Genomic DNA, 45,539 nt, shown 5'->3' with positions numbered 1-45,539 from the left:
TTTCCGATTGTAAGTTCGGCTAAAATTTTCAGTTTAAATGGTTCTGAATACCGTCTGATTACTTTGTCATTTTTGTACATAATGTTTAAAATTATGTAGCCTTTATTCAGGACGGGTCAAGCTTGCGCACAACGTGTTTGTATATGGTTTGTTGCGTGGTTTAAGCAACTAATTTAGTAAATAATTACGGACAAAGAAAGTCCGTGAGGACTTTCGTAAGTAAGCGAGAAGCCAGCAATAAATTATATACGGTGTTGTGCCTAGTTTTTATTTTTTGTATAATCATCAAATATTTGTTCTAATTCCTCCCTTGGGTGAAAACCTGTTTCTACTCTTGAATGTATAAATAAATTATCAAAATATTTTACTTCATTAAGAGAATGAGGTAAATCATTAATTATTATTTCTTCTTGAAGTTTAGAAATGGGAACTGGATTATGTTCACCTTCTTTATTCTCTCTGTATACATAATCAGCTCTTGTCAAAACGAAAATAGATTGTCTATCTGTAGAAAAATCACTTTTAACTACTATATATTCTCCATTATGGTTTCTAAAATAAGGTTTTCCCTCTTTTAGATTCTCATAATATGTTAACAAAGGATTTGCTTCAATAATTTTTGGTGTGCTTGGAAATTCGTTTGGTTTATCATTTTGGAAAATAATTTGTTGTGCTGCATTTGGGGTTTTAGATATTATATAATTCGGTTGAGAAATAGATTCGGTTTGATTTATTTCTTTATTAAATATCCATTCGCCTAATTGTCCTCCAGTTGGAATCTTACCTTCTCTAGCCCAATTCATTAAATTTTTTCTTGTATTATCGGATTCCTCTTTTGTAACAGTTCGCATCCAATCAAAATTTTGTTCAAGTTCGCCTTCAATAGGATTAGATGGGTTTTTAAGGAAATTATCTATACTTTTATACTTAAATAATATTCTTGAAAGAGTTATTGGATTTAGTAAGATATTTTCTAATCTAGTTATCCATCTTAAGTTTTCAGGTCTATTATTTTTTTTGTTAGTATCTATATGGTCGACAATATGTTTTTCAGAAGGTTGTTTACCATGAAAAGCTGTTGCTACAATTCTATGAACTGTTTCTGATGAAAAGTTCATATAACCTTTCTGTTTACATGGGGTTCCAAAAGTCCATTTTTCATCTAAAGGTCTTTTTCTTTTTTCAGGTTTTCTGCACCTATAAATAGAGCCATTATCCTTTACATGATATGTTTCCCCACGATATTCGCAAGTTATTTTTTCTTCATCAAATATGTCTAAAGTATAGTTCAAATCTTTCTAGATTGTTCGCATTCCGAAATTAGGCACAACGGTCTCGGCTATGAGTAGTTGCGTGGTTTAGCACTTAACTTTGCAAGTACACACCAAGCTGAAAATCCGCGAGGATTTTCAGAAGTAGGCGAGAACAAGCAATTACTTATAGCCATTGTTGCCATTAGTACTTTTTGTTAACTGTTAGTTTTAATTTTTCATACATAGCATTCAATAAAGCCATAGCGTTATGATTTGCTACTAATTTCTTTTTACCAAAACCAAAAATTACTCTGTCATCTTTTTCCGAAATAGGCTTAACATCGTAGTTCGGTTCACCACCAATTGTTGCTCTATTTCTAACTGTTCCATATGGAAGTCCAGAATAACAAATTTTTGCTAATTCTCCATTTTGAAAAGCTTTTTCTGATTTTTCCATATTTAAAATTTCAGATGCTTGTTTGGTTTCCATTTCTGTAATATCTACTCCATTAGATTCCAAATATGATTTTAGTGAATTATGTTTTAATAATTCAGGCACTGCTTTTTCAAGGGAACCAGAGATTGTTTCTGATATGTCTCTTAAATAATCATTTTCCTCGTTAAGCATAAATCTAAAAGCTACAGAAAATTGTTCAGCAATTTCTTGTTCGTTTTTCAATAGCATATGTCTTAACGTTGTGATTTCGGAAAGAATATCTTTTATTTCATTTTGGACAGGGTCAAATTTTTTCTTTAATAAATCTCCAACGATATGTGCTAATTGTTTTTTTAAATTGCTTTTAGCTGATTGTACGTTCGTGTAAGAGATTAATCCATTATTGTACTTCGACTCCGAAAATTCTCTTATCAATTCAAAAAGTTGACTTGGATTTTCCATACCTGGAAAATTCATCTCTTTTACTTTATTGTTTGCTTCAAACACTCTTTTAAAAGACATAACTTCTTCATTAACCAAAAAAATCACAGGTATTTTTCGTTCTCTTGCTGTCCTAAATTCATTATGAGTTACACTTAATCCATTTTCAGAAATAGAACCATATCTTTTGCCTATAATCATTATTGACATTTGGCATTCCTTCATTGCTATGTAGCAAGAATCTTCTGCTGATTCAGATGGTAAATATCCAATATCACCATATTCGCTCATTATTGGGTTATATCCTAATTCAGCTATTAAGTCTCTAATCGAATCTCTTAAGTGAGATAAATCATTAATAGTGGAACTTATAAATATGTTTGGTTTCATTCTTTCGTATTAATGGCAACTTGTTATATCAACTCAATCATGTGCTATATCCTTTTTGTTTTTTCCGGATAAGATATGTTTTAACACGTGACTGTGAGGTTCTAAAGTTATAACATATTTTAGATATTTCTATACGTGACTTTACGTAGTGTTATGAATATTATTTTTAATGCCCTAATTTATAAAAGAGAGCTAAATTGAGCATCTATAAGGATTTTGCTAAGGCTAGTTTGCTGCGTTTGTGTTGTAAGTAGGCTAGACTGACCATAAATTATATATGGCGTTAGCAGTAGTTTGTTTTTATTCAATTTATTTTTTTTCTTTTCCCTTTTTCATATCTATATTTAGAGTCTCTTCCATATCCAATGTCATCGATTACTTCAAACCTAAAATTTTCCAAATCTTTAGTCTTTATGATCTTAATTCCAAAAGATTCGTTTACAAAGTAGGCTTGTTTGTTATCCTTAGCATAAAAATGAATATCACATTCTAAATAATACGGGGCATCTTCTCCTATACATTCTTCTAAAAACTGAAAAGTTGCAGGATTTGCTCCTTCTACTATTTCACTTTTAAAATAGAGATGGTCTTTATCTTTAAAAAGTGTATCCACTTTTGGGTGAACTTGTTCAAAAGTATTCACGTCACAAGTCATTTTTACGGTATGAGCATAATATATGGCATTTTCTACTCTTTGGTAACATTGATTAACTGGTGTCATTTTAGAAAGGGAATAGGGTAGTTTAGAGTCATACCAATAACTCAACTCCCCCGAAGTTGAGTAGCCGTTATCCATATCTATAATGCGAAAGTTGTTTGGACTTGCTTCTGGTAAGATTGTAAAACCACACATATAACTTTGTAGATATACCGCATTTTTATCTTTAAAATAAATGGTGTTTTCGGCTTCATTTGCTTCAATTACACTAAAACTAGCAATATCAATTTTTTTCAAGTGTTGCTCAAAACAGGTGTTGTTATAAAAATAAATCCAATCTTTATTTTTTGAATATCCATGGCCTAAATGTACCCAGTCGTGATCGTAATCTTTCCCTCTAAAAATTTCAAACGCTTTGCCTGATTTATCTTTTACCAGTTGTCGGTCCCAAAATATATCTAAGATGATTAAATCGTTCATTTTAAATGTTTATTAATGTGGTTTTAAAGCTTAGTTGTTTAAATGCTATTCTGAAATTACAGGAAGTAATAACGGGTGTTTTTAGTTTTTAGTAAAATAAATAATCTGGAATATATAATGAGCCAATGGCTAAAAAAGTAGAAATTAAAAGTAATATTATAATGATTTTGGCTTCTCTAACGTCTACTTTCTTCTTAATTTTTATCCCTTGTTTTATTAAAGTGTAAATAAACACTATGATACCACTAACCAAAAAGATGGTATACTTTACAAAGTCATTAAATCCTCTAAATCCGGTACTTAATTCCGATTTTAGAATCAAAACAAGTAAAATCCCGATTGGAATATAAGCTAGAAATATTGTTTTATAGTTTGTTTTTTTCAAATTATAGCTAGCGGTTTTGTGTATGATTTGCTTTGCCTGTTCGCTGCGTTTGGGTGTGGTGTGGTTTAGCGTTTAATATAGCAAGTGTACACCAAGGTAGGCGAGAACAAGCCTTTACTTATAACTATTGTTGTATTAGTTTATTTGTTGATTATATCGTTGTATCTTTTTTTAAATTTAGCGACTTTTTCATAGTTGATATTTCCATCAGTCTCAATTACTCCTTCTAAAACTAACTTCTTAATTACGGGTTTCGTATTCGTTCCATAGAATAGAGATTTTGTTTCAATGAGGATGTCTTTTTCTGAAAAGTATATTTTGATATAATCGTCACCATCATAATTATTTGTTCCATTCCTTTCAAGTGAGATATAAATCAATTCTTCGCTAGTGTCTAGTTTATAAAAATAGCGTTGGCTGTAGAACGGTATTTGTTTGTAACTTAATATTTCTTTGTCATCAAGTATGACTTTTTTCTTCTTAAACTTTACCTTTTGTGCTGAACAAATGGACATGGAAAAAATAATTAAAATTGTAGTTAAAATGGTTTTCATTCTTTTGTTTTAAATTAATACTAATGGTTTTGTGTATGGTTTACTGTGTTTGTTCGTTGCACTTGGGCGTGGTGTGTTTAAGCACCTAATTTAGTAAATAAAAACCGAATAGATACGAGCGTAGCGAATTGGCGTTCGCAATTTTAATGAGTAGGCTAGAACTAGCAATTACGTATAGCCATTGTTGTGTATTGTTATTTTTTATCCCAATTTTGTTCAAAATGGTCTATGTATTGTAAGTATCTTTTGTCTCCTGTAGAATACTTTCTTGTCATATTAGCCCATTCATCAAACATTTCTTTGTTTTTTAATTTAAAATAAGCTTGAGCCATATTTACTGACATTTCACTTTTTTCAAAATCATTATCTGACATTTTAATTCCTTTGCGATATGTTATCTCTGCTTCGTCAATTTTATTTGAACCTAAATACGCATATCCCAGTTCTTTGTAGAAATAAAAATTCTTTGGATTATTTTGAATTGCTTTTTCTAATATGGGAATTGCATTTTCAAACTTTCCTAAATGATTATACGCATAGGCCAATTCAAATTCAAGGCCATCAAAATGAGGGTCAATTTCGTAAGCTTTTAACAACGGTTTTAGAGCTAATTCACAAGCGCCAACGTGGTTATAGTGGTAGCCTTTTTGTTTTAAATAATCTACTTGGTCGGAACGTTTTTTATAACTAGATAACCATTCAGGTTCTTTAGGTAAATTCAGAGCAGAAATTTGATTTTCGGTTAAAACAGAAACCAAATTTGTATTTGGTTCAAGTCTATATTTCATAAACCCTATTGTTGAATCTCGTTTGAAGTTGATTAATTCTTGCTCTTTTATTTGAAATTTAGTTTCGTAATTGAAGGTAAAACCTGCTTGGTTGTCCAAATAAATATATCCGTAAGCATAAGTAGAATCAGTATCTTTTTTTGGAAAAGCGACCCATTTATCAACTGCATTAAAATATTTTGTATCAAATTTTAATTCGGTTAGGTTATTTTGTGAAAATCCAATATTTGAAATCAATATCAGAGCTAAAATTGTTATTCTCATAGTTTGTTTCATAATTATACACCACAGTTTTATATATGATTTGCTTTGCCTGTTCCTTGTGCTTGGGTGTAACGTAGATAAGCATCTAATTTAGTAAATAAAAACCGAATAGACACGAGCGAAGCGAACTGGCGTTAGCAATTTTTGTAAGTAGGCTAGAAGCTGGCAATACAACACACATTGTTTTGCTTTCGTTTAAGGTTATTTTTTTTCTTCTTCAAGCAATCCTATAACTTCTGTCATTCCATTGCTTATTCTATTCATATAATTAATCCTTACAACTTTCATTTGTAAAGAATTATTTAACGTGGCAAACGTAGAAGGACGTGCAAGGATTTCCAAAAATTCTTTTTCAGTTAATCTAAATCTTTCAGGTAGCATTTTATTAGGCGTAGATAAAATTTCGCTTAATCCTATTTCTTTTCTTAGTTCCCAGTCAGAACCATTATAATACATATCATTACTAATTTTACGGTGAATGGATCCACCAATGTCGGCAGACATTATCTCAGCGTAAAGTATGAGTACTTTCTTATTATTAATCATACTAAGCCTACCTGACGATTTTGAATCTTCATAAATTGGTAAATTGAGGTCATAAGGAATACCATATGTTATAAAATTTCCAAGTGTTTTAAGTGAATCTATTTGAATTGTCAATTCTTTAGATCCAATATGTTTTAAATACAATTGACCGTCTGCAATTAGAGAATCACCAAGGGCAATAGCATCATTTAGTATAACCTTTGATGATTGTAATTCTACAATTAAGTCTTCAATTAACTGCTGTTTAATGATCTTATTTTTCCTTGATTCATTCCAATTATTTAAACTCAGCGCAATTAAAATTCCTATAACGACCAAAACAATTTCTCCAATAGCATACTTTAAATACTTTCCAGTTTTATTTTTTTCTATAAGGTTGTATCTAATCTTTCTAAAAAACTTTATCATGAATTGATGTTTTTTTTTGTATTAAGTCCGCAAGCGCCTATCTCAACCAAATGTCCACAAGACATTCGATTTTGTTTCACAAAATTATGTTTAGATAATCTAAAGAATTTGATCATTTTTTAGTGGTTTCTGGCAATGAAGTACAATAGTTTTGTATATGGTTTGCTTCACTTGTTCGCTGCGCTTGAGTGTCTAATTTAGTGAATATAAGTCGAATAGAGTGCATTGTGATGGTTTTTTAGGGCCAGTTCGCTACGTTTGTATTGTTAGTAGGCGAGAATCAAGTCATAAATAATATGTGGTGATGGACATTGTTTTTTAACATCCGTTATTGGAAATTATTTTGATGTCAGTTTTTGATTTTTTGATACTTTCAAATTTCCATAATTTTCCTCTCCAAAAAAGTTGTTTTATTCCTATGCTTTTTTCTATTATTAGACTGTCTGAGGATATTTGGTTTAAGTCAAGTTCTTTTTGATTTTGTGTAGCTTTTACATTTATGTCTTTTCCATTTCTACTTATAAATCTTGTACTTCCCATACAACTATTAGGATTTATAAAATTATTGAAATCAATTTTAATTGTGTCTCTTTTTTGGGTAAGGTAAATCACAATTCCATCTTCACAACATCCACATTTCATATTTCGGTTGTAGCTTTTAGTATTGCGAACATTATATGTGCTCACGATATATTCTTGAATAGAATCAGAATGTTTAAAAGTTAAAATATCTCCTTCATTATAGGGAAACCATTCAGAATAAGATTTGTTAAACTCAGGACATTTAACGCTATCTTTAGTTGTATATAACTTTAGACAATAAAGCAGAATAAAAAGACCAATAAAAATTCCAATTAGCCAATATCTTTTTTTCATTAATTATTGAGTTTGAGTTCCACGGTTTTGGGTATTTGGTTGTGTGGTTTTGCAACTAAGTTAAGCAAATAAAAACCGAAAGGACACGAGCGTAGCGAATTGGCGTTAGCAATGTCGTGAGTAGTCTATAACCAGCCATTAATTTTATACGTTGTTGGTATTAGTTTTTTATTGTTTTCGGTAAAATATTTTTCCATTCGTTAATATTGAATTTCTCAAGAATTCTATTGTCTTTTCCAATAACATAGCAAAGTCTAGAACAATATTCTTTTCTGTAATTATTGTAAAAGTCTTTATTGAACTCTTCTTGAGATTCTATATGTATTCCAATATCCAAAATTTTTATATCTGAATCAACGTGAAGAATATTTATTTGATTTCCAAATGTTCTTTCCATTTCATAAAATGCTTCAGTTGATTCTTTGTCGCCTCCGCAACCGCAAGAATTAGCAATGACTGTGAGTTTATTTTGTAAGTATGAATTCGTTAAAGTATCTCCAGACATAGTAATAACCTTAAAGCTAGGGGCAATCATACCTTTTTGAGTTCCTATTTTGGATTCAAAGCTTTTATCCTTAACTAATGTTATTATATCTCCATTGTTGGAAATTTTTTCAAAACGATAATATTTACCATTTAAATTTAAAGCTTCTCCGAATGCTATTAAATCACTTTCAGATATTGAATCTTTTTTTATTCCTGAATCTGATAGTATCGAAATTTGGGATCTAAAACCATAGGTGAAACTCAATGGATTCCGAGGTTCAATAATTCCAATTTCATATTTCTTGTTGTCAATTTCAAATTTGCTTATTAAATATTCCCTTTTTCCAAGTGAGAAATTACCGTTCGAGTCTCCGATGTTCAACCAAGAAGAATCTAATACTACTTCTGTGTCATTGGAAATTAAATATTTGCATCTAATTAAGTTTGCAGATTTACTCCAATTTATTGGTTTGTATTCTCTAATAGAGTCGTCGGTAAAATCTTTGTTATTATTTTCATCGACAATAAAAATTTGTTTACCATTTTTAATACCTTTCAGTATTTCCACATTATAATTTTTTGTTTCACCGAAATCTGTTTTCAGTTGAAAGCGTTTTAAGTCATTAATGTTTTTTGGATATTTGACTGAGTTTGTAAATCTTTTCGAAGTGTCTTGAAACTCTATGCTACTAACTCCGAATTGAAATAAACCATTTCCTTTTACTTTCTTTGTTTTTAGAATTATCGTATCATTTAATGAGGAAAATCTATTTTCAATACTCTTATGATTTTGACACCCAATTATCATATAGATTAGTGCGAAAAATATTGAAATTTTAAATATATATTTCATCTACTTTTGAGTTTCGTAAAAATTAATACCAACGGTCTCAGCTATGATATGAGTAGTTAGGTGTTTTAAGCACCTAATTTAGCAAATAAAAACCAGAATAGACACGAGCAAAGCGAACTGGCGTTAGCAATGTCGTAAGTATGCTATAACCAGCAATTAATTTTATACGGTGTTACCACACGTATTTTAATTCCAGTTAAATTCCTTTTTTATTTTCTTGTAAAAATCCAAATCAACAATTGGCACTTCTATGAAATTTTCTTTTTTATAGATTTCAGGAATTTTGTCAATTTCCAAAAGTCCAAAATGTTGATTACCAAAATGCACAAAACTCATTTGGTCATAAGTTTTAAAAATCGAATAAGTGATTTCATTATTTAAATATGCTTTTTTGAAATAAGGATAAAATAATGTCCAAAATCTTTCAATATTTGATTTTGCTTGTAAATTATGAATTTCTGCTACATAAAAATTGTTTTGAATTATGGCAAAACTTTTAGCGCTAGGATATTTATTGTTACTATTAGCTATTTCATATAATTCTGAAATATTTGTATAATAGAAATCGGAAATTAATTTATTTTGTATTGATTTTTGTGTTGAATCAAGTTCTAATTCGTTCCAAATTTGACTTGTATATTGATTAATAAGCTGGTCTTTTGTTTTTATTTCATTCAGTTTTTTTAGAGGAATTTGCTTATCAAAATTGTTTTTCATCCAAACAAAATGGCTTGTTAAGTACATGTCCATAAACCATTCAGCCAATTCCCCTTTTGTTATTGCATCGTAATAAAACTCTTTGCCATTCAAATAGATTAGTTGCAATCCATATTTTTCTACTAAAATCTTTACTTCTTTTTTAAAGAATTGTATGTCATTATTTCGGAAGCTGTAATTAATCAAGGAATATTTTAACTCTGGTTCATAGCCATAAGATTTTTCTAAATTCAAAATTCTATTTTTCACTTCATGATAATTTTCAGAATTGTGAATAATTGGATAAATCGAATCATTAATTATATGGTCTCTTTCTGTTTGTCCATATGTTATGAAAACGAGCAAGAATAATAAAATAAGACTAATTGTGGTTTTTATTTTCATTTTTTATTGATTCGTTTAGACTTATGGTTTACAAATTTATATTTAATCTGTTAGAGTTAATTCCATTGCCAATAATCCATATTTGTCTTTATAACTTTCAGGACTTCTACTTTTCCAAATTTTTTGCCATTTTCCAGAGATGTAAATCATACTATTTTCTCCTGTTTCATCTGGTAAAACTCCATAAGCAGGTTCATAGGAAATTTTCTTTTCCTTTTTTTTTGTATCAACCCACTTTGCTTTAAATTCATATTTGTTTTCTTCAATGATTAACCACTCTATCGCGATAAAAAGTCCGTCTTTAGGGAAGTAAATATCATATTCAGATAGGTCAATTTCCGTAAGTTTTTTTCCTTTTTTTGCAATTCCAATGATATTTTTGTCATATAGAAAAGCTCCAGGTTCTCCATCTTCATTTTTTTGATATAATCTAATATTGAACTTGGCATTTTTAATATCACTCGTAGTTCTAATTTTTATTGATTTTATAAAACGAGTTTCATCATATTCTTTTTCGTAAGGAAAAAACCTAGCAAGTATCCAAGGCTTTGACCAGCAAGCCATATTTAAATTAATGTCATCTTCCTCAAACTCTCCAACTTTTAGCTCCTTGCTTTTTGAATTATTTGAAATTAAAACCTCTTCCAATTCCGTAATTTCAGGACTTAATTGAATTTTCATTCCAATCGTTTTGGAATTGATTTTTTTTGTTTTAAAACCTATGGCAGAAAAAATCAGTATTTTGTCTTTCAAAGATTCGTTAATCTCGAATTGACCAATTTCGTTTGAAGTTGTTCCAATGTTTTCGTTTTCAAACCAAATATTCACGTATGGAATTGGTTCTTGCGATATACTGTCAAGTACAGTCCCTTTTGTTTGGCTATAAATTAGATTTGTAAACAGAATTAATGTAATAAACAGGATTTTTCTCATATGTGTGGTATCGGTCTCGTATAAGATTAGTTGCGTGGTTTAGCACGTAATTTAGCAAATAAAAACCAGAATAGACACGAGTAAAGCGAACTGGCGTTAGCAATGTCGTGAGTAGGCTATAACCAGCAATTAATTTTATACGTTGTTGTGCCTAGTTATTTTAATCTATAGATTGTTTTATTTTTTTCTCCTATTTTTTCAAATAAACCTAGTTCAGTTCCTTTTTTTAAATCTCTACTTGCTGTCGCAGAAGAAATATCTTTAAAAATATCCATATAATCTTTTCTTGTAAATTCAGTTTTATTTAAGGAAACATAATATTCTAATCTGTCTTTTTCATTTAGCGTTCGATTATTAAAATCTAATAATTCACTTATTGAAATGTCAATTACGTTTAGCATATATTCAATAAATTTAGTTGAATTTCCAGATTTATCACTCTCAGCCAAGGCTTTATAATATTTTTTTTGGTCGTTGCTAATTAAAGTTTCAAAGGGCAAAAACTCAAAGATTGGATGTTTTTCCATTAAAATTAAAGTTTGCCATAATCGTCCCATTCTGCCATTGCCATCCAAAAATGGATGTATGAATTCCATTTCGTAATGAAAAACACAACTTTTAATTAACTCAATTTCATCAGACTTTTTCAAATATTCAAAGAGGTCTTTCATTAAGTATGGCACATTTTCAAAAGGTGGTGCTAAATGCTCAACTTTAGAACCTTTTACAATTCCGACACTTTGATTTCTATATTTTCCAGAATTTTCAATTAGACCTTCCATTAAGTTTTGATGTGCTTTTAAAAAGGATTTTTCATTAGAAGGCTTGTAATCTTCTAAATTTTCATAGATTTTAATAGCATTTAAAACTTCAAGAACATCTTTTTTAGGACCAATAACTCTTTTGTTTTCAAGAAGTGCTGTTATTTGTTCTTCTGTAAGTGTATTTCCTTCTATTTTTAAAGAAGAATGAATAGTTTTGATTCTATTCTGTTTTCTCAATTTCGGTGAAGGTCTGTTTAATAAATTAGCATTTACTTCTCCTATTTTCTCAGAAATAGAAGTTATTAATTTTAAAATAGAAGATGTTATTTCGTAAGGTGGTTTCATTTACGATACTATCATTTGATACTATCAAAGATACAATCATTTAGCCTTATTTATGTAATGATACGGAATTTTTAATTGGGCACAACGATTTTGTATATGATGCGTTGCGTGGTTTAGGCACTGAATTTAGCAAATAAAAACCGAATAGACACGAGCAAAGCGAACTGGCGTTAGCAATTTCGTAAGTAGGCGAGAACTAGCAATAAATTATATACGGAGTTGGCATTTCGTTGTTTTTTTTATATCAAATTATTCACCCTTATTTTCAGACTGTTTCCTAACATTATAACCTGTTAAAAGACTCATAACACCTCCAAAAAAGAAGAAATTCCATAAAAATCTCCAAATTTTAAATTCATTTCCGTCGTAATAATCAAAACCAGCCATAAGTCCAGCGTAAACAATTCCGCTAACTAATCCGCCTATTATTATTGATTTCGTTTTTTTATTCATAATGTAATTAAATTCTGTTAGCGATTTATTCTTCAAACTTACTAAAATTCCGATTTAATTTATTTGTTTGTTCAGGTTTTCAGTTTCCTTTACTCTTTTTATATATCCAGATTTTTTTCCAATGAAGAAACCTAAAAGAAAAATTCCAACAGGAACTATTAAAACTAAAATTATTTGGAAAGGTCCAATCATTAATGATGTCATATTTTGTCTGTTTAAATTACTCTTTTTTATATTTCTTATGTTCTATTTTCTTTTGCTCTAAAATCGCATAAAATTTTCGCGGCGAGATTTTCAAGTCTTTTGTTATTTCGCTCACTTTTTTCTTTCCTTTTTTATAGAGCTTTAAATTCTCGTTTACTTTTTTGTCAAAGTAGTGTTTTTTTAGTTTATCAATTATTTGCAATTCAGTCAAATTTGAGTCATTCGCATATTTTTCAATTTCGGATTTAATGTTTTTTAAATTACTCATAATTGTGATTTTTAACGGTTCTGCTCAATGAATGCCAACGGTTTTGTGTATGATTTCGTTGCGTATTTAAGCACTAAAGTTAGCAAATAAATCACAGATAGAATATGCTGTTGAAAATTAAAGTATTAGCCTTTAATTTCACATGATGTCGCTCATTATACTTTAGTCGTTAGGATGTCCTTAAAAATATTTTTTCCGAAAATCTAAGGGGGTCATACCTGTTTTAGATTTAAAAAACTTTGAGAAATAAGCATAGTCAGAAAATTGGAGGGTATAGGCTATATTGGCCAAATTGTCTTTAGAATGTACAATCAATCGTTTTGCTTCTAGAATAATTCTTTCAGAAATTAATTGGCTTGTGGTTTTATGGATAGTTTTATTTACGACTCTATTAAGGTGTTTAGTGGTAATGTTTAGTTTGTCTGCATAAAACTTAGGTAGTTTTTCATTGTAAAAATGGGTGTTAATTAGGGTTTCTAGCTTTTCGAGAATGTTGGTATAGTGTGGTGAATTGAGTTTTTCTAAATTGGTGTTACCTGTATATGCTCTTGTTAATTCGATATAAATATGACTTATTAAATTTACAATTTTCAATTCTCTTAATAGGTTGGTTTGTTGATATTCGGTATAAGCTTCTTGAAAATTAAGCTGTAATTGTTCCCGTTTTTTAGGTGTTAATTCTAGTACAGGTGGATTTTGATACGAATAAAAAAAAGGAAATGTATGAAGCTTGTGTTCTAAAAACTTTAGTTCGTAAAATTCTTGGGAATGAAAAAAAATGATCCCTTCTGGAGGGGTTTCAAATTTCCAGAAATGTGTTTGTCCAGGTTTTAAAAAGAACACTTTTCCAGGTGTTATACGATAAGAATTAAAATCAATTTCGTGGGTTCCTGTACCTTCAGTAAAGAGCACACATAGGTAAAAATTATGACTGTGTGGTTTGTTTATTAAATGCTTATTGAGCTGTATATGATTTGAAAACGAATTGATGTACACGTCATTGAGTGCTGCCGATTCTTTAAACTGACTTATATTGAGGACTGGTATTTTCATGATAAATGTCCTAAAAGTACAAAAAATGGTGTATATACTATATGTGTAAAAACGATTAATGATTTTAATTTTGCTGATGAATAAACACGATGTGATGAGTAAAGTTATAGATGCTTTGAATTGTAAATGTCCGAATTGTAAAGACGGCAAGATTTTTAAAGACAGTGGAAATATCTTCTTATTGAAAATTCCTAAAATGAACGATAGATGCCTTGTTTGTGATTATAAATTTGAACGAGAAACGGGTTTTTTCTTTGGGGCTATGTTTGTGAGTTATGCGCTTGCTGTAGCAGAAATGATTACTTGTCTTGTGGTGTTTTGGAGTCTTATTGATTTTTCGCCTTTACGCGTTTTCTTCATTATAGTGGCAATGGCATTTTTGTTGAGTACTCTAAATTTTAAATTGTCAAGGTCTATTTGGATCTATTTGTTTTATAAAGCGAAGGCTTGATGTCTGTTTTTAGCGTATATTTTGCTCTAGGATATAGCTACAATTAAAGGTTGAGTTTTTACTGTTCTATTGTGCAAACTAATCTCCAAGAAAAAGGACTTTATCATTTGTCTTTATTAAGCCAAATTGAAAAATAGTCTTTAATGCGTGTATACTACCATGTATATCGCCAATTGCGTAAATTGACATAATTACTTTTGTTTTATACCGTGTACTCCAACACTTATATGACGTTTGTTTGCTTGTTGTTAAGCATGAAAATGTTAGTAATTTACTTTTGATTTATTTTTTAGCTTATGTTCTATGATAGGATATAGATTGTAAGTTGGATAAATTTCTGTTGTAAAAGCCTTCCATGCCGTTTTTTCAATGGCTAAATTTACAGCAGGTAATTTTGAAGCAGGGAGTTCAAGCACAACCATTTGACCAAGGCCCATAACCACAAACCAGTTAACGACAGAAACCTCTTCAGGCGGTAAATTTTCATAAAAGCCTTGATTGGTTCTTATTGTTTCAATCTCATTTAAGGTCATAGTTTGATTGTGTTTAAGAAAGACTGTTACTAAGAGCTTATCATTTGCTTTTTTAGTACTGAGTTTTTCATTAAGCTCTACTTTTGACTTGTTTTTTAGCTTATGTTCTATGATAGGATACAGGTTGTAGGTTGGAAAAATTTCTGTTGTAAAAGCCTTCCATGCGGTTCTCTCAATAGCCAAATTTACAGCAGATAATTTTGAAGCAGGAAGTTCCAAAATAACTACTTGACCAAGTCCCATAACTACAAACCAGTTAACTACAGCAACACCTTCTGGCGGAAGATTTTCGTAAAAGCCTTGTTGGGTTCTTATCTCTTCAATCTCATTTAAGTTCATAGTTTGATCGTGCTTAAGAAAGATTGTTAATAACAACTTATCATTAGCTTTTTCAGAACTCGAATTTTCATCAAGCGATTGTGAGTAACCCGTAAATTGTAATAAGAATAATACGAGTAATACAGTGTATTTCATATGTTGCAATTTTTATATTTTATGATCAGATTTTAGATTTTATTCTACTCAAAGTTTCTTGTGATATATTAATATAAGACGCTACTATTTTGTTGGGGAGGCGTCTCACAATATTGGGATTTATTTTGAATAATTGTTTGTAGCGTTCTGATGCATCTAGCGTAGTAAATGATAGTAATCTTTTAGAATTATTTACATAGGCTTTTTCTAAATAGATGCTGTAAAAATCTTTCCATATAGGGACGATTTTCATAAGATGTCTAAAGTCATCGTGCGTGATGTATAAGAGCTCACTGTTTTCAATGACTTGAATTGTTTCTTGTGCAGGTTCATTAGTAATAAAACTAACCAGTTCTGTCGCAAATTGATTTTCAAAGGCAATATAACGTGTAACGTCTTTTCCTTCTTCATCTATATAAAACAGTCTTAGACACCCTTTTTTTACAAAATAACTAACCTGACTATTTTTTCCATTTGAAAGTAAAATGTCGTTTTTACTTTTTTTTATTGTTTTAAAATAAGATAATACAATTTTTAAATCTTCATCTTCAATAGTAATATTCTTTTTTATGAAGTTAGTGAGTTCAATATAGTCTGTCATTTAGTTAAAATCTCTAACAAATTTACGATAATGAATAATATCTTGTATTGATAGGACCATTAAATTATGTGTCTCTGCAAATTCTATAATTGTATCTTTTTTTGCCATGGTGCCATCGTCATTCATTAATTCGCAAAGTACAGCTTCGGGTTTTAAGCCGGCCAATTTCATTAGATCTACGCTTCCTTCTGTATGCCCTTTTCTTTCAAGTACACCATTATTTTTGGCTCTTAGCGGAAAGATATGACCTGGTTTTGCTAAATCGCTGCTTTTGGCATTTTTACGGCAAGCCACTTGAATTGTTTTTAATCTGTCTTTAGCCGAAACTCCTGTCGTTACACCTTCTTTTGCTTCTATAGAAATTGTAAAAGGGGTTTGAAAACTACTGGTGTTTTCTTTCACCATATAGGGTAAGTGTAATGCGTCTGCTTTTTCATTTGTTAAACAAAGACAAACAATACCACTGCATTTTCTAATCATCAATGCCATGTGGTTATTTGTCATGTTATGCGCAGAGAAAATTAAATCTCCTTCATTTTCCCTGTCTTCATCATCCATTAATATTATTCCATTTCCATTTTGAAGATGTTTTAAAGCTTTTTCGATTCGTTCTTTACTGTCGTGACCAAATATTTGTAATGTCTCTAATTCTGTAAGTACCATTATTAATTTTTATTATTTCAAAGGCAAAACTAATGTGGTCTCAAATCAAATTATTTGATGTAAGTCAATAAATTTATTTAAAAAACAATAACAGGTTTTTGAGTTCTTGTTGTGAATTGAGAATTTAAAGAACACTAGCAATTTGTTATAGGTGTTATTTTTCGGTTAAGCACTGCCTTTAGTTATTTCGAGTAGATTTGGATGTAGCCAAATCTGCCGTAATTACGGTTATACATTGTTGACTGTAGTGTTTTTTTAATCCCATATGTTTGGTCTATCAATATTCATTGCTCTTAAATACGACAGGAATTGTCCTGCGTGAACAGCTTCGTGATATCCAATTCGTAATAAATATTTTACAAGGATTTTCTTGTCTCCATTTCCAGGGTGAACGATTTCTGTTTCGTTTAATTCCTTATCCGAAAATTGTTGAATGCTTTCTAAAAATGTTTTTCTAAAAGGCTTAGCAAATTCAAGTTCATCTTTTAGGTTTATGAATGGTCGGTTGTTCCAGGGTGTTTTATAATTTGTTATATCGTCTTGATTAATAATAATATTCCAACCATAATCAGCCTCCAAAACGTGTCTTATCATTTCTGATGCACTCATTGCTTTTGCGTCAGGTTTCCAATTATAATATTTCTCAGGTAGGCCATTCCAAAGTTTTATACTTCTTCTCCTTATTTCTTTTAAATTTAAAATTATGAGTTCAGATTGGTTCATTTTCTTTTTTTCGAGAATGTAGTTTTACATCACAGCCTATAGACATTGTTGTGCTTTGACTTCGTCGAATCTTCGATTTCGTTATTTTTTTTCTTTCAGTTCAGATTCAACCAAATTTAATATCTCATTTGAGTAATCTAACATTTTAACATACAAGTTTAATCTATTAGTTTCAACACCTGTTTTCATAGCGAGTGGGTGTAAAATATTTGGATTTTGATATAAATTTGAAATTATTTTATTCTGCAACTCACCATCTTCTTTAGCCTTGCTTAAGCCAATAAATTGTCGAGTTCTATGATCTAAAAATAATGTTCCAATGGATTTAAATTCATTATGTAATGTATTTAGTAAATTCATTGATAATGTTTCATCTTCAAATCCTTGATTTATTTCAGATGAAAATAACGCTAATTTTGATTTAAGAGTTTCGCTTTTCAATACATTTAAATTTCCACTTCCAATCATAGCTTCATAAGTACCTAAGATAGGTTCGGCTCTATAATAATTAAAAGCTCCATAGTAGATAAATTTACCAATAGAATCTCTCTTGTATTGTAAATCTTTTCTTTCAAAACATTCAATAAGTGATTTACAATTATCAATAACAAAGGTCTGTTTATCGACGATGTCTGAATATATTTTTTTGTTCTCTGTAAAGTCTTTTTGTAGCGTTTTAAGTATTAATATTTCACTCTTTTCTTCTTTTTGTTTTTCATTCCAATTATTAATATTTAACGCAATTAAAATTCCAATGACGACAAGTACAATTTCTCCAATGGCATATTTAAAATACTTTCCGGTTTTTCCTTCTGAAAGTAAATTTTGTCTAATTTTTCTGAAGAATTTTATCATTGGTTATTGGTTTCTAGTAATGAAGCGCAATGGTTTTGTATATGGTTTGTTGCGTGCTTCAAGCTCCTAATTTAGCAAATGTTATTGGTTTTTTTTAAACTGTTTAAGATATTCCCAATGTTCTGGATTAACAGTTTTCCAATATTTTTCATAAAAATCTCTTTTCTTTGAATTATTTGATTTAATCATTTTTGAAAAATACGCTATAAGTTTTTGCTTATATCCAGAATGTTCAGTTAGGAGGTCATTATTTTTTTTGTCAAAAACTAAAATAGAAGCATAAGTAGTTTTGGTACTTTCAAGTCCATTAGCAGCTACAATAAATTCAGTTGTGTCATTTGGAAAAAGTTTTACGTTATTCCACACTAATATAGGATGATGACTGCCTTTAGGATAAATTAACTTATTCCATTTTCCGAATTTGTCATACATTCCTTTTTGAGTATAAAATGAGGAATACACACATTTATATTTTATCTCATTCAATAATATTTTGTTATCATTAACAATTGATTCGAATTTATCTTCTAGGATATATTCATAATCATTTTTTGATGTTGATTTGCATCGCTTTTCGGATATTTTTTGTGTAGATGAGCAAGAAGTCAAAATGAAAGTAATGATTAAAGTAAATGTGAGATTTTTCATAATATTTGCTAACGTTTATGTATATGAGCAGTGGCGTGTTTAAGCACTAAATTTAGCAAATAAATCACAGATAGAAAGTCTGCGAGGACTTTCTAAAGTAGGCTAGAAGCAAGCAATTAATTTTATACGTTGTTATGCTTTGTTTTTATTCTTCCGTAATCAATTGGTTCAGATTATTACTATGGTTGTTCGCAACATAGTCATTCAAATATTCTGATAAACTGTCTATGTCGTTGTATAAACTCAATTTATTTATTCCATAAAAATCAAGTGACATAATAATATTTTCCTTTGCTTCTTTTGAAATAATGATTTTTTTTAATTCTCCTTTTAATTGTTTCTCTAATCCAACAGTAGGTTTGTCAGTAATTGTAAATAGACCTCGTTGATTTATTATTCTTGAAACTAAACCACTAGGAAAAAAAATATTAAAACCTTTAAAATCAAAAGGACTTGTAGTTCGCTCGTCAAACTCTAGAACGTCAGTTAGCTTATAATAATATATTACACCATCACTGTCGTTATTCTCAATACAGGCAAAAAAAGCGGCTACTAAAGGGTTTTTACTCCAATCTAAAAGTCTTGTTGCTAAACCGTGATGTTGAGCAATAGCCAACCAGTCCCATTCTGTTTCTGGATGTTTTGAAAGATGAGATTTAGCATATCTTTTCCAAGAATTAAAAATCTGTCTTTCAGGTAATGTTTTAGTATATTTTTCTGAAAAACCGTTTCTACCTGATTTTGGTATTATTTCCCAATCGACATTCGATTGACCTCTGAAAATTAAATCATTATTCTTTTTTAAAGGCTCAAGTTCCTTAATCAAATCGGTAAAGTTCTTAATTTTCATAGTCTTTCTCTAATAAAGCATAACGTGTTTGTATATGGTTTGTTGCGTGGTTTAGTAACTAATTTAGCAAATATAAACCGAATAGAAAATCTGCAAGGATTTTCGTAAGTAGGCTAGAATTAGCAATAAATTATATACGGTGTTGTGGTTAGTTTTTTATTTTCAAATCACTTAGTTAATCTTTTATAAATTTATATGTATAAGTTTCGTTTTCGTGATACAACTTTATCAGATAAATTCCTGTTGGCAAATTATTAACATTAATTTTATTTTCGTATTTGTCAGATTTAAATACCAAACTTCCAAGTGTGTTGAAAATTTTAACTTCATCAACTCTTATATTATTGTTATTCTGAATGTTTAAAATTTCATTAGTAGGGTTAGGATATATTTTAAATAGATTATTTAAATCAAAAAGTTGGGTTGAGAGTGTTGATGAGTCAACTGTCGCTATTTTTCCTCCTGTTACAAAAGATGTGTCTAATTCACTACTCGAAACAATGATTTCATAATCAGATATATTGATAATGCTACCAGAATTAACTGGTATGTCGACACTAATTGTTGATGTTGGATTAATAGATTGAAAATTATAATTGTTTTGACTAAAAACTATTGAACCATTAGTAATAATTTGAATGTCAACATTTGTTGCTGGTAAAGAACCGACATTTGTAATATCTAACGATAAAGTGCTATTTGAGTCTGTTCCAATTCGGCGAGGAACATCTTTTTTCGTAACAATTAAGTCGACAGGTGTACAGTATGTACTTAACGAATTATATAAATTTAACCAATTGTTATAGCCATTTGTATTGGAATTTAATACTTGAGTTGAATTATTGAGTATCTCATTTTTAAAAACATCATCAGATGTTTCTAAAAGTTTTGCAAGCATCAATGTCATTGCAAACCTATTCATTGGAACTTCATAACTAGAATTATAATATAAGTTACTATATGTGTCTGAATCTAAACTTGAGTTTATTTGTATTTTCATATACATTGCTCTTAAAATTTCTTCAATGAAATTTAATTCGTTGTGTATAGTGAGAATATCTGTTGCATATTGCGAATTATAATTATCGATACTATTAACAATTAAAGTAAGTTTAGAATTATATTCATTAATTTTATTGTTGTATTGTTCATTTAAATCAGTAATGTAGTCTTGGGTACAATTATTATTAAATGTTGTATTTCTCTGAAACGTTACATTAGATAAATTGATATTAACATTGTTGTATAATTCTTGTCTACCATAATTTAAGTGAAAAAGCGAGTTAGATATACTTGCTAATTCCACTAAATTACTACCGATATTCCAAGTCGCAGACAGAGGGTCACAACCACCAAAAGTATCATTAAGTAAATTTGTAAAATCTACCCAAGCAGGTGAGTTTCTATATGCTGATGCTGTAGCAATAGTTACATCTACAGTTCCAGTTTCAATTAAAAATAGAGCATTTTTTGTGTCATTACTTAAAGTTGAAATATTTGAATTTAGATTATTATTAAATATTCTATTAATAGAAGTGTTAAACTGTAAAGCAGTTTTATTAATATATCCATTTACCAAAAATTTATTAACAAGTGTTTCATCCAATCCATTTACACTTATAATTTGAGCATAAGTTGAAATGCTTGGATAAGAACCTAACAAATAAAGCTCAATGGTATCAAAAAGTCCATTTAATGCTGAAGTAATATTTAACTGATTTGCATCAGCAAAATTTTCAATTACATAGATTGTAGAGTTTTTAATTGCATTAAAAGCATATTGACCAATAGTGGTAGTTAAACCATCTGGTGTACAAAAAATACCCTCTAGTAAATCAAAACTAGCTGATGTACCATCTTTAAAAGATTCTAATAAATTACTTGTTAATTCACATCCTAAATTATAATACTCTAATGTGGCTTTAGAAAGAATGGCAAACCTTGAGAGTTTATCTAAAACTTCATTATCATTATCAGTTATGAAAGCGTTATTAATTATATAGCTGGCCGAAACATTTACATCATAAGAATTGTTAGTATTACCAGTGTTTACAAAATAATTTTCATCTGTAAAACTCCAATAACAAGATAGGTTACTTAATTGGTCATTAAAATCGCTAATCTGACTTATTAATCCTTTGCTAGATTTTAATGATATATTAATATTGTTTGAATTGGTTATAGTAACACTTTTTTGAGTTTCATATATTACATTTCCGTTTGAAATGTTTTGAGCTACGATGTGATAAAACCCATCTTCTAAATCATTGAAAGTAAATGTATTGTTAGCATTTGTTTGTTGAATTGGGGTACTATTTCCATTTTCAAATAATTTTATTATAAATCCATTTAATGAACCATTTACTATTTGAAAATTATCATTAATTTCAGGATTTATCAGTGTTCCTGTTATAGTTCCAGTATTATTATTAACCTCATTATATGTGAAACTATTCGAATAATTTGGTGAAGAATCTGAAATTGTAATTGTTTGGTTTGATGGTTCAATCCATCCACTTATTTCTTTAAATTCTAAAGAATATGTACCAAAGGGCAGAGTCAATGTTTCTCCACTATTTAACCATTCTGTGGTAGATGTGGTTTTCCATTGCGCACCATTGGCAACTGCGTTTGAGGGCAATAAATTAGAAGTAATAGTTCCATCTGTATTTTGGTTTGAACCATTCACATTGATAGTAACAGTAGAGTATTCTCCCTCTGTAGATTCATTGTGTTCGTCATTATAATCTGGAATAAAATAAATGTATATCGTTTGCCCTTCTAAACTATTTGGTACAGTCCAATCTACATCTTCTGGGTCGCCAGAATCTGTACTGCCAATTGTTGAATTTTGTGTATCAATTAAATTAAAATTGCTAGGATTATAAGTAGAACTTGTAGACCAACCAAAGGCAACGTCGGGTCTAGGGTCAAGATTTCCCGAACATCCGCAATCTCCTTCAATAACTTGGTCGCAAGAAAGATTAATTGTTTGTCCAATATCAGGATTTGTATCAGACACTTCAACATTTTCTACTGCAATGTTAAAGTCATTTCCAGAATTACCTGTTGTTACTAATAAACTTACATCATCTACTCTAAATCTTGTTGGTTTAAGTCCATCATTATCAACAATAAAAGCTAAAGTAACAGTCTCATTATTAAATAAGTCAGTTGGTATGTTATATGTTTTTTCTATATAGCTTGTAGAATTATCCATATTTGATAATTCGTCGACTTCGTAAGTTTCAGAGTCGGAAACTAAAACAATAGTAAGTTTGTCAAAAGCAGTAGAATTGTCGATTTCCTCTGTCGTAATTTTATGATAAAATTTTAATTCGGCGGAATCAACATTTGAAGGATATTGAAAACTTTGGCCCAAAGTTCCAGATGCATCATCTATTTGTAGATTGTATCCGTAACCATAAGAAAAATTATAATGTATGTAAAAATCATCTCCACAGGCATAAGTGAAATCTCCAGTTATTGCCCAACTTTCGTTACAAGTATGAAAATTCCCATTAGATATTAGGTCAGTTTGAGAGAACCCAAATAAAGAAGTAAATAAAGCTAAAAGAAAAATAGTAATTTTTTTCATAATTCAAGTTTAATATGTTTCTCGTTAATTTTATGTTTGTCGGTTGCGAAATTAACCACAACGTGTTATATAAACGTAATCATACCGTTTATCCCTTTTGATATTCCGGATAAGATGCGTTTTAACATGGTATTATAAGTTTATAAAATTAGGGAATAGTTTAGATATTTATATACGTGACTTTACGAATTTTTATAAAAATGAGGTGTTTAAGTGTTTTTAAGTAGCAATTTACGTTACTGTCTTAAGCTTTGTTTGTGTGGAGCTTACTTTTTGTAATTCATGTGCTTGTTAAGATGCTGTATAAATCTCGTTAGCTTTTCTGTATTCTGAAGGACGTTTACCCATAACCTTGCTAAAGGTATTACTAAATGTAGGCATGCTATTATAGCCAACCATATTTGCTATTTGAGATATGCTATAATCTGAATTCATTAAATATTCTAAAGATTTAAATATTCTTAATTGTGTATAGTATTTTATAAAAGACATGTTTAAGTCTTTTTTAAAAAGACGGTATAACGATTTGTCTGTCATACTAAAACTTGAAGCCAATTTGGGCAATAGGTGTTCCTGGTCTATTTTATCAGACATATATTTGGTAATGCTTATTAATCGGCTATCTGTAGGATGTGGAAGTTCTAAATGTAGTGCTTGTGAGACACTCTGTTCTAAAAGTGTTTTAAAAGCATATACAATTGGGTATTTGTTTGTTTGAGTTTTGATGATGTCCCCATTCCAATTTTTAGTAAATAATAACAATTCCATGAGCAGGTTGTTAATATGATAAATACCTTCTTTTTTGTAAAAGTCTGATGTCTGCGATGGCATTGGGAAATACAAGTTTCTCATAATTACTTTGGGAGAACTAGGGTAGATGGCGTGTTTTGTACCGGCCGGAATCCACATATAATGCCTTGCTGGTAAATAATACATTCTGGTATTGGTCTTAACATGGACTACGCCACCTTCGGTATATAAAAACTGTCCTTTATCATGACTGTGATGTTCAATAAATAAATCATTCATGGTTGTATGGTAACAAAATATGCTTTTAGGGTTTTTGTCGACCTCTGTTAAATAATATTTATTGTTCATTATATAGGTAGCATTTGTGATGAATGCACTAAATTAATAATACAATGTCTTTTTTTAATAAAAAGACACTAAAAATCTTATATAAATTGCCAAAGTATTTTATTGAAAGCCCAATTGGTGGTTCAATTTTAATCAAATACGAGATTTTTTTATCCCACAATTTATAAAAGACTCACATTATGCAAAGAATACATTACACCCCTTATTTAGATAAAATACAGACAACGGAACAAGCTGCTTTATTAATTAATAATAACGATGTTTTAGGTGTTAGTGGTTTTACAAAAGCAGGCGATAGCAAGGCTGTTTTGCCTATGGTTGCAGAAAGGGCGCTTTATGAGGGATTAAAAGTAACGGTGTTAAGTGGTGCATCTTTAGGCTATGATACAGATGCCAATTTAGCAAGAAATGGTGCCTTAGTTAAACGAATGCCATTTCAAGCAGATCCTACTTTAAGAACAGCTATTAATAAGCATGAGGTTCTGTACGTAGATCAGCACTTGGGACAAACTGCAGATATGCTGCAAAAAATAGATACATTTAAAATTGATGTCGCTATTGTTGAAGCCGTTTCCGTTACGGCAGAAGGTTTTATTGTACCAACAACATCTGTAGGTAATTCTCCTATATTTTTAGAAAAAGCAGATAAGATTATTATTGAAATTAACACCAGTTTTCCTGAGAGCTTTTTAGGGCTGCACGATATAAAAGTATTAAAAAAACAACCTCATAGAGGTATTATTCCTATTCTAAAATCGGATACTAGAATTGGTGACCCATTTATTAGAATAGATCCTAGCAAAGTGGTTGCTATTGTATATACCGAAAAGCCAGATTCGCCTGCTGTGATTTCAGATCCGGATGAAAAAACGAAAGCCATATCCAATCATATTCTTGATTTTTTAGGTAAAGAAGTTGATGAAGGCCGATTAACAGAGTCGCTTTTACCATTACAAGCAGGTATTGGAAAAACGGCAAATGCTATTTTATCGGGTTTTACTAAAAGCCGATTTAAAAATTTGACCATGTATTCTGAAGTGCTTCAAGATAGTACTTTTGATCTTTTTGATGCTGGGAAATTAGAATTTGCGTCGGCCTCATCTATAACGGTCACAAAAAAATGCGCGGATAACATATTTAAAGATTTTGAAAAATATAAAAGCAAATTAGTCTTACGGCCACAGAATATTAGTAATGCTGCTGAAGTTATTAGTCGTTTGGGGATTATTGGAATTAATACAGCTATAGAGTTTGATATCTACGGCAATGTAAATTCTACGCATATTACAGGAACAAAAATGATGAATGGTATTGGTGGCTCTGGTGATTTTGCTAGAAATGGCTACCTGAGTATTTTTGCTTGTCCTTCTACGTCTAAAGGTGGCTCTATTTCGCATATTGTCCCAATGGTGTCTCATACCGATCATACGGAGCATGATGTAGATGTTTTGGTCACAGAACAAGGTTTGGCAGATGTAAGAGGTTTAGCTCCAGTAGAACGAGCGCGACTCATTATTAATAATTGTGTACATCCAGATTATAGAGCACAATTGTTGGCTTATTTTGATAAAGCTTATAGTTTGGGCGGACAAACACCGCACATTCTTAAAGAAGCTTTTAGTTGGCATACCCAGCTTAAGACACAAGGTACAATGCACATGAATGACTATTCTAGTTGTGATGTTTAATTAGGGAGAGAAATAGGGTAGAGGCAGGTTCTTTACCCTTTTTTTTATTCTAAATTAGAAGTGTTTAGTAACCTGTTGTGCGGTTATAAAGTGGTGTCGTCATTGATTTCAATCCAATAGCCATTGGGATCTTGAAAGTAAACCTGTTTAATTCCGTCTTTTCGTATATAATCTTTGTTTGGTGTATTTAGCCAATCAGAGTATTCGATTTTTAAATCTTCTAGATGCTTAATAAATGCATCTATATTAGATGTTGCTAAAGCAAAGTGCACAGCTTTATTAATTTTTATTTCAGAATTTGGACGAGGAATTAGATGAAGTTGTTTTCCATCACTAAGAGATAGCCATCTTGTTTTAGAGTTTGAAGCTGTATTCTCAATTTCTTTAAGTTGAAGTACCTTTTGATAAAATTCAATAGACGTGTTGACGTCCTTTACAGCAAGTGCTATATGATTAAAGGAAAAAGTATGCATTTGTTTAGAGCTTAAGATAATTTAAAGAAATAGTTAAGGGTGGTGTATGTACAACGTTTGTATTAGATTATTAAAATCTATACCCAATTCTTAAATGTAAGTTAACAGCAACATCGCTTTCATTTACTAAAATGACATGATCTTCTTTAAAGTAATGAATATAACCTATTCCAATTCCTGTTTCATAGGTGAAATGACTTCCAAGATTTCTTCTTAGTCCCCAAGTTGGGATTATAGAAATATCACTTATAAAATTAATATTGCCTTCGTTAGAGATTATAAACCAATCAGGATGATATGTCGTTTTTATGGAAATGAAATTACCGCTATTTCCATCTATTCGTCTCGATTTTTCTTCTCTTTTGTTTAAATTGTAATACCAACGCGGTTCTAATGTTATTGTAGGTGTGAGTAAAAATCCATCAATATCATTAGCATCACTTCCATATATTCCTGTGTCAAGTCCAAGTTCACTTCTTAAAACGAATTGATTTGATAGTTTTGATTCATTATGCACCCAAATTCCTAAAATTCCCGTTTGGATTCCGTAAGTCGATTGTTCTACACTTGCATTTTGTGATTTTGCTATTAAAGTCAGTCCGCAGAAAGTTAAGGTCATTAAAAATCTTTTCATTTTGTGTAGGATTAGTGGCGTGTTTAGGTAACTAATTTAGCAAATAAAATGCAGAAAGAAAGCCTGAGGGAATTTTTATAGTTAAATGTAATTGCTTTTAAATGCTATTGTAAGCATATTATTTATTAAAAACATATTTTATTCCTGTGGCATAAGAAATAGGATACGTGTTTTCATAATCGCTTTCTGTATATTCAATGGATTCAAATTCTAACCAATTATAATTAGCTTCTTCAATTAGATTAATTAGTTTAGAGCATTGCTCTCGGTCATTAGTTGTTGAAAACGAAAAGTGAAGTTTTTTATTTAATGCCTTTTTAGGGATATCATTTTTTTTAATTAAGCTTATAATAGCAGCTGTATATTTTGGTGATGGATCTGTAACAATAAAATGATTAAATCCAGTACTGTTTTGGTTTTTGGCAAAAAGAGCCATAAGGACTATGCCAGACTCACTACCTCTTCCTATTAATGTTTTAGAAGTGTTTTTAGTGAATTTATTTTCAACATAAGCTGCCATATTTTCAAAAATTTCATAATGCTCTTGAAATGTTTCTGGTTCTGCATTAAAATCAGGAATGTTTTCTAAACTAACAACCAATGCGTCAAATCCCTGAATTTTATTTACACCATTAATTACCATTTCAAATTCGTCTGTGGCAAGTTTAAAATGCTGCTCTGCAAAATCTATTAAATAGATAACGGGTAGATTTTTGTTGGTTTTATAAGCGTCTGGTAAAAATATTTTTCCTTTTGTTTGTCTTCCATTTGATGGAAAGGTAAAAGTTTTAATCTTTGAGAATGTTTCAGTATGATGAGTTTTGGTAATAACTCTTTCGGAATTTAAAGCCATAACAACTCCAAATGTTATGGCTAAGGATAGTATTCCAAACTTTATTTCTGTAGTCATAATTCTTTATATTGTTGGTTAGTAGTTAGTTGCAAGTTACGGATTTTGTTGTGAAGAGTTGTTTTTATATGTGATATAACCGTTTTATATATAGAGAGTTACGTGATATAGAGAGTTATGTGGGTAAGTAACTAAATGGCACTAAAAGCGGTTTACTTTGAGTAAACTATATTTTTATATATGTATTTTCTAATTAAACACTTAACTTGTAAGAGGTTTAATTTACTAGCGCATGAACATCTATATTGCCATTATATTACAATTTTCACTAATAGCTTCTAGCATCCTTATTTTATTTAAATTTAGGAAGACATTAGGCTTAGCACCTCTTTATCTTTTCTTGGGAGCTATTCAATATTTACAATCTCTTTCTGGTACAAGAATAAGTTTAACCGTTTTTGATGATTTAACGGTTTACCCTGGATCTGTAATTATTTTTAGTTCAATTCTGTTCGCTGTCTTGTTGATTTATATAAAAGAAGGCACTACGAGTGCAAGAGTGCTTATATTAGGAATGATTATTTCAAACTTTCTGCTATTAGTTCTATACAGTGTTACTTATGACCCCAAACTTACTTCACAAGCTGTAAATGATGTAGAATCACCGTCGTTTTTCTTGTTAAATTATAAGTACTTTGCTATTGGGAAAATTTTATTGCTCCTAGATTTTATTTGGATGGTTGTGATTTATCAATTTTTAATTTCAAAAATTAAAAAGTTACCCTTCTTTCTCGTGCTTTTTACATCCTTAGTAATAGTCTTATTTTTTGACGCTATTTTATTCAATTTAATATTTAATTATGGTGAAGACGATTTTAATCAATTATTATTAGGTCAAATTTTAGGAAAGTCTATTGCGGCTTTAATTTTATCCGTTATTCTTTATGCTTATTTAAAATTTATAGATGCTGATGGTTATAAGGCAACTTTTATTGCCAGTCAAGATCGCGATGTGTTTTCTATATTACAATACAAAAAAAAGTATTTAGATTTAAAGGTTGAAAAACATGAATCTGAAGAAAAATTAACCACTCAATTAGAAAATTCTTTAAACAATATCTCAGATGGTTTTATAGCACTAGATACCAATTGGTGTTACACGTATGTCAATAAAAAAGCCGCAGGTCTTTTAGGTAAATCTATAGAAGACTTAATAGGTAAACATATTTGGACAGAATTTCCAGAAGGTGAAGGGTTGTCTTTTTATAAGGCTTACCATGAGGCTGTTGAAACTCAAAAAACCATATATTTTGAAGATTATTACGAACCATTAGACAAATGGTTTGAAAATAGAATATACCCTTCGTCAGATGGTCTTACAATATATTTTACAGACATTTCAGAAATAAAGAAAGCAGACGCAAATAACTTAATGCTGCGTTCTTTAATAGAAACTAGTGACGAATTTATTGGGTTAGCTACTTTAGATGGTAAACCTATTTACCTAAATACTAATGGTCGAAAATTAGTAGGCTTAAATACCAATTTAGAAAACATAGATTCAATTACAGATTTTTTTCCTCAAGCTTATAAAGACGTTATCATAAATGAGCACTTACCTTATATTAATAAGAATAACAAATGGAATGGAGAAACACATTTAAAGAATTTTAAAACAGGAGATTTAATCCCTATTGAAAAGTCCGGGTTTTTAATAAAAGATCCAGGCACAAATAACCCCATAGCATTGGGTATTGTGGCAAAAGATATTACACAACGTAAAGAAGCAGAGGAACAACTAAAAAATAGTGAGCAATTATTTAGGCGTTTATCTGCCAATGCACCAACTGCAATTTATCAGGCAAATAAAGATGGTACATGTAGTTATGTTAATGAAGAATGGTTAAAGTATTCTGGTCAAACTTATGAAGAAGCCTTAGGTGTTGGTTGGACAAACGCTATTCACCCAGAGGATAAAGATCATGTTATAGAATCGTGGCAAGAATCTATAACAACAGGTAAAAAGTTTCTTATAGATTTTAGATTACTTAACAAAAAAGGAGAAGTGCTTTGGATTTCGGCTAAAACCGTTGGCTTGTACGATACTAAAAAAGAACTGTATGGTTACATAGGTATTCTTATAGATATTACAGAACGAAAAATAGCCGAAGAAGAACTGATAAAGAGTCAAAAGTATTTAGAAAATATTTTAAATAATATTGGTGATCCTGTATTTGTTAAAGATGAGTATAGCCATATACTGTTGGCGAATGATGCTTTTTGTAAGCTAGTAGATCTTCCTAAAGAGGATGTTATAGGTAAAACTCTCGCTGAAAATGTGTTGCCTTCAGAACGCGATGAAGCCTTTAAGATTGATAAGCAAGTTATTGATTCTGGTATAGATAATATTAATGAGGAGACAATGACTCTTAGTAACAAAGAAACTCGTATTATATCCACGAAAAAGACACGATTTGTAGATAGTAGTGGTACTAAGTTTTTAATTGGAGTGATTCGAGATATTACGGAACGCAAGAAAGCTGAAATAGAATTAGAAAACTATAAGAATAATCTCGAAAAGTTAGTAGAAATAAGAACGTCTGAATTGGAAAAAGAAAAAGTAAAAGCACAATCCGCAGATTTAATGAAATCAGCTTTTTTGGCTACCATGTCGCATGAATTAAGAACACCAATGAATTCAATAATAGGTTTTACAGGTATTTTATTAAAAGAATTAGCAGGACCATTGAATGACGAGCAAAAAAAGCAGCTCTCTATGGTGAAGAATAGTGGTGAGCATTTGTTAGGGTTAATTAATGATGTGCTAGATATTTCTAAAATTGAAGCTGGGAAGTTAAAAGTATTCTATTATGCTTTTGATTATTTGGCATCTTTAGAAAGAACGATTGAGTTTTTATTACCACAAGCCTTGGCCAAAGGGCTTAAAATGCGTACTGAAATTACCGAAATGGATATTACAATTATGAGCGACGAACGACGGATTGAACAGGTGTTGTTGAATTTGCTTTCTAATGCTATAAAATTTTCTAAAAAGGGAACTATCCTTGTTAAAGTAAACGTAAAAGATGATTTTGTAATTACCCAAGTGATAGATCAAGGTATTGGAATACAAAAGGAGGATCTTGTAAAATTATTTATGCCTTTTATTCAGCTCGAAGTTGGCTTAAGTCGAAACCATGAAGGAACAGGCCTTGGCTTAGCTATTTGTAAAAACCTAATTGAAAAATTAGGAGGTACTATTACTGTAACTAGCGAATTTGGGAAAGGAAGTAATTTTACATTTAAATTACCATTAGAAAATTCTGACACAAAATAAATTGATAATAAATTAAATGAAACAGTTAAATGTAATATATTTCAGTCCTTTAAGCTATTAACTGCAATATTTATTTACACAAAAGCATGAGTCTATCTATTTTAATAATTGAAGATAACCAACAAAACATGTACATGTTATCTTATTTACTTGAAAATAAAAAATATACTGTTTTAAAGGCGTATAATGGAGTTGATGGTTTAAAACTAGCAGATGAAAACCATCCGGAAATTATTTTGTTAGATATTCAATTACCAGATATGGATGGTTATGAAATATGTGCTAAACTTAGGCATAACGGTTTGCCTAAAAATACAACTATAATCGCTGTGACATCTTACGCTATGGGTGGAGATAGAGAAAAGGCAATTGAGGCTGGTGCAGATGGCTATATAGAAAAACCAATTAATCCAGACACTTTTGTAAGTCAAATGGAAAGTATTCATAATACCAAATAGTGGATATGAAAAAAATACTTATAGTTGATGATACATTTGAAAATCTTTATTTCCTTAAGGTAATACTAGAAGAGGAGGGGTACCAGGTTATTGAGGCAAAAGATGGAAAAGAAGGCTTAGAAAAATTAGAGTACAATTATAAGAATGGTAATAAAATTGACCTTATAATTTCTGATATTTTAATGCCAGTCATGGATGGTTATATGTTTTGTCAAGAGTGCAAAAAAAATAAAAACTTTTATAGTATCCCTTTTGTTTTTTATACCTCTACTTACACAGAAAAACCAGATGAAGATTTTGCTTTAAAACTGGGAGCTGTTCACTTTTTAAGAAAGCCTTCAGATCAAGATAAAATATTAAAAGTAGTAAAGGGTGTTTTAAATGAGGCTGCACCAAAATTACAGCCTTTAAAAAGAAAGAAATATTCAGAACAAGAGGTTTTAGAACTTTATAGTAAACGACTTATAAGTAAGTTAGAACAAAAAAAGGACGATCTCGAAAAAGAAGTATTAGAACGTAAAAAAGCAGAGCAATTATTAATTCATAAGAATGAAATCTTAGATTTAATAGCTGTAAATACGCCTATTGATAAGATCTTTACTCGCCTACTTTTAAATTACGAATCTGTTCATAAAAACTATTTTGGTTCCTTAAGTTTAATGGACGAAGACTTAGAACACCTTAATCTTGTGGCAGCTCCTTCTATACCTAAGTCATATAATTCAGCGATTAAAAAAATTAAAATAGGAGAGTTTGCGGGCTCTTGTGGTACAGCTGCATTTACAAAGAAACCTGTTATAGTTTCAGATATTAGTAAAGATAAGTTATGGGCAGATTATAAGGATATTGCTTTAAAGTATAATTTAAAATCATGTTGGTCATTACCTGTTTTGTCAAAAAACAATAAAGTTTTAGGGACTTTTGCAATTTATAGTAAAGCTATAAATACACCATCGTTAGAAGATATTCGTGAACTTAAATTAACCCTTAGTTTAATTCATATAGTAATTGAAAAGTATAAGATTGTAGCTGAAATAAAAAAGAAAGATGAATCTTATAGATCATTGATAGATCAGGCCAATGATGCTATTATAGTGCATTCTTTAGATGGTACAATATATGATTTTAATAAAGCTTCATATGTTAGTTTAGGATATACAAGAGACGAGTTTTTAAAATTAAAAATTCAAGATTTTATGGTTGGCGAGGTCGTTCAGAACTTAGACAAGCATGAGAAATTATTAAAAGGAGAAGCCATCGTTTTTCCTAGAAAGTTTATAAAAAAGGATAACTCTATAATTGAAGTAGAGATATCTTCAAAACTTCAAAAAGATGGTAAAATATTAGGTATTGCGCGTGATGTTACAGAGCGTAAAAGAGCAGAAGAGAAACTCAAAGAAGGCGAATATCACTTAAGGCAATCCCAGGCAGTCGCAAAAATAGGATCCTATGTTGTAGATATAAATACGGGATTTTGGAAAGGGTCTGAAGTGCTAAATGAAATTTTAGGTATAGATGAGTCTTATGTTAAAACAGTTGAAAGTTGGAATAGCCTTATTCATTCAGCAGAAAGAGAAGAACTGCTGCGTTATTTTGAATATTGCGTAGCAAACAAAGAACGATTTAGTAAAGAGTATAGGGTTGTAAAATATAATTCTAATGAAGAAATTTGGGTACATGGTATTGGTGAATTAATTTTTGATGATAAAAAAAATCCAATCAAATTAATTGGAACCATACAAAATATTACCGATCGTAAACAGGCCGAAATAAAACTTCAAGAAAGCGAATATAGTTTAAGGCAATCACAAGTGGTTGCTAATATTGGGTCGTATGTCTTAGACTTAAATACCAGAACATGGCAATCATCTCAAGTATTGAATAGTGTCTTTGGTATCACTGAATCCTACGTAAAGACAATAGAAAGTTGGGGAGAACTCATTCATCCAGATGAGAAAGAAGCAATGCTTAGTTATCTAGAAAATGGTATTGTTAATAATGCAAAATTTAATAAAGAGTACCGCGTTTTAAAACCAGACACAAAAAAAGAAATTTGGGTACATGGTATAGGAGAATGGATTTTTGATAATGATGGAAAAGCCATAAAGCTGATTGGTACAATGCAGGATATTACCAGTCGTAAACAATCAGAAATAAAACTTCAAGAAAGTGAATACAATTTGAGGCAGTCTCAAATTGTAGCTAATATCGGATCTTATACTATTGATTTAGAGGCGCGAACATGGGGAAGTTCTGAGGTGTTAGATCAAATTTTAGGCATAGATGAGTCCTATGAGAAGTCGGTAGATAGCTTAATGAGTTTTATTCATCCAGATCACAAAGAAAAAGTAAAAAAGGATTATGAATACTGTGTTAATAACAGAAAAAAAATTGACATAGAATATAAGATTATAAAAGCAGATTCTAAAGAAGAAGTTTGGGTACATGTTATCGGGAATTTAATGTTTGATAGTGATTCTAATCCTGTAAAAGTGATTGGAACGACACAGAATATCACAGAGCGAAAACATAATGAATTAGAGCTGAAAATGGCTAATGAGTTTTCGTACAACCTTTTAAAATCAATGCATGAAGGGTTGTTTGCTATAAATTTAGATTCTGAGATTATTAGCGTTAATCCTTCGTTTTGTAAAATGACGGGTTTTACAGAAGAAGAATTAATTGGCATTAAACGCCCATATCCTTTTTCGCCACCAGAGTTAAAAGAAGAAAATGATAAACGTTACCAATTATTATTAGAAGATAAAAGCAAAAGGGATTATGAAAATATATATATGCGCAAAAATGGGGAGCGTTTTCCTGTGCATGTATTGGTTTCAAGTACATATGACGAGAATGGTGTAAAAACGTCAAATTTTGCCACCATTGAAGATATTACAGAACGTAGAAAAACTGAAAAAAACCTTCAACTAGCAAAAGAATTTAACGACAATCTTATGATGTCTATGCAAGAAGGGCTTATTATAGTCACGTTGCAAGGTGAAATTATAATGGTTAATAATTCAACTTGTGCTATTCTGGGGTATTCTAAAGAGGAGTTAATAGGGCTTAATTTACCTTACCCATTTGCAAAGAAGGAAGATTTTAATCGAATAATAGAAGTAAACAAGAAAATTGCAAAAGGTGAAGCACCAAAGTTTCAGTTTGAGTTTATAAGAAAAAGTGGGGAAGAATTTACAGCGTCTTTTTTAACGGGAAATATTAAAAATGATAAAGGAGAAGTTATCGCTTTATTTGGCACTTTAAAAGATATATCTGAAGAAGAAAAGGCTAAAAAAGTTTTGGAGAATAATGCCCAAAAATCATTAGAACGAAAAAATGTTATTATTGAGTTGGCAAGCCTCGTTGGTACAAATTATAAAGAAGCGTTAAATAAAATTACGGCACTATCAGCAAAAACGTTAAATATTGAAAGGGTAAGTATTTTAAAATTTAACAATGGGAATTCAGAAATGATTTGCGAAAAATTGTACAATCAAAAAAAGGATACTTACGAAAGTGGTGAGGTCTATAGTAGAAAAGGAAATGATAGATTTTTTGAAGCACTAATAAAGAATGAAATAGTTGCCGCCTCAGATGCTTTAAATCATGAACTTTCAGAAGGGTTTATAGATTACTTGGCGACACTAAACATTAAGTCTAAATTAAGTATTCCAATTCAAGGAATAAATGAAGTGTATGGCATCTTGTGTTTTGAACAAGTAGATGTATTACATGAATGGAGTACAGACGAAGAAGAGTTTGCTACTTCTATTGCTAATTTAGTGTCTTTAATGATTCAGAGCACAGAACGTAAATTGGCAGAAAAGGCTTCGGCTATAGCAAATCATCAACTTACATTAGCTAATGAAGAGCTTAATAAACTTAGGGATCAGTTAGAGCAAGAAAATGTATACTTAAGAAACGAGTTAGATCTGGTGTTTAACTACGAGGAAATGGTGTATGGAAGTGCAGAGTTTAGCAATGTATTAACTGAAATAGAAAAAGTAGCGCCTACAAATGCAACAGTATTATTGCTTGGAGAGTCTGGAACAGGAAAAGAATTATTAGCAAGAGCCATTCATAATATTAGTGCCAGAAATAATAAACCTTTAATTAAGGTGAATTGCTCAGCCATACCAAGAGAGCTTTTAGAGAGTGAATTATTTGGGCATAAAAAAGGATCGTTTACAGGAGCGTTTAATGATAAAATAGGAAAGTTTGAATTAGCGCACAATGGTACTCTGTTTTTAGATGAAATAGGAGAGTTGCCTCTAGATATGCAACCAAAAATTCTGAGGTTTTTACAAGAAGGAGAAATTGAGGTTGTTGGTGGTGCTGGTACAAAAAAGTTAGACGTAAGGGTTGTGGCGGCAACTAATCGAGATTTAAAAGAAGAAATTGCAAAAAAACGTTTTAGAGAGGATTTGTTTTTTAGACTTAATGTGTTTCCAATTAATGTGCCTGCACTTCGTAAACGAAAAGACGATATACCTTTGTTAGTAGAGCATTTTGTAGATAAGTTTAATAAAGATTATGGTAAATCTATTAAATATGTTGCTGATGAATCTATGAGTAAACTTAGGCTTTATGATTGGCCTGGTAATATTAGAGAGTTAGAAAATCTAATTGAACGTGCAACGATTTTATCTACAGAAGAAACGCTGTTTATTCCAGGGTTTGAATCATCTAGTCAAACGGTGAATCCAATAAATAAAAAAGACTTATCATTAGATGTTGCTCAACGTAATCATATTCTTCATGTATTAGAGCAATGTAAATGGAAAATAAGTGGGCCAGATGGCGCTTCTAACTTATTGCAAATCAAGCCTAGTACATTGCGAGACAGAATGAAAAAGCTAGATATAAAAAAGCCTTAATAAAAACGGTATTCCGTTAATTTGTAAAAAAATAAAAAAATAAGTCGCGGTATTCCGTGACTTATTTAATACGTTTATTTTTAGTGTTGTGATTTTAATTATTTAATAATCAATTGTTTAAGTGTTGTTTTGTTAGGGTGCTTTTGTTTTGGCATATCAATTGGTATTGCAATTCAAAACAAATATTATGAGAGATGTAATTCAATATGACGGCATTAAACTTTGGGTAGATAATGATGTAATTCGCTGTAAATTAAGTCCTGCTTTTTTTAAAACGTATGACAAGACAAGAACAGAAGAGGCATTGTATAATGCTATTTCTACTTTGTATGATAGAGAGTATAAGCCACTTCTATTAGATTTAAAACAATTAAACAGTTCTGATTCGATAGAGATATTTATACTCATCTCTAATAGTGTTTCAATAAACACCTTAGTGCTTTCTAGAGTGTTTTTAGTGCGTTCTACTAGTTTAAAAATTCTATTAGCAATAAACAATATTACAGGTAATAAGGTTGTCCCTAATAAAATACACACAGATTTTAATGTTGCGCTAGCATACTGCCAAAACAATTATCAGATTTTTAATAGAGTTAGTTAAGAGTAAATAGTATGTGTAAAATTATTGGATTTAATAATGCTGTGTTTTGGACAGATGAAACAGGAATTCTTTACTGTGAGTTTAGTAATAATGATCCAAATTTTAAATTAGAATTAAATAATGTTAAGCTATACATTAAAGCTATTACAAAATTGTGCGATGGCAAACCAATGCCATTTCTCATAGATTTAAAAGATACATGTGGTACTTTTTCTGTGTCTGCAGCTAAATTAATGGCTCATAATCCTGAGTTAATTAAATTAAGAATTTCAGAGTCTTATGTTATTAATACATTTGGAATGAAATTATTGTTGTCTTTTTATAAACGTTTGTATGATAGAGTTACTCCGTTTGCCATTTTTACCGATTTAGAATTAGCTAAAGCATATTGTTTAGAAAGAAAAGATAAGTTTTATAAAGGTACTGTGCATAATTTATCAATAAATAGACATGGAGTGTAATTCGTTTTTAAGTGTTAACTCTGTGACTATTATTTGTTTCTAGCAATAATGTCAAACTTAATTAATCCTCCGTCTATACTAGCCCTTTTTAAAAGACCATTTTTGTAATAATAATTGTTTTCTCGCTCTTTGGAATTCACTTTCTTGTATGCATGATTTCCTAACGCTATTATGGTGTTAAAATTTCCAGTCTGTTCAGAATAACAGCGATCTACGTGCTTTGGCTCTGTAAAGTATAGCAGAACTGTTGCATAATATATAGGGTCTTTTACAGTTTCTTTATCCTTTTCATTTTTTAAAACCTGATAGCCCGTTTCACTCTTTTTAGTAAACGTTTTGGCATGTGGTTTATCATTTATAGTGATATCTACGTTAGATGTTTTTAACATATTGCCATTAAAAGTAACATTGTACTCGTGGTTTACATTAATTTTTTTTATAATTCGAGTTTCAATAATTGTAGAACTTTGGTAATAGGTTAGTGAATCATTACTTGTTTTAGTGGCTTTTAGGCTGCCAATTGTTTTATTGTTGTACACAATGTCAAAGTAAAGAGTTTCTTCGCTTGTAGAATTGGTTTGAGATGCAATGGTGTTATTAATAGTTAAACATAGTAGCAAAAGCACCATGGTTTTGATCTGATTCATGATAAATTAATTTTGATTGATTATTTCAAAATTTGAAAATAATAAGCCTTAAAAGGATTTCATATTTATGTATTTTTTTTAAATTAAATTCTTCTCATTTTCTCTGTAACTGTATTCGTTTTTATAAATAATTAAGGCTTACAATTTCAAGTAAAAATACGCAATTCGCATAGATATCACTTTTGTAAAGCGTATTAAATTTAGTTTTAATGAGTTGTGAGTTATAACTCTATTCCAAAAAATAATTGAACTGACATATATCATTGTTTATGTGTGGTGAGCTATTTAATTTTATGAATAAATAATAAAAACGCTCATTATGCTATCTATTCTTCTTCCGACAGATTTTTCAGAAAATTCAATGAATGCAATTAGGTATGCATTAGAATTTTTTAAATATCAAAAGACAACATTTTACTTTATGCATGCGTATCAAAATGAATTTTACGATCATGAAGAACTAAGATCTCGTGATGTCTTTGATGATGTTTTAGATAAAGTTAAAACAGCCTCTCAAAATAATTTAGATATTCTGCTCGATAAAGTAAAAGAAATAGCACCAAATCCAAGGTTTACATTTCATACCATTTCTGCTTACAATACGCTTGTAGAAGAGGTTAATCTTATTGCTGACGGAAAACAAATAGACTTGATTGTGATGGGAACCAAAGGAAAATCAAATGAGCGCCATATCGTGTTTGGGAGTAAAACGTTTCAAGTTTTAAAATATGTAGAATGTCCTATTTTGGCTATTCCTTCTAATTATACAAACACACAGCCTAAGCGTATTTTATTTCCAACCAATTATATGATGCCTTATAAGCGTCGCGAACTTAAACTATTATCAGTTTTAGCTAAATCTTATCGAAGTAGTATTGATGTTTTACATGTTTCTACCAGTCATAAATTGTCTATTAGACAGGAAGATAACAAAGCATTTATTTCTAGTATATTGAGTGATAACGACGTGAAATTTTGCCATGAAGAAAGTAGAAAGGTAGCAGACACTATTAAAACATATATCAAAGAAAAAAATATTGACATTATTACTATGGTAAATACACAGCACTCATTTTTAGAGGATATGTTATTTCCATCTAATATTGATAAAGTGAGTCTTGGATTAAAAATACCATTATTAGCTATGCAAAATAAAACACGTTCTTAACTTATTAGAAACCCTTAGTCGAAATTTTATCATTTAAACAATATATATCCATTCAAAAACAATAAACATAAGCACATGAAACAGATTCTATTACCTACAGATTTTTCAGATAATTCTTGGAGCGCAATTGTATATGCTTTAAAGTTATATGCTAATGAAACTTGCACATTTTATTTTCTTCATTCTTGGTCTTTTCTAGAATCAACATCAAGAACGTACATTACATCAACTTATGTCGATCAATTAAAGGAAAAATCAATAAAAGAACTAAATGAGCTTAAGGGCAGAGTAGAGGTTGTCAATAAAAACCCAAATCATACATTTCAGGTTATTCATACTTCAGAGGTTTTACAAGATGCGATAGAGACAGCTATTAAGAAGTATAGCATCGATATGATTATCATGGGAACAAAAGGAGCTACTGGAGCAAAAGAATTTTTCTTTGGAAGCAACACTGTTAACACAATACAAAAGATAAAGCAATGTCCTATTTTAATTATACCTGATGGACTTGACTTTGTTGAACCAAAACAAATTACATTTCCTACCGATTTTAAACGCTTTTACGGCGATGAAATACTTGAGTTAATACAGTTGTCTAGCCTTTATGATTCTCAAATAAGGGTACTTCATATTAATAAAGAAGATAAGTTAACAGACTTACAGATTGATAATATGGGAGTACTAAAAAAATATTTGAAAAACAATGCGTATAGTTTTCATTGGATGCCAGATTATGCTAAAAAATCAGAGACAATACATGATTTTATAGAAGAGTTAGAAATTAACATACTTGTGATGATTAAATATGAACACAACATTATTGAAAATATTATTAATGAACCAGTTATTAAGAAATTAGGGTTTCAGGTCACTATCCCTTTTCTAGTTATACCAAGTGCAAGCTGATAAATGTCATTTTATAACATAGTTGTGGATTGTATTTTGCCAAAAAATAACTACTTTTAGCTATGAAAAAAAATATTCTACTGCCAACAGATTTTTCCGAAAACGCATGGAGCGCGGCTATTTATGCACTAAAACTATATCAAAATTTAGATTGTAAATTCTATTTTTTGAATTCGTGTAAAATGAAAGTGTCAACCATGTCTAGTTTTTCTAATAAGTTATTAGAAACAGTATCTAATCAGGCCAAGGATGAGCTTAAAGAGATAAAGAATAAGGCAGAAAACTATAATACAAATACAAACCATGAGTTTGAGATTATTATAAGTTCTGGTGATTTATACGATGCTATAGATGCTTCAATTGAGAAGTATAATATAGATCTTATTGTAATGGGTACCAAAGGTGCAACTGGTGCTAAAGAACTTTTCTTAGGAAGTAATACGGTTAATATTATTAAAAAAGTAAAGAAGGCTCCTGTATTAATTGTGCCAGACAGGTATGATTTTGTAGAACCAAAACAATTAGCTTTTCCTACCGACTTTAACCGTTTTTATGGCGATGAGTTATCACCTCTAAAAGTTATGTCAGAACGTTATAATTCTAAAATAAGAATTATACATATTAACGAGCAAGAGAAACTTACAGATGTTCAAAACTCTAATTTATCGCATTTAAAATCGTATTTTAAAGCGGATACATATAGTTTACATTGGAAGCCTGGTTATACAAAGAAAACCCAAGCTATTTATGATTTCATTAAAGAAGAAGATATTAATATTCTGGTGATGATTAATTATGAGCATAGCTTTATTGAAAATATCGTTAATGAACCAGTTATAAAGAATTTAGGGTATCAACTAACCATTCCTTTTTTAGTAATACCATGTACGAGCTGTTAATAGCAGATTTTTTATGCTAGAATTACAGGTGTTAAATAAAGTCACCTAAGTTTTATTTACCATAGCGCTAACAATTTTTAAAAACGTAACCATTTTATGTGTTACGTTTTTGTATTTTATAGAACTAAAGTTATAGTGAGTTGCTAGTTCGTAAGCTGTTATTTCTTTTATCTATTTTAATGGTGGTTGTAAGTGATAAAAAACTGATAATCTTATTGTTATTTTACGGTGTTTATGACTGCTTTAAAAAAGTGAAAGTTTTATTCTTTTTTTCGACAAAACCTGGAGGTAAAGACGTGTTCTTTGCTTAAATTCATTTAGAGAACACCGTTTAATAAGCCATTATAATGCTACTTAATAAGTAACAATTAGTAATTTAGCATTCTAATTAAAAGAAAGGATCATATTTATGTTAACGTGGAAAGAAGTTATTAATTTTTCGGTAAAAGGAAACCCAGAACCAGATCGTAGAGTAGAAAAAACGGAAGAGGAATGGAGAGCTATTCTTACACCAGAACAATTCAGAATTACACGCAAAGCAGGTACAGAAGCGCCAAATTCAGGAGCATTGTGTAGCAGTTATGAGGCAGGAAAATACAATTGTGTTTGTTGTGATACGCCATTATTTGACTCTACAATTAAATTTGAATCTGGTACAGGTTGGCCAAGTTTCTCTCAACCAATTAAAGAAAATGCAATTAAATATATAAGAGATACTGCTTTTGGAATGGTAAGGGTAGAGGTACAATGTAATACTTGCGATGCACACCAAGGGCATGTTTTTCCTGATGGCCCAGAGCCAAGCGGATTAAGATATTGTATAAACTCTGAATCAATGGTGCTGCAAACAGAAAATCAATAAGGAGATTAAAAATCAGAGTTCAACTCATAATAATTAGAATTAAGAGAGTCTTTGGGCTCTCTTTTTATTGATATGAGTTAAACTAAAAATAAGTATCTATATAAATTGCTTGCAATTTGAAAAGTTCAAATGAATTAAAGATGATTATCTTTAGTGAAGAAATAAGACAATGACATTAAAACTCAACATAAAAGATAAATTTAATAAAGCACTTCCTGCAGACTCTATTCTTGAAAATTACAGAAGACAAGTCGAGAGAGCTTGTTTTTCGTTTGTAACACCTAAAATTCCAAGTCACCCTTCGTTAATTCACGTGTCGCCAGAAATGCTTCATAATTTAGGGTTAACAAAAGAAGATAGTGAAACTAAGGCTTTTTTAAACATAGTTACAGGAGCAAAAGTCTTACCTAATACTAAACCGTATGCCATGTGTTATGCAGGACATCAATTTGGGAATTGGGCAGGACAGTTAGGTGACGGAAGAGCAATCAATTTAGCCGAAATTGAACATGATAATAAGCATTGGGCATTGCAATTAAAAGGAGCAGGAGAAACACCTTATTCGCGATCTGCAGACGGATTGGCGGTATTGCGTTCTTCAGTTAGAGAGTATTTATGTAGCGAAGCCATGTATCATTTAGGTGTGCCAACAACCAGAGCTTTGTCTTTGGCATTATCTGGCGACCAAGTCTTACGAGATGTGATGTACAATGGAAATGCAGCTTATGAAAAAGGAGCAATTGTAGCACGTGTTGCACCATCTTTTTTACGCTTTGGAAGTTATGAGATCTTTGCAGCAAGACAAGATCATAAGACCTTAAAAACCCTTGTCAATTTTACCATAAAAAATCATTTTCCACATTTAGGTACACCTTCTAAGGCAACTTATATTGCGTTTTTTGCTGAGGTCGCTCAACGTACTTTAGAAATGATTGTGCATTGGCAACGTGTTGGTTTTGTGCATGGAGTAATGAATACAGATAATATGTCTGTGTTAGGATTAACAATAGATTTTGGCCCTTATGGTTGGTTAGAAGGTTTTGATCTTGGATGGACACCAAATACAACAGATAGAGAACATAGGCGTTACCGTTATGGTAATCAACCTAATATTGGACTGTGGAATTTATACCAATTGGCAAATGCATTATACCCTTTAATTGAAGCAACAGAACCATTAGAGGCTATCTTAGAACAGTATAAAACAGATTTTGATATTGAATCACTAAAAATGATGCGATCAAAATTAGGATTACAAATTGAAAGTCCATCTGATAAACTACTGCTACAAGATTTAGAAGACCTTTTGCAATTAACGGAAACGGATATGACCATTTTCTTTAGAAATTTGAGCCGTTTCAAAAGTGAAAAGCCTTCTGAAGGATTTGCTGTTATTGAAAAGGCATTTTATACTTTAGATGATCTTTCAGACTCTATAATAGAGCAGTGGAATAATTGGTTCCTACGTTATGCAAAACGCTTGCAAGATGAGTCGTTTTCATACGAGGAACGAAAAGCGGCAATGAATGCTGTAAATCCAAAATATGTATTACGAAATTACATGGCGCAATTAGCAATAGATGACGCCACTAAAGGAGATTATGGGGTAATAGAAGAATTATTCAATCTTCTTAAAAAACCTTATGATGAACAACCAGAATTAGAAAAATGGTTTGCAAAACGACCAGAATGGGCAAGAAACAAAGTAGGTTGTTCCATGTTGTCTTGCAGTTCCTAATCAAAATATAAAAGAATAAATAAAATATAAATTATGACTAACTATAAAAAAGCATACATAGCAGGAGGTTGTTTTTGGGGAATGGAAGATTTATTCAGAACACAACCCGGAATTATAGATACAGAAGTAGGTTACCAAGGTGGTGAAAATGATAACCCAACTTATAAATACCATCCAGGCCACGCAGAAGGCATTGAATTAACTTATGATCCTAATGAAACTTCTTTTGAAAAAATTCTAGATTATTTCTTTAGAATTCATAATCCAACAACCGTAGATCAGCAAGGAAATGATAAAGGTTCTAGTTATCGTTCTGCTATTTTTTACCAAAATGAAGAAGAAAAAGCGATAGCCGAAAAGGTTATTGAATTGGTAAACGCATCAGGTAAATGGGATGCTGATGTTGTAACTACTTTAGAGCCTTTTTCACCATTTTGGGTTGCCGAAGAAAATCATCAGGATTATTTAGTGAAGAATCCTAACGGCTATACCTGTCATTATTTAAGATTTGAAGAACCTTTCATTAAATAATTTAGAGAGCTTGAAAATTAAGAATAATATAGGATTAGGAACAGCGGCAATCGGTAGACCCGTTTATATCAATATTAAGAGTAATACCGCTTCTAGTGCCTTTTCACGACCTGAGTTTAAGAATAAGGGCTTTCAGATTTTAGAAGAAGCTTATGATAAAGGTGTCAGGTCTTTTGACACTTCACCAGGTTATGGATTGGCAGAAGAATTACTAGTTAATTGGTTAAAAACAAAGAAAGACCCAAGCATTCAAGTATCTACAAAATGGGGTTATACTTATGTGGCAGATTTTAATCCTGATGCAAAAGTACATGAGGTTAAAGAGCATTCAATTGATAAACTAAATGCACAATGGGAATACTCTAAACAACTATTACCATACCTTAAAGTATATCAAATTCATTCTGCAACTTTAGATACTGGAGTTCTTGAAAATACAGAAGTTCTAAAACGTTTGCATGAATTAAAAAAGGAAAATAATCTCACTATTGGGTTGTCTACTACAGGAGCCAATCAAACCGAAGTTTTAGAAAAAGCCTTATCAATTCAAGTTGAAAATGAAGCTTTATTTCAATCTTTTCAATGCACTTATAATATTTTGGATCAAAGCGTTTTTAAATATGCAGAAGTTTTAAAAAAACTATCAGGACCGTTTATAATAAAAGAAGCTTTGGCTAATGGTCGATTAATTCCTAACGATAATTATCCAGCCTATAAAAACCTTTACGATTTTATGAATCGTTTAGCAAAGCAATATCATGTTGGAGTAGATGCCATCGCTTTACAGTATTGTATGGCTATTTTTCCTGAAGCATTAATATTAAGTGGAGCAAGTAGTGGTGAGTACTTAGACGCCAACTTAAAAGCAAAACAATTTTTATTAACCACTTCTGAAGTAGATGAGTTAAACACCTATGGAATTTCTAACCGTAAATATTGGCAAGAAAGAAAAGAATTGGCATGGAATTAA

General features: G+C 30.5%; 44 protein-coding genes. 14 read left to right on the top strand and 30 right to left on the bottom strand.

The window, feature by feature from the left end; translation table 11 throughout:
* Positions 1–260: 260 nt before the first annotated feature.
* From VDP25_RS03325 to VDP25_RS03250, 16 genes are all read right to left on the bottom strand, one after another.
* On the bottom strand, positions 261–1,292 hold the full coding sequence (locus VDP25_RS03325; protein ID WP_334466858.1) for an HNH endonuclease signature motif containing protein: 1,032 nt from the start codon (positions 1,290–1,292) through the stop codon (positions 261–263).
* A 163-nt stretch (positions 1,293–1,455) separates the two neighbouring features.
* Positions 1,456–2,520 carry a DUF4062 domain-containing protein gene (locus tag VDP25_RS03320; RefSeq protein ID WP_334466856.1) on the bottom strand — a complete coding sequence of 355 codons (1,065 nt, stop codon included), beginning with the start codon at positions 2,518–2,520 and terminating at the stop codon, positions 1,456–1,458.
* A 304-nt stretch (positions 2,521–2,824) separates the two neighbouring features.
* On the bottom strand, positions 2,825–3,658 hold the full coding sequence (locus VDP25_RS03315) for a DKNYY domain-containing protein (RefSeq protein WP_334466853.1): 834 nt from the start codon (positions 3,656–3,658) through the stop codon (positions 2,825–2,827).
* Positions 3,659–3,746: 88 nt separating this feature from the next.
* Complete coding sequence (locus VDP25_RS03310) at positions 3,747–4,043, bottom strand: hypothetical protein (RefSeq protein WP_334466851.1); 297 nt, start codon at positions 4,041–4,043, stop codon at positions 3,747–3,749.
* A 140-nt stretch (positions 4,044–4,183) separates the two neighbouring features.
* Positions 4,184–4,597: a hypothetical protein gene (locus VDP25_RS03305; RefSeq protein WP_334466848.1), complete on the bottom strand. Its 414-nt coding sequence runs from the start codon at positions 4,595–4,597 to the stop codon at positions 4,184–4,186.
* 194 nt (positions 4,598–4,791) lie between these two features.
* On the bottom strand, positions 4,792–5,649 hold the full coding sequence (locus tag VDP25_RS03300) for a tetratricopeptide repeat protein (RefSeq protein ID WP_334466845.1): 858 nt from the start codon (positions 5,647–5,649) through the stop codon (positions 4,792–4,794).
* 201 nt (positions 5,650–5,850) lie between these two features.
* The gene (locus tag VDP25_RS03295) at positions 5,851–6,603 is read right to left on the bottom strand and encodes a DUF6090 family protein (RefSeq protein WP_334466844.1); all 753 of its coding nucleotides are present in this window, start codon (positions 6,601–6,603) and stop codon (positions 5,851–5,853) included.
* 318 nt (positions 6,604–6,921) lie between these two features.
* On the bottom strand, positions 6,922–7,479 hold the full coding sequence (locus VDP25_RS03290) for a hypothetical protein (protein WP_334466842.1): 558 nt from the start codon (positions 7,477–7,479) through the stop codon (positions 6,922–6,924).
* Positions 7,480–7,639: 160 nt separating this feature from the next.
* Positions 7,640–8,818, bottom strand: a complete 1,179-nt coding sequence (locus VDP25_RS03285) for a hypothetical protein (RefSeq protein WP_334466839.1) — start codon at positions 8,816–8,818, stop codon at positions 7,640–7,642.
* A 186-nt stretch (positions 8,819–9,004) separates the two neighbouring features.
* Positions 9,005–9,919, bottom strand: coding sequence for a hypothetical protein (locus VDP25_RS03280; RefSeq protein WP_334466836.1), 915 nt, complete (start codon positions 9,917–9,919; stop codon positions 9,005–9,007).
* A 42-nt stretch (positions 9,920–9,961) separates the two neighbouring features.
* A complete protein-coding gene (locus VDP25_RS03275; protein ID WP_334466833.1) occupies positions 9,962–10,852 on the bottom strand; it encodes a carboxypeptidase-like regulatory domain-containing protein in 891 nt (296 codons plus the stop codon).
* 155 nt (positions 10,853–11,007) lie between these two features.
* Positions 11,008–11,961, bottom strand: coding sequence for a Fic family protein (locus VDP25_RS03270; RefSeq protein WP_334466830.1), 954 nt, complete (start codon positions 11,959–11,961; stop codon positions 11,008–11,010).
* A 249-nt stretch (positions 11,962–12,210) separates the two neighbouring features.
* Positions 12,211–12,414: a hypothetical protein gene (locus VDP25_RS03265; RefSeq protein WP_334466825.1), complete on the bottom strand. Its 204-nt coding sequence runs from the start codon at positions 12,412–12,414 to the stop codon at positions 12,211–12,213.
* Positions 12,415–12,468: 54 nt separating this feature from the next.
* Positions 12,469–12,618 (bottom strand): hypothetical protein, encoded by a 150-nt coding sequence (locus tag VDP25_RS03260; RefSeq protein WP_334466822.1) that lies wholly within the window; start codon positions 12,616–12,618, stop codon positions 12,469–12,471.
* Positions 12,619–12,634: 16 nt separating this feature from the next.
* Positions 12,635–12,886 carry a hypothetical protein gene (locus tag VDP25_RS03255; RefSeq protein ID WP_334466820.1) on the bottom strand — a complete coding sequence of 84 codons (252 nt, stop codon included), beginning with the start codon at positions 12,884–12,886 and terminating at the stop codon, positions 12,635–12,637.
* A 180-nt stretch (positions 12,887–13,066) separates the two neighbouring features.
* Positions 13,067–13,939: an AraC family transcriptional regulator gene (locus VDP25_RS03250; protein WP_334466817.1), complete on the bottom strand. Its 873-nt coding sequence runs from the start codon at positions 13,937–13,939 to the stop codon at positions 13,067–13,069.
* Between the two features lie 94 nt (positions 13,940–14,033).
* On the opposite strand from VDP25_RS03250, the gene VDP25_RS03245 reads away from it, so the two are divergent.
* Entirely contained in the window at positions 14,034–14,390 is a 357-nt protein-coding gene (locus tag VDP25_RS03245; protein ID WP_334466814.1) for a DUF983 domain-containing protein, read from the top strand.
* A gap of 78 nt (positions 14,391–14,468) precedes the next feature.
* On the opposite strand, the gene VDP25_RS17775 is transcribed toward VDP25_RS03245, so the two are convergent.
* From VDP25_RS17775 to VDP25_RS03200, 10 genes are all read right to left on the bottom strand, one after another.
* A complete protein-coding gene (locus VDP25_RS17775) occupies positions 14,469–14,579 on the bottom strand; it encodes a metallophosphoesterase (protein ID WP_418637627.1) in 111 nt (36 codons plus the stop codon).
* A 74-nt stretch (positions 14,580–14,653) separates the two neighbouring features.
* Complete coding sequence (locus tag VDP25_RS03240) at positions 14,654–15,397, bottom strand: hypothetical protein (protein ID WP_334466811.1); 744 nt, start codon at positions 15,395–15,397, stop codon at positions 14,654–14,656.
* Between the two features lie 25 nt (positions 15,398–15,422).
* Positions 15,423–15,998, bottom strand: coding sequence for a Crp/Fnr family transcriptional regulator (locus VDP25_RS03235; RefSeq protein WP_334466809.1), 576 nt, complete (start codon positions 15,996–15,998; stop codon positions 15,423–15,425).
* On the bottom strand, positions 15,999–16,661 hold the full coding sequence (gene ribB, locus VDP25_RS03230; protein ID WP_334466806.1) for a 3,4-dihydroxy-2-butanone-4-phosphate synthase: 663 nt from the start codon (positions 16,659–16,661) through the stop codon (positions 15,999–16,001).
* Positions 16,662–16,916: 255 nt separating this feature from the next.
* The gene (locus VDP25_RS03225) at positions 16,917–17,384 is read right to left on the bottom strand and encodes a DinB family protein (RefSeq protein ID WP_334466804.1); all 468 of its coding nucleotides are present in this window, start codon (positions 17,382–17,384) and stop codon (positions 16,917–16,919) included.
* An 81-nt stretch (positions 17,385–17,465) separates the two neighbouring features.
* Positions 17,466–18,239, bottom strand: a complete 774-nt coding sequence (locus tag VDP25_RS03220) for a DUF6090 family protein (protein WP_334466802.1) — start codon at positions 18,237–18,239, stop codon at positions 17,466–17,468.
* Between the two features lie 81 nt (positions 18,240–18,320).
* Positions 18,321–18,887 (bottom strand): hypothetical protein, encoded by a 567-nt coding sequence (locus tag VDP25_RS03215; protein WP_334466799.1) that lies wholly within the window; start codon positions 18,885–18,887, stop codon positions 18,321–18,323.
* 145 nt (positions 18,888–19,032) lie between these two features.
* Positions 19,033–19,737, bottom strand: a complete 705-nt coding sequence (locus tag VDP25_RS03210; protein ID WP_334466797.1) for an FRG domain-containing protein — start codon at positions 19,735–19,737, stop codon at positions 19,033–19,035.
* A gap of 175 nt (positions 19,738–19,912) precedes the next feature.
* Positions 19,913–23,335 (bottom strand): T9SS type A sorting domain-containing protein, encoded by a 3,423-nt coding sequence (locus VDP25_RS03205; protein WP_334466795.1) that lies wholly within the window; start codon positions 23,333–23,335, stop codon positions 19,913–19,915.
* A 291-nt stretch (positions 23,336–23,626) separates the two neighbouring features.
* On the bottom strand, positions 23,627–24,433 hold the full coding sequence (locus VDP25_RS03200) for an AraC family transcriptional regulator (RefSeq protein ID WP_334466792.1): 807 nt from the start codon (positions 24,431–24,433) through the stop codon (positions 23,627–23,629).
* 179 nt (positions 24,434–24,612) lie between these two features.
* Between VDP25_RS03200 and VDP25_RS03195 the strand changes: the two genes are divergently transcribed.
* Positions 24,613–26,121 carry a succinate CoA transferase gene (locus VDP25_RS03195; RefSeq protein ID WP_334466789.1) on the top strand — a complete coding sequence of 503 codons (1,509 nt, stop codon included), beginning with the start codon at positions 24,613–24,615 and terminating at the stop codon, positions 26,119–26,121.
* An 83-nt stretch (positions 26,122–26,204) separates the two neighbouring features.
* Here the strand turns inward: VDP25_RS03195 and VDP25_RS03190 are convergent, their stop codons facing one another.
* The 3 genes from VDP25_RS03190 to VDP25_RS03180 all read right to left on the bottom strand — a co-directional run bounded on the left by VDP25_RS03190 (position 26,205) and on the right by VDP25_RS03180 (position 28,138).
* Entirely contained in the window at positions 26,205–26,594 is a 390-nt protein-coding gene (locus VDP25_RS03190) for a VOC family protein (protein WP_334466786.1), read from the bottom strand.
* Between the two features lie 70 nt (positions 26,595–26,664).
* On the bottom strand, positions 26,665–27,228 hold the full coding sequence (locus VDP25_RS03185; RefSeq protein ID WP_334466782.1) for a hypothetical protein: 564 nt from the start codon (positions 27,226–27,228) through the stop codon (positions 26,665–26,667).
* A gap of 118 nt (positions 27,229–27,346) precedes the next feature.
* Entirely contained in the window at positions 27,347–28,138 is a 792-nt protein-coding gene (locus VDP25_RS03180) for a hypothetical protein (protein WP_334466779.1), read from the bottom strand.
* 232 nt (positions 28,139–28,370) lie between these two features.
* Between VDP25_RS03180 and VDP25_RS03175 the strand changes: the two genes are divergently transcribed.
* From VDP25_RS03175 to VDP25_RS03155, 5 genes are all read left to right on the top strand, one after another.
* Positions 28,371–31,415, top strand: coding sequence for a PAS domain S-box protein (locus VDP25_RS03175; protein WP_334466776.1), 3,045 nt, complete (start codon positions 28,371–28,373; stop codon positions 31,413–31,415).
* Between the two features lie 86 nt (positions 31,416–31,501).
* Positions 31,502–31,873: a response regulator gene (locus tag VDP25_RS03170; protein WP_334466773.1), complete on the top strand. Its 372-nt coding sequence runs from the start codon at positions 31,502–31,504 to the stop codon at positions 31,871–31,873.
* A gap of 5 nt (positions 31,874–31,878) precedes the next feature.
* Positions 31,879–36,753: a PAS domain S-box protein gene (locus VDP25_RS03165; RefSeq protein WP_334466770.1), complete on the top strand. Its 4,875-nt coding sequence runs from the start codon at positions 31,879–31,881 to the stop codon at positions 36,751–36,753.
* Between the two features lie 187 nt (positions 36,754–36,940).
* The gene (locus VDP25_RS03160) at positions 36,941–37,354 is read left to right on the top strand and encodes a hypothetical protein (RefSeq protein ID WP_334466767.1); all 414 of its coding nucleotides are present in this window, start codon (positions 36,941–36,943) and stop codon (positions 37,352–37,354) included.
* A gap of 11 nt (positions 37,355–37,365) precedes the next feature.
* Positions 37,366–37,815: a DUF7793 family protein gene (locus VDP25_RS03155; protein WP_334466765.1), complete on the top strand. Its 450-nt coding sequence runs from the start codon at positions 37,366–37,368 to the stop codon at positions 37,813–37,815.
* A gap of 29 nt (positions 37,816–37,844) precedes the next feature.
* Here the strand turns inward: VDP25_RS03155 and VDP25_RS03150 are convergent, their stop codons facing one another.
* Positions 37,845–38,462, bottom strand: a complete 618-nt coding sequence (locus VDP25_RS03150; RefSeq protein WP_334466763.1) for a DUF6134 family protein — start codon at positions 38,460–38,462, stop codon at positions 37,845–37,847.
* A 319-nt stretch (positions 38,463–38,781) separates the two neighbouring features.
* On the opposite strand from VDP25_RS03150, the gene VDP25_RS03145 reads away from it, so the two are divergent.
* The 7 genes from VDP25_RS03145 (at position 38,782) to VDP25_RS03115 (ending at position 45,539) form a co-directional block, all read left to right on the top strand.
* Positions 38,782–39,630 (top strand): universal stress protein, encoded by an 849-nt coding sequence (locus VDP25_RS03145; RefSeq protein WP_334466760.1) that lies wholly within the window; start codon positions 38,782–38,784, stop codon positions 39,628–39,630.
* A 75-nt stretch (positions 39,631–39,705) separates the two neighbouring features.
* Positions 39,706–40,539 carry a universal stress protein gene (locus tag VDP25_RS03140; RefSeq protein WP_334466757.1) on the top strand — a complete coding sequence of 278 codons (834 nt, stop codon included), beginning with the start codon at positions 39,706–39,708 and terminating at the stop codon, positions 40,537–40,539.
* Positions 40,540–40,601: 62 nt separating this feature from the next.
* Complete coding sequence (locus VDP25_RS03135) at positions 40,602–41,438, top strand: universal stress protein (protein ID WP_334466755.1); 837 nt, start codon at positions 40,602–40,604, stop codon at positions 41,436–41,438.
* Between the two features lie 409 nt (positions 41,439–41,847).
* Positions 41,848–42,300, top strand: a complete 453-nt coding sequence (gene msrB, locus VDP25_RS03130) for a peptide-methionine (R)-S-oxide reductase MsrB (protein WP_215925087.1) — start codon at positions 41,848–41,850, stop codon at positions 42,298–42,300.
* A 169-nt stretch (positions 42,301–42,469) separates the two neighbouring features.
* Entirely contained in the window at positions 42,470–44,038 is a 1,569-nt protein-coding gene (locus tag VDP25_RS03125) for a protein adenylyltransferase SelO (protein ID WP_334466753.1), read from the top strand.
* 33 nt (positions 44,039–44,071) lie between these two features.
* Complete coding sequence (gene msrA, locus VDP25_RS03120; protein ID WP_215925089.1) at positions 44,072–44,569, top strand: peptide-methionine (S)-S-oxide reductase MsrA; 498 nt, start codon at positions 44,072–44,074, stop codon at positions 44,567–44,569.
* 10 nt (positions 44,570–44,579) lie between these two features.
* Positions 44,580–45,539 carry an aldo/keto reductase gene (locus VDP25_RS03115; RefSeq protein ID WP_334466749.1) on the top strand — a complete coding sequence of 320 codons (960 nt, stop codon included), beginning with the start codon at positions 44,580–44,582 and terminating at the stop codon, positions 45,537–45,539.

It is taken from the genome of Winogradskyella sp. ECml5-4 (assembly GCF_036903175.1).
Lineage (GTDB): Bacteria > Bacteroidota > Bacteroidia > Flavobacteriales > Flavobacteriaceae > Winogradskyella > Winogradskyella damuponensis.
Note: the sequence above shows the minus strand (reverse complement) of the source record. Positions and strands in the feature narration are given on the sequence as shown.

Coding starts and splice junctions, on each gene's coding strand:
- VDP25_RS03200 (WP_334466792.1), bottom strand. CDS start 24,433: ATGAACAATAAATATTATTTAACAGAGGTCGACAAAAACCCTAAAAGC.
- VDP25_RS03240 (WP_334466811.1), bottom strand. CDS start 15,397: ATGAAATACACTGTATTACTCGTATTATTCTTATTACAATTTACGGGT.
- VDP25_RS03170 (WP_334466773.1), top strand. CDS start 31,502: ATGAGTCTATCTATTTTAATAATTGAAGATAACCAACAAAACATGTAC.
- VDP25_RS03175 (WP_334466776.1), top strand. CDS start 28,371: ATGAACATCTATATTGCCATTATATTACAATTTTCACTAATAGCTTCT.
- VDP25_RS03205 (WP_334466795.1), bottom strand. CDS start 23,335: ATGAAAAAAATTACTATTTTTCTTTTAGCTTTATTTACTTCTTTATTT.
- VDP25_RS03260 (WP_334466822.1), bottom strand. CDS start 12,618: ATGACATCATTAATGATTGGACCTTTCCAAATAATTTTAGTTTTAATA.
- VDP25_RS03290 (WP_334466842.1), bottom strand. CDS start 7,479: ATGAAAAAAAGATATTGGCTAATTGGAATTTTTATTGGTCTTTTTATT.
- VDP25_RS03160 (WP_334466767.1), top strand. CDS start 36,941: ATGAGAGATGTAATTCAATATGACGGCATTAAACTTTGGGTAGATAAT.
- VDP25_RS03165 (WP_334466770.1), top strand. CDS start 31,879: ATGAAAAAAATACTTATAGTTGATGATACATTTGAAAATCTTTATTTC.
- VDP25_RS03215 (WP_334466799.1), bottom strand. CDS start 18,887: ATGAAAAATCTCACATTTACTTTAATCATTACTTTCATTTTGACTTCT.
- VDP25_RS03225 (WP_334466804.1), bottom strand. CDS start 17,384: ATGAACCAATCTGAACTCATAATTTTAAATTTAAAAGAAATAAGGAGA.
- ribB (WP_334466806.1), bottom strand. CDS start 16,661: ATGGTACTTACAGAATTAGAGACATTACAAATATTTGGTCACGACAGT.
- VDP25_RS03320 (WP_334466856.1), bottom strand. CDS start 2,520: ATGAAACCAAACATATTTATAAGTTCCACTATTAATGATTTATCTCAC.
- VDP25_RS03190 (WP_334466786.1), bottom strand. CDS start 26,594: ATGCATACTTTTTCCTTTAATCATATAGCACTTGCTGTAAAGGACGTC.
- VDP25_RS03285 (WP_334466839.1), bottom strand. CDS start 8,818: ATGAAATATATATTTAAAATTTCAATATTTTTCGCACTAATCTATATG.
- VDP25_RS03295 (WP_334466844.1), bottom strand. CDS start 6,603: ATGATAAAGTTTTTTAGAAAGATTAGATACAACCTTATAGAAAAAAAT.
- VDP25_RS03275 (WP_334466833.1), bottom strand. CDS start 10,852: ATGAGAAAAATCCTGTTTATTACATTAATTCTGTTTACAAATCTAATT.
- VDP25_RS03255 (WP_334466820.1), bottom strand. CDS start 12,886: ATGAGTAATTTAAAAAACATTAAATCCGAAATTGAAAAATATGCGAAT.
- VDP25_RS03245 (WP_334466814.1), top strand. CDS start 14,034: ATGAGTAAAGTTATAGATGCTTTGAATTGTAAATGTCCGAATTGTAAA.
- VDP25_RS03135 (WP_334466755.1), top strand. CDS start 40,602: ATGAAAAAAAATATTCTACTGCCAACAGATTTTTCCGAAAACGCATGG.
- VDP25_RS03140 (WP_334466757.1), top strand. CDS start 39,706: ATGAAACAGATTCTATTACCTACAGATTTTTCAGATAATTCTTGGAGC.
- VDP25_RS03315 (WP_334466853.1), bottom strand. CDS start 3,658: ATGAACGATTTAATCATCTTAGATATATTTTGGGACCGACAACTGGTA.
- msrB (WP_215925087.1), top strand. CDS start 41,848: ATGTTAACGTGGAAAGAAGTTATTAATTTTTCGGTAAAAGGAAACCCA.
- VDP25_RS03155 (WP_334466765.1), top strand. CDS start 37,366: ATGTGTAAAATTATTGGATTTAATAATGCTGTGTTTTGGACAGATGAA.
- VDP25_RS03305 (WP_334466848.1), bottom strand. CDS start 4,597: ATGAAAACCATTTTAACTACAATTTTAATTATTTTTTCCATGTCCATT.
- VDP25_RS03300 (WP_334466845.1), bottom strand. CDS start 5,649: ATGAGAATAACAATTTTAGCTCTGATATTGATTTCAAATATTGGATTT.
- VDP25_RS03270 (WP_334466830.1), bottom strand. CDS start 11,961: ATGAAACCACCTTACGAAATAACATCTTCTATTTTAAAATTAATAACT.
- VDP25_RS17775 (WP_418637627.1), bottom strand. CDS start 14,579: ATGTCAATTTACGCAATTGGCGATATACATGGTAGTATACACGCATTA.
- VDP25_RS03125 (WP_334466753.1), top strand. CDS start 42,470: ATGACATTAAAACTCAACATAAAAGATAAATTTAATAAAGCACTTCCT.
- VDP25_RS03235 (WP_334466809.1), bottom strand. CDS start 15,998: ATGACAGACTATATTGAACTCACTAACTTCATAAAAAAGAATATTACT.
- VDP25_RS03180 (WP_334466779.1), bottom strand. CDS start 28,138: ATGACTACAGAAATAAAGTTTGGAATACTATCCTTAGCCATAACATTT.
- VDP25_RS03195 (WP_334466789.1), top strand. CDS start 24,613: ATGCAAAGAATACATTACACCCCTTATTTAGATAAAATACAGACAACG.
- VDP25_RS03280 (WP_334466836.1), bottom strand. CDS start 9,919: ATGAAAATAAAAACCACAATTAGTCTTATTTTATTATTCTTGCTCGTT.
- VDP25_RS03265 (WP_334466825.1), bottom strand. CDS start 12,414: ATGAATAAAAAAACGAAATCAATAATAATAGGCGGATTAGTTAGCGGA.
- VDP25_RS03150 (WP_334466763.1), bottom strand. CDS start 38,462: ATGAATCAGATCAAAACCATGGTGCTTTTGCTACTATGTTTAACTATT.
- VDP25_RS03210 (WP_334466797.1), bottom strand. CDS start 19,737: ATGAAAATTAAGAACTTTACCGATTTGATTAAGGAACTTGAGCCTTTA.
- VDP25_RS03250 (WP_334466817.1), bottom strand. CDS start 13,939: ATGAAAATACCAGTCCTCAATATAAGTCAGTTTAAAGAATCGGCAGCA.
- VDP25_RS03145 (WP_334466760.1), top strand. CDS start 38,782: ATGCTATCTATTCTTCTTCCGACAGATTTTTCAGAAAATTCAATGAAT.
- VDP25_RS03185 (WP_334466782.1), bottom strand. CDS start 27,228: ATGAAAAGATTTTTAATGACCTTAACTTTCTGCGGACTGACTTTAATA.
- msrA (WP_215925089.1), top strand. CDS start 44,072: ATGACTAACTATAAAAAAGCATACATAGCAGGAGGTTGTTTTTGGGGA.
- VDP25_RS03220 (WP_334466802.1), bottom strand. CDS start 18,239: ATGATAAAATTCTTCAGAAAAATTAGACAAAATTTACTTTCAGAAGGA.